Genomic DNA, 57,671 nt, shown 5'->3' on the forward strand with positions numbered 1-57,671 from the left:
TTGTCATATTTGGTACAATGATTGCATTTTGGTTTTATATAGAAAGTTTACAAAGTCTATCACCTAAAGAATCAAGTCTTCTAGGTAGCATAGAGCCACTGGCTGCTGTTTTAACAACGGTCTTTTGGTTAAAAGAACCCTTTGGATTTTTCCAATGGGTGGGTACAGCCTGTATCATTGTAATGATATTATTGTTGGCTTTGAATAAAAAGTCTTCTTCAAAGACTAACCAACCTCCTAAAAATGAAGAGCCCCTTAGAGTTAGTTGATTAGAGGGGCTTACTTTATACAGATAGATAAGGGTTTGTCCTCCTAGGAAAGGAAGGTTGATTCAAAAAAACATGGAAGCTTTACATATCGTTCCTGTTAACAGCAATAATGAAAACATCCTCAATAAGTTATACTATGACAAACAGGAGGTTTCTTTTGCATGAAATCATTCTTCATTTTTATTTCTATTCTTATACTGAGTATTAGTTTTGCTGTTGCTATGGACTTGTTTTTAGGTCAGACCATTTCTCAATGTTGGCAGAACTTAAATAACCCGTTTTGGTTGATGGATTCAACGGAATTATCCACCACTTTAATAATAATTTCAATATGGCTTTTAAAGCCTATGATTATGTTTGTGAAAAAGAAAATTTATTAAATATTTCGTAATCGTTGACTAAATTTTTTCCGAATCACAGCTATAAGCAGAAGGAATGCGGGTATGATTTCTCCAAAAAGAGGAAATATGGTTTTGAGTGAGAAATTTCCCTCCTCCAGATGTCCTGAAAAATCAAATGCAATCATACTAGAGGAATAGAGAATGATAATACCGATGGGGGCTACCATTTTCCTATAATCTTGTAGGTTAAATAAAACGGTTGTCCCCATAACGGCTGCATAATAAAAAACAGCGATTTTGAAAAAGTTGCAAATAATTAAGGTTAAAATAACAATTAAATCCAGATGTTGGATAAACTCCCCAATATTTATTTTGCTAATCATTGTTAACAACGGAAAGGATGCCCGGCCTGCAATGTCAGCACCGAGTACTGCTATATCAAGTGCGATCGTATAGCTTAATACCAATCCGCTAAAAACTACTGCCCAACATCCCGTTTTCACAGCTTTATTGTCATTCTGTAACATTGGAAATAGCATAGCAAAGCAAACCATTTCTCCAAAGGGGAAAGATAATGTTTGACTATAAAATGTTGTGAAAACCGGTTTCCATCCATCGCGGAGTATAGGTAATAAGTTATTTATATTAATAACTCCAGCATACATGAGAAGGAGATTGCTTATAAGCCCAAGACATACAACCAGTACCAAATAGATTTGAGCTGTTCTGACTAAAACTTCAATTCCCCTATAAAGAACATACGCGATTGTTACAATTATCGAGAGGTTAATAATCAGCAATGGTGTTTGATCTAATATGGCGCTCGTGAGAATTTCCCCCCCATCTCTCACATCTCTAGCTCCACCATAGATAAAAAAAAGGATATACAGTAAACTTAACGGCCATCCTATATATTTCCCTAAAATAGTTTGGATAAAGCTGATAAGCGGCTGCTGTGGATAGATACGAAAAAGAGAACAGTATATAAAAAAAAGGATTACCCCGCCTGCTGCCCCAAAAAGAATGGCCAGCCAAGCATCCTTCTTAGCCTGTAGCCCTAAACTGACGACAAGAGCCGTACCAAAGTTAAACAAAACAATGAGAGAAAAAAATTGACCGGCACTAATTTTTGCTTTTTCCATCTTTTACATATCTCCATTTCACTTTTATCTATTCCGTTTCACTGAAAAGATATGGGATAGATCTCATCCCTGGGCGTCTGATTCTTGTTTCGACATGGACTTCTACTTTGGATTCTGCAAATATGTCGCCCCAGTCCTTTTCGATTTTTTTCCATTTTTGTTTGTTTGTTCGTTCTAATGCTTCCCCAAAGCTAAAAATATCTGTGTGATTTCTTTGTGCTTGTACTATTGCTTTTTGTACTTCCTTTCGCGTTTCTTGCGCCCATTTTTTTTCTAACTTTCTAATTTCTTTAGATTTTTTGAGATCAATGGCACAAAATATTTGTCCTATACTTCCCTCCTGTTTGACAAATAGCTGAATGGTAGGAAGATGATTTCCTATCCTAGTCTTAATTTTAGCTTTTGACCGACTGACTTCAATACTAAGTCCCTTTTTGTTCTGTTTACAGTCGATACTAACAGCAGATCCTTTCAACTTATTATTAATCACTGCAGCACCTCGAGCTGCCTCATCATTCAACCATCCAACTAGCTTGCCGCCTTTAAGCATACCTAGACCGCTAATTTTTATAACTGTGCCCGGTGTCACTGTTTTTATAGCTGATTCCTTTGATCCTGATTGAGCACCCTTTATCAGCTGAACTCCACTAATTACAGGCCCGCCCCCTTTTCTTAATACTCCCCGTATTACCTCATCAAGTTCAACACTGTAGCTTTTAGACAATTTATTGATCATTGTATCGAGCTTCCCTTTTATTGCAAGTGCCGGGACTTTTTCTATAGGTGTAAGTGTTTTAAGGACTTCTTCCGCTTTGGTACTTCTAGCTATAAGTAAATTTGATGTTAAACGTCCTTCATCATCTCTTTCAAAAAAATCTAAAATACCGTCTATACCTTCTTTTGCTAACTCTTCTCCGACTATAATAATGTTTATATGAGAAATCATTAACTGTCGGGGTGATTCTTCCGCCGCATTGCGGAGTGCTTCGAATATCGTAGAGCCAGAACTACTGTAAACCGTTATAGGTGTTGTTCTTCCAGTCCCTGTTTTTCCCGAAACTTCTGTTGGATTCACCACTTCATACGAGACATGATATTCCTCCTTTCCCTTTGTTTTATCTAACCCTATGGCCATTACAAGAGCTATTCTATTTAACTCACGTTGATCCCAACAGCCCGTAAGCAATGCTGTACATACAGATAACAAGCAGAAAAGACTGAAAAACCTACGTTTCATCTGCATTCCCCCTTGCTTTATTTCCTTGGTTCCCTAGCCGGCGATTTGAACTTATCTGTTTGTGTATTCCCTGCATTTGTTTGACTAGTCGAACGAGAGTGTGTTACATAAGACTTAAAAGGAGCACGAATAAGTGTATCCTTTTGGCCTTTCAAAGAAAAAGGGGTGAAAGGGGCTAAATAGGGGATACCGAAGGAACGCAAACTATTCATATGAGCGACTAATAAAATCATCGCTAATGTTATTCCGTAAAAACCAAGAAGCGCTGATATAATCATTAAAGGAAAACGAATCATTCTTGCAGCAATGGTTAAATTGTATGCAGGTATCGCGAAACTCGCAATCCCTGTTATCGCAACAACGATTACCATTAATCCTGTGACAATGCCTGCTTCCACAGCGGCCTGTCCTAATACAATCGCTCCCACAATAGAAACCGCTTGTCCGACTGCCCGAGGCATTCGAATACCAGCCTCACGTAGTACTTCAAATGTAACTTCCATGATCACAGCCTCGATCAAGGCAGGGAACGGAACACCTTCCCGTTGAGCCATAATATTAATGAGAAGAGAGGTTGGAAGCATTTCCGGGTGATAGGTAGTGACTGCAATGTAAATGGCTGGTCCCAGCAATAAAATAAAAAAACTTGAATATCTAATAACTCTCATTAAGAAAGTAATATCAGCTCGCTGATAATAATCTTCCGTTGCTTGAAAGAACTGCGAAAAAACAGTTGGGACGATGAGAACGAATGGAGTACCGTCCACTAATACGGCTATTCTTCCTTCCAATAAGTTCCCGGAAACTGCATCAGGCCGTTCTGTATTATATATAGTTGGAAAAGGAGTAAAGGTTCGATCTTGAATAAATTCTTCAAGATACCCTGACTCTAGAACGGCATCAATTTGGATATCTGTTAGCCTCTGTCGAACCTCTTGTACAAGCTCTTCACCAACAATTCCCTTGATATACATAATTGCTACATTAGTCTGCGACACATTTCCAATTCTTATCTTTTCTAATCGCAGCTGTGGACTTTTAAGGTGTCTGCGGATAAGAGCAATATTGGTTGTAATGGATTCGTTAAAACTGTCCTTAGGTCCCCGGATATTAACTTGCGAGGTCGATTCTGTAATTGCCCTCCACTGACCACCTCTTGTACTGCCCGATATAGCTCCAGCATAGCCATCTATCAAAATGATTGTATCACCTGACAAAATAGAAAAAATAAGTTCATTCCAATCTTTTAGAATATTTACTTTTCCAATTGTTAAAGCATTATTTAAGATAAGATCGAATAAATGGTTAGAATCCAATTCTAATTTGCTGTCTGCCGTATCTACCATTAACGATCGTATTACATATTCGTTAACAGATTGCTCATCCGTTAACCCGGTTATATAAACAGCTCCAACTGAGACGTTTAGTGTGCCTCCAATCTGAAACGAACGAATAACGAGATCAGGGCTATCACCAATTTCCTGTTTTATTTTATGTAGCATATTTTCTAAATTAGGTTCTAGTGAGTATCCTTCTGTATCAAATTCCAGTCTATTTTTTTGCTCTGCCTTAGGTTGCTTATTTTTATTCCGCAAAAATTTCATACCATTTGAATACTCCTACTCATCGTTTTTATAACATATTATCTGTTTTACATATTTAGGTTATTCACTAAATAAATAACAGAAGCGAGTATACGGGAGAAAATCGTATTAGAATGAGGGAGTTATATAAACAAAAAGCCGGCATTACAGCCAGCTCTTCAAATATTACACATTATTAGTTGAAAGAAACGCCTAATCTTCCATAAAAATTCGTGCATAGTATTCCGTTTCTTCATCTAATTTGTTCTCTTTTCTCAATTCCTCAATAGTTTCTTTTCGGTTATCTTCAATGATTTGAAAACTTCCTGATACATTTGGTGTTTTCCCTTTGTTTTTATCCATACTTTCGCTCCTACATTTCGTCTTTCTTCTAAAACTTCTTTAACAGTAACCGTAATGCACTCAGTAGTTGGATAACTTTTTAACTTCACTTATCAAGTACACCGTTATAACCTTTCACTTTTTCAAAAAAATACTGGAATCCATACAATATATACGCTTTGTAGTGTATATATATAAAGAATTGAAAATAGTTTAACCGATTTAAACGAACAATTTTAAATTTTTTAAGAACAGGAATAAAGAGAAAAGCAAAGAATCCATTAGCAAAAACATTAAGTAACACAAACTTTTTAAAGTTTCCATACGAAAATTTAAGTATCCACAGAGAAAGAGGCATGTAAGGACCAATATCAAAAGGAAGTTCATCTCTTATAAATGATTTTGGTTTATCGTAAAACTTCCACCACTTCCTCTTATGTCCATTCAAATGATTTATAATTTCAAAAATAACTATAAAAACACCCGCTAAAGAATAACGTTTGATATTACGCTTACCTATAAATAACAACGAGAACCAGGGTATCAGTATTATAAATAAATTTAAAACTTAGTGCCTCGTTGAAGCCATATGTGAATTTCACCTCGACTTGAATTAGTACATACTTTTTTAAAGTATCCAAATATAATAAAAAAACTCCTTTTTAAGGAAGTCACAGACTTATTCAACAACCTAAACATATCAATTACATATTAAACTAACCTGTAGTTAGTGAATATAAACAAGGGATTGCACTGCAACCCCTTGTTTAGGTTTAGTAAGTAAAACTCGATGAATAGGAATACTAGATTTTGAATATTTAAGGTCAGTTTCCCAATAAATATGCTTTTTCTATTGAATTTCCCCTGAAGTACAATTTGCTGAAGTGTGGTTATGACACCTCGTGCTCTTTTTTCGCAATATCTTCTTCTTTATCTTTTGAGAAAAACCATCCGGCTGTTGCAATTGCAACTAATACAACATAGAAACCAACTTTCCACTCAGTCGATTTAGCAAACCCATCACTTAAAACGGAAAGTGCTGAATGTGACAGAGTGTAAACAACAAGTTTTACGCCAACCCATCCTACGATGATAAATGCTGCAATCTCCAAGCCGGGTCTTCTCTCTAAAAGCTGTACAAACTTGTTTGCAGCAAATCGCATAATTACTAATCCAATTAATCCACCGGCAAAAATAACTAGGAATTTTCCCCCATCTAGACCACCAACATTAGGAAGTGAGGTATCTGGGAGTACAACTGCCATTGCTACAGCAGCAAGGATTGAGTCTACTGCAAATGCAATATCAGCTAATTCTACCTTCAAGACTGTCGTCCAAAAGCCGCTTTTACAAACTTCTTTTTTCACGTTTTCCTTAACATTTCCTTTAACTACTTTCCGGAAAATATGATTCCCTGCCATAAACAGGAGATAAATGGCTCCTATCGCTTGTACCTGCCACACATCTACAAGGAATGAAATTACAAACAAGGAAGCAAAGCGAAACACAAATGCACCGGCTAATCCATAAAATAATGCCTTTTTTCTATCTTCCTCAGGAAGATGTTTTACCATAATTGCCAGTACTAAGGCATTATCGGCTGCTAAAAGTCCTTCTAATAACACCAGGAGCACTAAAACCCATCCATACTCCAGCAAAACAGTAAATTCCATTTCAATTCCTCCTCTAAAATAGTTATTTTTTTAAAAACCATGACCCTTTGGACAACAAAAAAGGCCTTTACCGATAGCGGTAAAGGCCCATAAAAATATAAATAGACCATTACCGTTCAGTAAAGGTCTTGCTAACAACATAAGTGTTGCCAATAAAGCCGGAGAAATACATCCTCGGAATGACGACTTTATTGTAGCAGCTACTCCCCTTTAAAAGGAAATATTTTATTAAAATTAATATACAACAGTTTACAGTTAATGTCAATTCAAAAACATTATTTAGGTGGTCTTCTGCTTCTTTTCTCGTCTTGGCTTAAATAAATGTCCTTATAAACAATTTATTAGCCCCCCAAAATTTTATGTAAAAAGAGAGTTGCTCCTGTAAACCCAAAATTAATTCAAGCCCCCGTTTATAAACGGGAACTCAAGGACAAAAGTATCGCCCTTTAAAACATTGATAGTAGGGATTTTTCCACGTTCTATCTGTGTCTACTTATTAGACTATCATCAATAAACTTTTTCGCTTGAGACACACCATTCTGGTAAAATTCACGGGTTTCCACAAAATATTCAAAGAACCCACGATGAATTGTAGGCTGAATGGTTTGCACTTTAATCGGCTTGTACTCTTTATACGGTTTATTTTCTGATTCTGGACGAACCAGCTTATTTCCGTGTCCAATAAGTTTATTAATCCGAGAAATATCATTAAGCTCTGCAAAAAGGGCATTTTTAAATAACATCTTCAATTTAAAGTCTTCGATATCAAAGAAGTTATCGATTGGGTCCAAAGATTTACCCAGTGGCGCTACTGTCACCAAAATAATCTCGTCGGCTACTACCAACGGAAACAAAACCGGATTATATTGATATGCTCCATCATATTCCCCTTTAAAGTCTCCATATTGCAGCAGCTGCAAACATGCTCTCACACCATCCGGAGTTATAGGTTTAACCTCATAATTTCCCCTCTTCTTTAATTCCACTGTATTTAGAGCACGTTCATTCACATACAAAACGGCCTGATCGTTATTAACATTATAGGCATTCATAATAATTCCCACTTCATCATTGGTGGAAAAAAAATTGGCGATATCATCAAAAAATTGTTGAGGAAATTCAGATTTGTAAATTTTGTTTGGGAAGCAGAAGTTAATCCATTCCTCCAATTTCAAGAAAGGCCAATTGTCACGCAATCTTTCAAAAATGTTTAGGTAATTAGGAGAAAATTTATTCGGAATGCCCAAGTATGCGTATTGCATGAATTTGAAAAAAGTGGGGATTCCATTTTCTTCGGATCTAAAATACTCTTCATAATGTTTTTCAATAGCATTAGGGTCTTTTTGCAAAAAATAATAAGCTGACAATATAGCACCGCTGGTAGCTGAAATCAAATCTGGCTTAACCCCCTCTTTTCGAAGCGTTTGAAGTGCCCCGGCCGCAAATGAGTTCATTCCCCCAATACCTTGTAGAGCTAAAGCTAACATAGTGAACCACTCCCAATTAAAAAAATTTTGATCTTATCTAATAATTCTTTACAAAGGGAGCAGATACCTTCTAGGCAATAATATTTACCATTAATCCAATCCCTTAAATGTGATGGTTCCAGAATCCGGATTATAAAGATAAGATGCCTTCTTATTAAAGAAAAGCGCTCTTAAATAGATTAACTGTTTTTTTTATGATTTTAGGTAAAACAGCTTCGTTTGACAAAAGCTAAATCTGCTATTATCATCAACTCGAACTTATTTACGGGAGTGATAAAGATGAAAATTTATGTTGATGCAGATGCTTGTCCGGTAAAAGATATTATTATCTCTGAAGGTACGAATGCTGAAATTCCGGTTATCCTTGTTACTAGCTTTTCTCATTTTTCTAATGCGGAACAACCATCAGGAGTGGAAACGATATATGTTGATTCCGGAGCAGATGCTGCGGATTATCGGATTATGAAGTTAGCTGAAAAAGGAGATATAATCGTTACCCAAGATTATGGTCTTGCTTCGCTAGGATTAGCAAAAGGATGTACGGTTCTTCACCATACCGGGTACAGCTATACAAATGAAAACATTGACCAATTATTACAAACACGTTATTTGAGTGCAATGGCTCGAAAAAGCGGAAAGCGTACAAAGGGGCCAAAACCATTTACAGCAGAAGCTAGGGAGAAATTTAGGGCACTTTTTAAAAGAGCAATTTCACGTTAAAAAAGAATCGTCCATTTTTAAGGAAACCCAGAAAAATAAGGAAAAAGCGATCCTTCGTTAATGAAGAATCGCACCCGTTTTAGTCCTAAGAAGTTTCTTCCTGTCCTGCTTTTTGCAGTATTACAGTAATGTTTTAAGTAAATATATCAAAGATATCATTATTTGGATGTTAGGCATATGCTCTTTCGCTTTAGGTTATCTGGGGTAAAAAAATAATAAATTCTGTCCCCACATCTTTTTCACTGTTCACTTGTATTTTCCCTTTGAAAGAACGGACAATTTGAAAACTTACCATCATTCCTAGTCCTGTTCCACTTTCCTTTAAAGAATAAAACGGAGATCCAAGCCTGTCAATTTGCTTTTTTGTCATACCAATTCCTTGGTCCTTAATGTTAATCTTTATATATCCATCATCAGTTGAAGTACATGTAATCCAAACAATTCCACCGTTCGGCATAGACTCTATCGCATTTTTCAAAATATTAATCAAAGACTGGTTTAATTTTTGAGAATTAGCATAAATCCAACAGTTATCAAGAATATCAGTTTTAATCTCAACATTATGGTTCAGGGTGTAACTTTGAATGATATTTACTACACGTTGTAATTGATAACCTATGTCGATTCTTTCGTTGTTATTTATTGAAGGTTTTCCAAAAGATAAAAAATCATTAATAATTTCATTTGCACGATCTAATTCTTCAATGGATATTTGGATATATTCCTTCTTCTTATTAGGCAAATCAGGCTCATCTAGAAGTTGCAGAAAGCCACGAGTAACTTGCATCGGATTTCTAATTTCATGAGCGAAAACACTTGTTAACTCACTTATAACTCGTAATTTCTCTGAGTTTTGCATCTCTGATCGTAGCTGGTGAATCTCCCTGATCGTTTCATTTAACATAATGAAGAACCAAGTAACTACCACTACAAAGATAAGATGAATAATCTGTACTTTAAGATACTCTATGGAAAAACCTCTTAGAATACCAAATAAAGTAAGACCAATAAAACAGTAGTAAAAGGAAAGACCCACCGCAATTTTAACCCTTTTATCTTTTTTCGAACTTGCAAACGATTTTTGAAAAAACAATATAGCAGGAAGTGATAAAAATAAGACAAGAACAGTATTATAAAATCCTATACTGATTCCAAAATAAAGTCGATAAAGTATGATAAGGGCTGATAGGAAGATGCTAGGCCAAAATCCGCCGTATAAGCTCCCCAATAATAGAGGAATAATTCTTAACTCCAAACGAGCATTTTGACCAAAACTCACTGGAAAGGACATGCAAAATAAGATTGATATTCCCCACAAAATGGACATTATTACGTCTCTATTTTTATCACTCTTTACCCTCTCCGTAATAAATGTAAAGTAAATAAATATGGGTATTACCATAAGCGTTAGTTGCAGCAAAAAATCCTTTATTATACTCATCTTCGTTACCTTTCATATTCTGTTCTAAATCCGAATCCTGCAATATAAGGACGATAATCATGTTCATGACTGTACCATTCAAACATCTATACTTTAAGAAAGAACCTAATTATATTAGTACTTATTCCATATTATACTTTAAAGTTATCATAAATTTGTCGACTTTTGTTTTTTCTTTAAAGTACACTGTAAATAAGATAAACATCACTCCTTCATCTTTTTTGATGACTGCTTTGTTATTTTTCCCAAAACACATATAGAATGATAGTTCTTATATAACGGCAAAATCGACTGTCCTACTGAGCGTCTTGGCACTTACTCAGATTGGACTTTCACCAATTAGCAGAACCGCTTACTTGGCACGCAAAATAAATAGACCGCCTAAAGACGATCTACTTGAATAACCCTAAAAAAACATCAGCTTAATTTTGAGGGAAAAGAGGACAGATTACTGTCCCCAGATTGTCGAGAAAGGGTATTTTTCTCTGCAATTTTTTATTTTGTCAGAATCTAAATACCAAATTTATTGATTCTCCCTGTTAATGTGCCTGTTGATTTCCGCTCCGGACACTCGCTTTCCGCGGGGAGGTCCTGGAGCCTCCTCGGCGCTTTTGGCGCCTGCGGGGTCTCCAGTGACCTCTCTATCCCGCAGGAGTCGAGTGCCCTCCGCTCCAATCAACAGGGAGGCAAATCAACCTAAAGTATTGCAACACACTTTTTCTAACTAAAACACGACCGACCACCATCTTGTGATTCATTGCAAGAAGAACAATCTCATCAAAAATCTCCTGAAAAATATTTGTTTCCTTAAAACGGTGTTGACGATTCCAGCTAATCGTAGAGTGATGAGGTACTGGATCCTTGAATTTTAGACCTAAAAACCAGCGGTAGGCAACGTTTGTTCTAATTTCCCTTTCTAGTTGACGTTCAGAACGAATGCCGTAAATATAACCAATAAACATCATTTTAAAAAGAATAAGAGGATCAGTAGGGCGCCCATTATCATCGCTGTAATAAGGACGGACCTTTTCAAGAAGAAACGAAAAATTAATATATTTATCAATCAAACGGAGAAGATGGTCATCAGGTACCAATTCATCAATAGAAACAAATTCATATTCACTTTGGCTAGACTTTTTTGGCTTAAACATTGAATTCTCCACTTATTTTTTTATTTATTAGTTGAACTGAAGGTCTGTATTGAAAACACTCTGTTGATTGGCGCGGAAGGCACGAAGACTCCTGCGGGAGTACGGGGCAGGGGAGACCCCGCAAGATCGAAGCGACGAGGAGGCTTCCCGTCACGCCCGCGGAAAGCGATGTGCCTGAGCGCCAATCAACAGACATGTTGAAACTGATATACTAATAATATTATATATACTAATAATATTATAACAATTTAACGCGGTGGATTGTTAAAGTAATTGAATAAAATAATTGGCTGCCGAGGGTTTTTCGACAGCCTGAGGACAGATTACTGTCCCATTTTAATTACTTATTTTGACTTTTTTGAGCTCTTAATGCTACTTTTTCAAGTCCATTTTCTCCCGCGATTTCTGCATCCCCTTTTGTTGGTAGTGCATTTTTATTATTCTTCAATTGGTTATTCTTACTTTTACCCATTTTTTCACCACCCTTGTCGTTTCATTTAGTCATTCCATCAAGGATGCCCACTATTATAAATACTCCATATTTAGATATCGGAGCAGTATTATTCATGTTTATTCGTTATCGGCACCCACGATTTTAGTTTGCTTTCTTTTTCATCTGCTATGCTATTTCATTTTCTTTAACTAAATTGTTTCGGTAGTACAGCAAAAAAAGGACCACCGCTGTAATCCTCTTGTCCTGAAGGGATATCTTATTGAAAATACACCATTAATGCGCAAATCGCGTATTTAGTTAAACGTTTACAAGATAAATTTATATAAAAAAATTTTTTTGTGTTCGATTCGCGAACATTTTTCTTTTTTAATTTATTTAACCATGCTATAATGAGTTTCGGAATAAAATTAAGATTTAAATAGTCGGAAAATTCACCAAATACCATCAACTTAATTTTTTCTTTGTATTCTGTATCCTTATTTGAACCTGTACTTGATAAGGTAAATAAATTAAGGAGCGTACTTTATAGAAGTAGCAGGATCAACCTTATAGCAGTCAATTTCATTTCATAAGTAATTTGTTTAGAAATAAAAGTAAATACAGTCAAAATCAAGCCTGCTAAATATGTGAAATTATTTACATTCTTTTATTGCACTGATTTCTATTATGAAATTGATTTTATTTAGATATAAATTAGAATCTCAACTTAGAAACAGGAGGACATCAAATGGACAAAATCTTTAGAAAAAAGCCTATAACCGATTTAATAGCTCAAAGCCAAAATAAAGAGCTTAAACGGGCGCTAAGCCTGCTGGATTTAATCCTTCTTGGAGTAGGCTGTATCATTGGAACTGGTATTTTCGTTATAACAGGCGTAATTGCTGCCCAAAGCGCAGGCCCGGCTATTATTCTTTCATTTATTCTGGCAGGTATTGCTTGTGCTTTGGCCGCTTTTTGTTATGCTGAATTTTCATCTTCCATACCGGTATCGGGGAGTGTATATACGTATACGTATGCTACACTGGGAGAACTTATAGCCTTTTTAATCGGCTGGGATTTAATGCTTGAATATGTCATTGCCCTTGCTGCTGTTGCAACAGGCTGGTCAGCTTATTTTCAATCATTAATTGCCGGATTTAATCTTCATGTTCCTGCATACCTCGCCTCTGCACCGGGTAGCGGCCATGGAGGAGCAGTTAACTTACCTGCTATGATTATTATTTTATTAATCACAGCTCTTGTAAGTAAAGGTGTAAAAGAAAGTACACGTTTTAATAACGTAATTGTTTTCCTTAAAATCGGAATCGTTTTATTATTTATTTTTGTAGGGATTAAATATGTAAAGCCGGCAAACTGGAGTCCATTTATGCCGTTTGGTTTCAATGGTGTTGTTACTAGTGCTGCTACTGTTTTCTTCGCTTATATCGGCTTTGATGTCATTGCTAATGCATCAGAAGAAGTGAAGCACCCACAACGGAATATGCCGATTGGAATTGTTGCTTCATTAGCTATTTGTACCCTCTTGTATGTTGTGGTTTCATTTGTGCTTACAGGTATGGTTCCATATACTAAACTGAATGTCGGAGACCCTGTTTCGTTTGCTCTTAACTTTGTCGGCCAAAATAGTATAGCCGGTATTATTTCAGTTGGTGCTATTTTAGGGATAACGACTGTCCTGCTTGCGTTATTGTATTCTCAAATCCGGTTAACCTACGCAATGAGCAGAGACGGTTTATTACCAAAAGTTTTTGCTAGTGTTCACCCCAAGTTTCATACGCCGTTTAAAAACACATGGCTTACCGGGTTTATCGCTGCAGGCATTGCTGGATTTGTTGACTTAACAACCCTTGCTCATCTTGTAAACATAGGAACATTAGCAGCTTTCACCCTTATTTCTATCGCTGTTATTGTATTACGAAAAAAACAACCAAATTTAAAAGCCGCATTCCGGGTGCCTTTTGTACCTGTTCTTCCGGCTATCAGCGCCCTTTTATGTATCTATTTATCATTGAACTTGCCTCGTATTACATGGATTTGCTTTGCAATTTGGATAACCGTGGGAACAATCGTGTATCTAATATATTCAAGGAAGCATAGCTATCTAAATAAGAGCGTTGACATGCCATTTGAAGAAAAAATAAGCTGATATTATAAATAACGGTTGAGGGCTTTTTACTCCATTGCGTTCGGGTAGTTGAGCAAAAATCATATTACTAAACACATGAATAACGCTATCCTTTTCTAGCATCCTAGAAAAGGAAGGCGTTTTTTATCTTAAAATTCTCTGTTTTTTCAATAAGAAAAAAGCGTCCTTTGTTATTGCGAATTTTAAAAAAAGAGAACCTTCATTCCAAAGAAAGATCAAAGGTTCTGTGTTTTATTTCCAATGATATTCTATTATTTACTCAATTTCTTAAACTTTGGTTTTTACATCCAAAGAATTAACTAAAGACCGGCTCTTTTTCGCTTAGACCAAGCGTCTCGGCTGTTGAAGTATGAATTTCGGTCAGAAGCTCAGGGTTTTCCATTAGTGACACGCCATAAGAAGGAATCATTTCTTTGATTTTCCGTTCCCACTCTTTCATTTGTTGCGGGAAGCATTTTTTGATTACCTCAAGCATAACGTGAACGGCAGTAGAAGCACCCGGAGAAGCTCCTAGTAATGCTGCAATCGAGCCATCAGCGGCAGTAATCACTTCCGTACCAAATTGAAGCGTTCCTTTGCCGCCAGCTTCCGTATCTTTGATAACTTGCACACGTTGGCCCGCTACTACTATATCCCAATCCTCGCTTTTGGCGTTCGGGATAAACTCACGTAACTCTTCCATGCGTTGTTCTTTCGATAACATCACTTGCTGAATCAGGTATTTTGTCAGTGACATCTCTTTTGCGCCTGCCGCCAACATAGTTAAGACATTATTCGGTTTTACGGAAGTAACTAAATCAAACATAGAACCAGTTTTTAGGAACTTTGGTGAGAAGCCGGCAAATGGTCCAAATAGCAACGATTTTTTATTTTCAATAAATCTTGTGTCAAGATGCGGAACAGACATCGGCGGAGCACCAACCTTAGCTTTACCATACACTTTTGCATGGTGCTGCGCTACAACATCCTGATTATTACACACCATAAATATTCCGCTTACAGGGAATCCCCCAATATGTTTTCCTTCAGGAATACCGGATTTTTGCAGTAAATGCAGGCTACCTCCCCCGCCTCCGATAAAGACGAATTTTGCAGTATGACGTTCGACAGTACCGCTATCGAGATTTCGCACTTTCAATTCCCACAAGCCGTCGCTAGTACGTTTCATATTCATAACACTATGCTGGTATTTTATCTCGACGTTTTTACACTTTAAGTGGTCAAACAACATGCGTGTTAAAGCACCAAAGTTGACATCCGTTCCAGAGTCGATCTTTGTAGCCGCAATCGGTTCATTCAATGTACGGCCTTCCATGATAAGAGGAATCCATTGCGTCAGTTTATCATGGTCGTCGGAAAAATCCATCCCTTGGAATAGAGGATTGTTCGACAGCGCTTCAAAACGTTTCTTTAAAAACGTTACATTTTGTTCTCCTTGTACTAAACTCATATGTGGCAATGGCATGATAAAGTCCTGTGGATTTTGTATCATCCTGCTGTTTACAAGATAAGACCAAAACTGCATTGAAACTTGAAACTGTTCATTAATTTTTATCGCTTTACTAATATCTACAGTTCCATCCGGTTTTTCGACCGTGTAGTTAAGCTCACACAGTGCCGCATGCCCCGTTCCCGCATTATTCCATTCGTTAGAGCTTTCCTCTCCTGCGTTTGCGAGCTTCTCAAACACTGTAATTTCCCATTCTGGTACTAATTCTTTCAAGAGTGTCCCTAAAGTCGCACTCATGATTCCGGCGCCAATTAAAATTACGTCTGTTTTAGTTTCCCTGTTGCTCATTTTTATCAACCTTTTCCCCTAAAATTTGCAGAAAAGTTGTAGGCATCACACCAAGCTAAGGCGCAACCAACATACACACCTTTTCTGTCTCAATATAACCAAATCATAGTGTATACAATTATTTACAGATAAAGATATCTACTATTATATGATAATTTTAAATTATTTAAAAGTAGGTAAAAAGTGAGAAGTCCGTCCACAAGGCCCAGGTACACACATTTGGTTTGCCCCTTCCAATGAACCGCCACCCTCTATTTTTCGACTCTACTTATGATAGCACGCCATGAACCATATACATAACCAAATGGTTGATGAATCAAATATAAATCTAAATAATCCTCTAGTAATTGTTCCCAAGTCGTTAGTGGAAGAAAAAAAAGGCTGTCGGAACATCTTACCTGTTGAATCTAAGCACCCATTAGTGGAATAACACAATAGATTATATACAATAAACTGTTCTTTTATTTTCTCTTTTGCCAATCTAATCTTCTTAATTAGACATAATTCGACAATAACAAGGAATACACTTTTTTCTTATGAAAAAATATGATTTGTCCTACATACTGAAAGTAAAAATATAAGCACTTCTATGAAAATTCTCACATTTTATTCGATTCCTGTTGACAGACTAGCAAAACAGGGATACATTATGTTTAATTTTAATATTTTGAATAATCTTATCCAGAGAGGTGGAGGGACTGGCCCTTTGAAGCCTCGGCAGCAGACTTATTTTAGTATGCCAATTCCAGCAGCGATTTGCTTAAAGATAAGAAGAGAATCAGTTACGATAACTTCCCCTTTTCTTATATTTGAGAAGAGGGTTTTTTAAATAGTAAAGAAAGAAGGAAATAATTTATGTCAAAAACACTCGTTAAATCTCCATTTAAGGCCGATCATGTAGGTAGTTTTCTAAGAACGGAACCGATTAAAGAAGCAAGAAAGGCTTATGTGAATGGGGAAATTGATAAAGATGCCCTCAAGTCTACAGAGGATAAAGAAATTGAGAAGCTTGTACAAAAGCAAATTAAAGTGGGACTTAAATCAATAACGGATGGCGAGTTTAGACGTTCTTGGTGGCACTTAGATTTCTTATCAGGTTTAGAAGGTGTTGAATTATTTGAAACGGAATATGTAAGTAACTTCAAGGGTGCTAAAACAAGAAATAATGCCATTAAAGTGGTTGATAAAGTAGACTTCGATAATCATTATATGGTAGAACATTTTAAGTTCTTAAAAGAGGCAGTAGACAAGTATGGTGATGGAAGTCAAGTTGCTAAATTCTCCATTCCAAGTCCTAATATGTTATTCACTAGAATTCAGGGTGATGAATATTATAACGGGAACAGAGAGCAGTTCTATAATGATACAGTAACAGCATACCAAAAAGCCATTCAAGCTTTCTATAATGCGGGATGTCGCTATTTACAACTAGACGATACTTCCTGGATTGATTTTGTTTCGGAAGAACGTATTAAAGCAGTTGTAGATAGACTCAACATGGAAGTACAGGACATTATCGATACTAGAGTACGTTGTTTAAATGATGCCCTTTCTAAGAAACCCGATGATATGATCATCACGATGCATATTTGCCGTGGAAACTTCAGGTCTACCTATATTACAAGTGGTGGGTACGATTATATATCTGATGCCATATTTGCTAATTTAAATGTAGATGGGCTCTTCCTAGAATATGATGATAAACGTTCAGGTGATTTTGGACCATTAAAAAGCTTTAAACGTGATGACCAAACAGTCGTACTAGGACTGATTACATCTAAATTCCCGGAACTAGAAGATCCGGACGCGATTAAAGATAGAATAAATGAAGCAAGTCAATATATTCCTTTAGAAAACCTAGCATTAAGTCCTCAATGCGGATTCTCCAGTACGGAAGAAGGAAATATATTAACAGAAGAGGAGCAATGGAATAAAATAAGTCACATGATAAAAATTGCTGAAAGTGTATGGGGTAACAAATAGACTGTAGAAACTCTCCCTCCCAGTTGTATATATGGAAGGGAGAGTTTTATCTGATTATCAATAACTTCTCAAAAATCGACCCCTTTTTTAAATTTTAAAGAAAATGGGGATTAAAATCGAACAAATTCTGAATTGGGAGGACATTGAGTTGTGCATCCGAAAGTTTGTCGTCCCGTCCGATATTCAAATTGTGTGTGAATCTTGTTCCTGACTTTTATATGGAGTTTGTGAAGAAGGTATTCAAGAGATTCATAATGGGATGGGCTTAAGGAAAGTTAAATAAGCCATCCCCTTTGTATTAATATTCCGTTTTGAGGAGCAATTTTTAAACAGTGCCCAAGTCTTACCAGCTTCCAACTATGCATGGAAAATCACTATCAATGGTATCGCTTTTTTAATTTTTGTTGGTTTGTTACAATGAGCGATTAAAAGAAATTACTTGGTATCGATATGCTTTATTTGTAATCTCATATCGATATGAGGAATATCATCCTCTAAATATACGTTAGAAACGGTTTGGAAACCAAAGGAGCTATAAAACCTCTGTAAATAGTTCTGAGCTTGTATCTTAATAGTTGTCTCTTTTAATTCATTTTGGATAAAATCTATACCTCTCTTTAAAAGCTCTTCAGCTAACCCTACTCCTCTATATTCTTTCTTTACAAAGACTCTACCAAGCGAAGCTTCTGGATAGGAAACACCTGAAGGCAAAATTCTTAAATATCCTAGAATTTCCCCCTCATTTTCTTTAAATAGATGATATGCTTGTGTGTCTTTCCCATCAACCTCCAGATACGGACAGTTTTGCTCAACTACAAAAACGAAGGTCCTTTCTTTCAAAATATTATAAAGTTCGGTATTTGTTAACTCATTAAACTTCTTTAATTTCCAATTCATTAACTATCCCCCTCAGTTTTTTGTTTAATTAGAATCTATCTTTTTCACTTTATTTTCTACATAGAAAAACTTTTTTACCGCATAATAACGATAAAAAGGCAAAGGATGATGATGTTGTTTAAAGAAAGTACCAATAAAATAAACATAATCTTAATAACCGGTATAATAAGCGTGGTGTTAACAACGTTTTATAGCTTGATTATTATGAATCAAAACAGGAAAATGAATAAGAAATTAGGGATACGGTAGTCCCAATCCGAAGCGCCAATTAGGGGGCGCTTTTTTAATCTCTCCTTACTGGTATATTATCACCATCATTTTAGAAAAGAAAATTTCAAACAACTTAGCACCTAATCTATTTAAAACACTCTTTTTATCTCCTTTTATAGTTAGAGAATCACCTGTAACATCAATATATCGACTAATTTGTGACTCTTTCATGACTCCAATTATATTATGCATGTATTAAAAACAATTTGGCACCCATAAAATAGTTTTCGATTTGTTTCTCGGAATTTTTGAGAGTTTCCATTTCTTGTAGACATACCCCTATTAAATTGTATAAAATATTTACAGAAGAATCAAAAAAAACAGAAAACTAGGGGGTAACACATGAACAAGAAAAAAATGTCAGGTATAATGGCATCGTTATTGATTGCCGCAGGCGTCATGGCTGGCTGTAGTTCTTCATCGAGTAGCAGCGCCAGAGGCAATGATAGCACCGATTCATCCACTATTAAAATTGGAGCGAACCTTGAATTATCTGGCGGAACGGCTTCGTTTGGTCAATCAGTTGAAGAAGGTCTTCAATTGGCATTAGAAGAAATCAATAAAAATGGGGTAAACGGAAAGAAATTGGAGTTAGTAAAAGTCGACAATAAATCGGATGCGGCTGAAGCCACAAACGGTACGATCAAATTGGTAAGCCAGGATAAGGTATCTGCCATCATCGGTTCCGCTACCAGTACCAACACGCTGGCGCAAGTTCAAATTGCGGATGATAATAAAATTCCGTTATTGTCACCGACGGCAACCAATCCTTCTGTGACGGTCAAGGGTGGCAAAGTAAACGATTATGTGTTCCGTGCGTGTTTTATTGACCCATTCCAAGGTACCGTTGCTGCCAACTTTGCTTATAAGAGCTTGAAAGTAAAAAATGCCGCTGTTCTGATTGACAGCTCGAGTGACTATTCAAAAGGTCTTTCGGAGGCTTTTAAAACTGCCTTTAAGAAAAACGGCGGAACGATTGTTTCTGAAGAAGCGTATGTGGCAAAAGACACTGATTTCCATGCTACGCTTACCCGTATAAAATCCCAGCATCCTGATTTTGTTTTCCTGCCTGGATATTATGAAGAAGTGGGACTAATTTTAAAGCAGGCTCGTGAAATTGGCTTGAATGTTCCATTTATGGGCGGAGATGGCTGGGATTCACCTAAGCTTGTTGATATTGCCGGTGCCGCTCCTTTAAATAACACCTATATCACCAATCACTACTCTTCCGGTGACTCCGATCCGAAGGTTCAAAGCTTTGTGAAAGCCTTCCAGGCAAAATACGGCGGAAAGTCGCCTGACGCTTTTGCCGCACTCGGATATGATTCCGGTTATTTTATCGCGGATGCCATCAAACGTGCCGGCTCAAGCGATCCGCAGAAAATTCAAAAGGCACTTTCTGAAACGAAAAATCTTGCGCTCGTTTCCGGAAACGTAACACTTGACCAAAACCATGACCCGATCAAATCGGCGGTTATTCTGGAATACAAAAACGGCAAACAAACGTTTAACTCAAAAGTAAATCCGTAAGATTTGCTAGACAAAATCGTAAAAAAAGACTGTCTTCAAGTGGACAGTCTTTTTTGTTAAACCAGTACTGTTAGAATACTAAAAAAACAGGTTCAGAGGTTTGGTCGTACATTTCCTCTAACATATTTTTAATTTCTTCGCCCATTTAATACTCTTTCAGAATTTGCTGTATAACGATACCCAATCCTCAATTTCTCTTAACGGGACAGCATTCAGCCGATACCTTGTTTCTCTACCAACTTTACGGTCGGCAACTAGACCAGCTTCTTTAAGGATAGCCAAATGTTTAGAAACAGCAGTACGACCCATTTGAAATTGAGCGGTTAATTCGTGAAGAGGTAACTCTACTGCATCCGCCAACAAACGTAGCAATTTACGTCTTGTTGGGTCAGCGATGGCTATATAAACATCACGCTCGTGATTTTTATCGTTCAAAATACCCCCCCTTTTAATTAGGACACTAATTGTGTCTTTATTACTTGACACTTATTGGTGTCCTGTCAATTTTTTATTTTCTATAATAGCATTAGTTTTATTCTCCTATCATCAAGTATATAAATGCCCTCTAATCATTTAATCCCTTTCCATTGAGAATTTGCTGCATACATTTTTCAACCCTTGCCTGTCGTGTTTTGGATTGTTTGGGTTGAGAAAAATAAAGAATGTATGCTCTTTGCCGTCCCGGCGTCAATGCTTCAAAAGCAGTTTTCAAGGCAGGGATTTCATCGAATTTATTTTGAAGTTCTTCAGGAATTATGAATTCAGTATTCTTTTTAAAATTCACTTCCAAACCGGCTTTTTCAACTTCAATGGCTTCATAAATATAGGCTTTCAAGATGGTTTCCATTTCAACTATTTCTTGAACATTGGTGAACCGAATCTGGCGCGCCGCCTGTACATTCTCCGTTTGTTGGATTAGAATCCCATGGGGATCCTGTAACAAGGCACCTTTGTGAAACAGAAGCGCACAATATTCTTTAAATCCATGTATTAAAACTATGTTTTTTTTCTCAAATGTGTAACAAGGATGCATCCACTTAAATTCTTCGGTCAGCTCACAGTCAAGAACGATATTTCTCAACTTCTCATATTCTTCCTTCCACTTTTTAGCTTTAATTAAAAATTCATCAACCTTAGGATTCATTCTACTAATTGTCATCAAGGAACACCCCTATTCAATTTTTCGATAGCTGACATTCAAGAATGAACATTCTCAATTTCTCCAATACTTTCTGTAACTTTTTGGCTTTACTTGAATATTCATCAACCTTGAATCATTTTCCATGACCCACTTGGCAAGCTTGCTTGAATCGGTTAAGTCGGACGTGAAGAGATAATTCTTCTACGTCTGCCAATAGACTAAATAGTTCACGTCGAGTCGATCCTTGCTTGTCAGCCACCTTCAAATGATCTATGAGCTCTCGTTTTATTAGTGTAGGTAAACTTCCAACGATTCTAACACCTGACATATTTGCGTTTGAAACCAAGCTTCCCTCTATCTATTTCCTTTTGGATATTTTCGGAAGCAAGCAGAATACTTCTTTTTTTCTTGTCCCGCCTGATTTCGACTGGTCCTACTGCTTTTGCGGTTTCAACCGCCTTTTCATGGAGCGGCAAATACGAAATCCCGACTGTGTAAATAAAATTATTCATAGCGGATTTTGTACGATCAGGAGAATCATGAATCGTATTTTCTACCAGATCAAGCATACCGGCAATCTTGTTTGCACTAAATTCGCTGTCCGGGCGATTACCCAAAAGCCAGCAGTAGCAGCTCCAGCCTGCCGACATTCTAAGTTCTTCCCCGCTTGCGAACCATTTATCAGCAACTGCTTGCGCAATATCGGTTTCAGCCAAAGTTACTGCAACCACATAATCAGAAAGCATATAAAAATACGCCGCATCTATCCAACCCTCAAAATCCGCCTCCGTCATTGTCATTGGGTCAGCGATAATGCCGGCAAAATACATGGCATCGTAGTTCCCGGTGGCATAAAGCTGCTCTGCTAAAGGTTGATTTTTCTTGATTTTCTTTGCGAGTGGCTTCATTGCGCCTGTAGCCACCCCAAAAAGCGGCTCGTGTGCACCATTGCTTAAGTAAGTCTTTTTAATTCGTTCCTTGCCGAGCGCTTCCAATTCCTGCATAACCATTTCGAAATCCATCAGTGTGCACTTCCTTCCTTTATAAACATATACATTTCATTGTAACCATCTAGCATAAATTCTTTATCAAGCAATGCATTTACTTGATGTAAAAGATCAAAAGCTCTTGCCATTCCAGAGAAATTAGATCAAGTGCATTTTCCTTGTGTACTTTTGTTACAATTAAATCTGAACCTTATGACTTATTGAGGTTTTTAAAGAATAAATAATATTCATTAATTAGAACGACTCTTTATTCTCTATTTGATCCAAGAAAACAGAAAGGTTATCCCATATTTTACTACCTCGTTTATACAATTCCATCTTCATTAATTCTTGAACTTAAATCCGTTTTCCTTCCCATTTAATAAAAAATAGAGCTGCCGTCGCAACTCCATTCTCAAGTACCCGTTAGAATAAGTATTTGAACATATGCAGATATTCACAAAGCGAATACAAGGCTTATTCGAATAGGACAGGTAGAAAATTGCTTATGATAGTCCAAATGCGGGTGGTATTCGGACAGGATATGCAGAATATCGCTTTTGATAGTCCGAATACTAGGCTTATTCGGACAGGATATGCAGGAAATCGCTTTTAATAGTCCGAATATGAGGCTTTTTCGGACAGGATATGCAGAATATCGCTTTTGATAGTCCGAATGCGAGGCTTTTTCGGACAGGAAAAACAGAAAATTACTTATGATAGTCCGAATGCGGGGGTATTCGGACAGGAAATGCAAAATATCGCTTTTGATAGTCTGAATTCTAGGCTTATTCGGACAGAATATGCAGAATATCGCTTTTGATAGTCCGAATGCGAGGCTTATTCAGACAGGAAATGCAGAATATCGCTATTGATAGTCCGAATGCGAGGCTTTTTCGGACAGGAAATGCAGGAAATCGCCTGTAATAGTCCGAATGCGGGTGGTATTCGGACAGGATATGCAAAATATCGCTTTTGATAGTCTGAATACTAGGCTTATTCGGACAGGATATGCAGAATATCGCTTTTGATAGTCCGAATGCGAAGCTTTTTCAGACAGGATATGCAGAATATCGCTTTTGATAGTCCGAATGCGAGGCTTTTTCGGACAGGAAATGGAGGAAATCGCTTTTGATAGTCCGAATGCGAGGCTTATTCAGACAGGATATGCAGAAAATCGCCTGTAATAGTCCGAATGCGAGGCTTTTTCAGACAGGATATGCAGAATATCGCTTTTGATAGTCCGAATGCGGCTTTAATCGGGAAGGACAAAAGCTCCCGGTCATAACTGGATTGTATATTATAAGACCGTTTAAACTAAAACGGTTTAGATTAGGGTACTTCTTAAAATCAACAATCCATCCAAAATAACAAAAAAGAAAGAATGGCTTGGAGAAATCTTCGAGCCATTCTTTAAGGGTATTATACTGCGGTTTCATTGGTGAAAAGCTTGTGATTAATGGTGATATTTCACCTGCAATTTACAGTTTTCCACCTCACAAGTGAACCCGTTACAAATTCATGCGGGTTTTTTAAGCATCTACATAGTAGCTAAAATTTCCTGCATTTTATTTCTCACGAGAGGATAAAAATTATTTTTTGCATCCGTTGTGCTATTACCTCCGAAAAATCCAGTACCCGGGCAAGTTTTAACAACATGTCCTTTACTGTTATCTAACACTCTTTCACCAGTATTCATATCCCACCAATGATGGTACGTGATGCTGTCAACGGAAGGGGTTAATCCAAATTTGATACAAAGTAACGCAGCAACTGTTATGATGGTTTCTCTTTGTTCTGCAGTCATTTGATCATTCCCCACATCAAAGTTCCCAAGATTTTCAATAGCGATTGCAGTTGCTTCAATTGTTGGAGTTACAGATTTATTTAGTAACCCAAACGAACCTTGAGGAGGTGTGTTAAATGGTCTGCCCACTACTACTTTTCCATCAGAGAATGTCGTTAAATGTTGGCTTATATCTGACCAGCCCATCTCTTTAACATGATAATCCTTCATAGCATTCATCAAGGAAAAATAATTGGAACCATTAAAGTTCTTGTATGAGGGAGAATATGTATGATGTTCTTGGAAAAACGTTATTTTTCTTGTAATTTTTTGGTTAAATAACCAATCCCTAAATTGCTCCCTCGTCATTAGTACAAACTGTCCACTCATTGTCAGTTTTATAGGAATAATCTTTAATTTTTGCCCCACAGCTATAACATCAGAGGTAAGTCCATTTGTCGATTTAATTAATGGAATCGACGAATTAAATGCTTGTGAGAGCTTCCATAGTGTATCCCCTGCCACAACTTCATACATAATCGGTACCCGCAATTTCTGACCAACTAGCAGCAAATCAGTTTGTTGTAATCCATTTATCAACTTGAGATCATTTACAGTGGTCCGATAGGTACTGGCAATTTTCCATAATGTATCTCCTGATTTTACTTCATAAGTATTCCTAGGATTATTAGCTGCAAAGACTGGAGAAATATTTAGGAACATCATTAAAAATAAACTTAAAACAAGAACAACTTTTTTGTTCATATAAAAATTTCCTTTCTTTAGTATCAAAGCATTAAGACATTATAAAAGTCACCTTATTATTTTTAGGAAAAACAAAGAAACTATCCTAGTTGTTTATTTCCAAATTTTAATATAGTCATTCATATTTACTCAAATTAAAGAGTGAATATTGCACCCCTTAATTGAAAAAGGCTTTTTTAAAAGAAACGATAACCCATTCCGCCCATCCCAATAAACCTATCTGCTCTTACCAATCCACAAATTTATGGACCTTATCTACCAATACAATAAGAATTAATTGGTAAAAATGTTTCAAATTTCAAAAAAATGAAACTCTCTATTTTTGAACACGTATCTACTTTTGGGAGGATAACAAATTAAAGTAACAAAAAAGTTATAAGGATTAAAAAGATTATACAAAGGAGGCTTTTGGATATACATTACTTTCGTAAGTGTAATTAATATGAAAGACACTTTAGCAATAAAAATTATTTCCAAAAATGATGAATTTGACAAAAGGAAGGATGTAATAAATGATTTCCGATAACAGGTTTCAAGGATACAACTTTGGCCATTTAAAAAAAGATCTGGTTGCTGGATTAGTAGTTGGGATAGTCGCCATCCCTTTAGCAATGGCTTTTGCTATTGCTTCAGGAGTAAGACCGGAGTATGGACTCTATACGTCGGCAATTGCCGGGATTATTATTTCTCTTTTTGGAGGCTCTAGATATCAAATTGCAGGACCAACCGGAGCATTTGTCCCGGTCTTATTGGGAGTGGTCATGCAGTTCGGGTATGAAAAATTGTTGATCGCCGGCTTCTTGGCAGGTATCATGATTTTACTGATGGGTGTTTTAAAATTAGGAAGGTTTATCAAATTTATTCCGCGTCCGGTAACGATAGGCTTTACTGCTGGAATTGCAGTGATTATTTTTTCCGGCCAGATTTCTAATTTCTTAGGACTCCGTAACTTAAAAAAAGAAGAATTCTTTCATTTAAATATGAAAGAAATCTTATTAAATTTAGATACACTAAATATGTTCAGTGTTTTGGTAGCTGTTATAAGTTTAGCTATCGTTATTTTGACACCAAAATATCTACCTAAAGTCCCTGGGGCACTGTTAGGTTTAATGGTTTCTACCCTAGTCGCTACAATATTCTTTCCTAATAGAGTTGCAACCATTGGATCAACCTACGGAGCTATTCCAAATGAATTACCGAACTTAGAGTTTCCTCAGATAACGGGTAGTGTGATGATTGAACTCCTTCCAGCTGCGTTAGTGATTGCTATGCTTGGCGGAATTGAATCATTATTATCTGCTTTAGTAGCAGATGGGATGACAAATAGTAAGCATAACAGTAATAAGGAACTCATAGCACAGGGATTGGCCAATATAGTCGCTCCTTTATTCGGAGGAATTCCTGCTACAGGTGCTATCGCGCGAACAGCAACGAATATTAAAAACGGTGCAATCTCTCCTTTATCCGGTGTGATACATGGTGTTGTCGTATTATTAGTGGTTGTAATTTTAGCACCTTATGCATCTGCCATTCCTTTAGCAAGTATGGCCCCTATTCTTATGTTCGTAGCCTGGAACATGAGCGAACGCAAAGAATTTGCACATATCTTGAAAACCAAAACAATGGATTCACTGGTTTTAATGATTACCTTCTTGTTAACCGTCTTTCTGGATCTTACAACAGGGGTTGGGGTTGGTTTGCTTGCAGCTCTATTATCTTTTGTTAAAAAAATGAGCAATACGTTAAAAGTATCCAAGGTTTTACCGGATCCCTTGGATAAACAAGTAAAACCGGAAATGGTACAGCAAGATTCAAACTGTCCACAAATTAACATTTATACGATAGAGGGTCCTTTATTCTTTGGTTCTACGGAACGGCTTGAAGAGAAAATAGAAGGAATTCTTAATTCTAAACCAAAGGTTCTCCTATTAAGAATGAGTAAAGTTCCATTTGTCGATATATCGGGTGAGGTACTCCTGACGGATATTGTGAAAAAATTCAAAGCAAATAATCAACAAGTGATCATTTCAGGTGTCCAACCACAGCCTAAAGATTTATTCAAGAAAACTGGTTTTTATCATTTAGTAGGTGAGGAAAATTTCTTTTCTCATACAGGCGATGCTATAAATAAATCTCTTTTAAAACTAGATATTACGCGTTGTAAGGGATGCAAACAGTTTTCTTTTAATGAATGTTTAACACTCTCGGAACAAGACGCAAATCCAATTGTTCTGAAACGAAAAAGAAAACGGGAGCTCGGGTTAACTTAAATGGCGACTTTTAAATTAAGAATTAACAACTATTAAAAGAAAATCTAATGGGGCATAATCATTTTTGGGTTTGCCCTATTTCACTATTATTTTTACAACCAGAACCGGATTTAACACTAAATAAAAAAGAGATGACTCAGACCACTATATCATCAGTGTTGAGTCATCCTCTAAAACTTTTAGAATTAAACTGTCATATTTAAGGTTTCCTTGTTAGTGCTTGGATGCTTAATGGGACGAACAAAACGGATTACAGATAAGGAAGCAAAGACTGCCAACCCGCCGGCTAATAAAAACGCTGATGTAAATGAACCGGATTTATCAACAAGGTACCCTGTTAAAGTTGGTCCAATAATACCAGCTGTATTTGCTAAAAAGTGCATAAATCCACCTACCGATCCAACACTGCTTTGCTCAACAACATCCTGGACGATTGCCCAGTAAATTGCCCCAGTCAAGTAAAGGAAAAATACTGAAAGTGCAACCAATGTTACGGCACTGACTGTTGATGTTACAAGGCCGGCACATCCGATACAAACAGCTGAAATAAATAAACAAGTTACTAACACAACTTTTCGTGAGAATAAAACACCTTTGCTGGCAAATTTCTTGAAAACGAAATCTGAAACAAATCCGCCAGAGGCAAGTCCGATGAATCCTACAATCCATGGAATAATTGTAATTACACTCATATCCTTAACATTCATGTGACGAGCATCTACCAAATAACTTGGGAACCAGGTTAAGAAGAAGAATAAAATATAGTTATAGGAAAAGAATGCAAATGCTGTAAATAAGACAGTTTTTTGTTTCAAATAAAAGCTCAATGGTCGTTTTTCCTGTAAAACATGGTTGGTTTTTACAACAGTTGTTGTTTTTACAGATGCGGCAGGGTTTTCTTTAACAAATTTCCACCATAAAACTGACCAAACAAGACCAACGACCATAATAAGAAGAAATGATATCTTCCAACTGAATGAAATTGCGATAAATCCTACAATCGGACCTGAAATGGCCCCACCAAGAGGTGTTCCACTATTCGCTAAACCAACAGCTGATGCACGTTGGTCAGCAGGGAACCAGTTATTTACCATTTTACTGATTGTTGTCGAAAGAGGGCCTTCCCCCATTCCGAATAAAACCCGAATGACAATTAAGCTTACAAAACCAACGGCTAATGCAACAGCACCACTAAATAATGACCAAACAATCATGGCAACGAACAAAGTAAGTTTCGCACCATATTTATCAGAAGCCATTCCGCCTATAAAGTTGAAAATCGAATATCCAATAGAAAAACTACTAAAAATAATTCCTAACTGTGTTGCTGATAATGATAGGTCTTCCTTAATAAAAGGAGCACCTATAGACAATGCAGAACGGTCCAAATAATTGATAACGCCAGCTAAGAATAATAAAATCAGTACAGGTAGTTTATCTCTTGAGAACATTTTTGATAACATTCATATACCCCCTCAAATTTTGTCAACGCTTTCAAAATTTCTTATTCATTTCACTTTTTCCTTTTATAAGGAGTAAGTGACAGCTCTCCCATTTTCTTAAAATTTATCATTAACAAAAATTTCTGACAACTATACTCGTGAGCATATATCAACAATCGAAACCATTATCTTATACATTAAAACGAACTACACTTACTTCATAACGTGCGAATGATTCTTTAAGGGAACCATTCGCTATCCAAACTAATTCCACTTATACACCAGAGTAAGCTAAAAAGCCGCCATCCACCGGAACAGTAATTCCTGTAACAAATCCTGAATAATCTTCATCTAAAAGCCAGAGCATGGTCCCGATTAAATCTTCAGGTGTTCCAAAGCGTTTCATAGGTGTTCCGTTAATGATTTTGTTCGAACGTGCTGTATAGCTTCCATCTTGGTTGAGCAGAAGGTTATGATTTTGTGCTGTCAGGAAAAATCCCGGTGCAATGGCATTCACCCTTAAACCATTTTGAGCAAAATGAACTGCCATCCACATTGTAAAGTTATTAATGGATGCTTTAGCAGCACTGTAAGCAGGTACTTTTGTCATTGGAGCAAAAGCACTCATGGATGAAAAATTTAGGATAACCGGTGCCTTTGCCTGCAGCATGGATTTTCCAAATACCTGACTAGCAAGAAAAGTTCCAATAAAATTACTATCGAACACTTTTGAAAAACCACTTTTATCTAATTCAAAAAAGGACTTCCCAGTTCCGTCTTCCTCATAAATTTCAGGGCCTGTAATGGCGTCAGGATGATTGCCTCCTGCACCATTTATCAAAATATCTATATTACCAAAGGATTCCATGATTACTTCTCTAGCATTCTCCAAAGAAGCCTTTTCCAAAACGTCAGCTGCAATGGCTATGGCAGTGCCCCCTAACGTAACAATTTCGTCCACTACTTTTTGTCCCTTTTCAGCCGTTCTATTCAGAATGGCTACTTTTACTCCATGGCGCGCAAGTTCACGTGCCATCTGAGAGCACAATACACCACTTCCACCGGTGATTACTGCCACTCGGCCATGTAAATTTTCATGAATTGGAATCATCGGGACTCACCTATTCCTTTTTTAGATTCGTATGCATCCCATAAACCAAGTAAATACATGATGCCCATGGCACGGTCATACAGCCCGTATCCCGGGCGGCAAACTTCACCCCAAATATGACGCCCATGGTCCGGTCTTACATAGCCCGTGTAATCCTGTTTGTTCAATTCTTCAACAACACCTTGGACATTTATGGATCCATCTTGTGTATAATGGGAGGTTTCTACAAAGTTACCATTCTCATCAATTCTTACATTGCGAATATGGGAGAACGGTGAGCGATAGGCATATTTCTTTGCAATTTCAACCATATCATTTGCAGGATTTGCTCCCATCGACCCTGTACAAATGGTAAAACCGTTCGCCGGGGAATCGGAAATGGCAATAAGTTTTTCATAGCTTGATCCGCCTGTAATGATTCTTGATAAACCGAAAATGGACCATGGTGGATCATCCGGATGGATCGCCATTTTAATGCCGGCTTCCTCAGCAACAGGGAGTATTTCCTTAAGAAAAACGGTTAAATTCCCCCATAGCCTTTCTTCATCTACTTCTTTATAAGCCTCGAACAATTCAGAAATTCGTGCTAATCTTTCCGGTTCCCAACCTGGAAGAGTCAGGTCACAGGACTCTGATACTATACGAATAAGCTCCTGAGGATCTAAATTTTCGACTTTTTCTTTTTCATAAAACAATGCCGTGGAACCATCTTCCAAAGGGTGAAACATTTCCGTACGGGTCCAGTCAAATATCGGCATGAAGTTATAACAGATTACCTTAACTCCAAATTCACCAAGATTACGGATGGTCTGCTTATAATTTTCAATATACTTCATACGGTCTTCGTTACCTAATTTAATTGATTCATGTACATTTACACTTTCAACAACCTCTGTATGAAAACCAAAGGATTGAATATAGTTTATTTCCTCTTGAATCTCTTCTTTCCCCCATACATCCCCTGCCGGTTTTTGATGTAATCCCCAAACAATTCCTTTAACTCCGGGAATTTGTTTCACATGTTCCAATGAAATCGTATCATTATCCCGTCCATACCATCGAAAGGTAATATTCATAACACACCTCCGCCTATTGGTTTATTTTTCTCATATATTCTTGACTTAGTGCGACAACTGATTTATATCCGTCGCTTTGAAAGGCTTTCGTTAAGTCGCTGCCAATTCCAACAGCTACAGCACTGGCATTTAACCATTCATTTATGTTTTCTAGTGAGATTCCGCCAGTTGGCATGATCCGAACATTAGGCAGCGGACCGTTTACTGATTTGATAAAGGAGGGCTTGAAATGGTTTGCCGGGAACAATTTCAATACTTCACATCCCGCTTCAAGAGCCTCAACCATTTCCCTTATCGTCATACAGCCCGGTAAATAGGGTATCCCATAACGGTTGCAAATTGGTGCAATTTCTTTGTTGAAATGAGGACTTACGATGAATTTTGCACCGGCTAAAATAGCATGACGTGCAGTTTCCGGATCTAATACCGTTCCAGCACCGATGAGAGCACTAGTGTTTTGCAATTCCCGAAATACATCTTCTATTTGCGGCGTAGTGTAAGTTAGTTCGATTGCCTTGACCCCGCCTTCAATGGCTGCCTTTGAAATCTCTGCTGCTTCTTGTATATTTTCTCCTCTGATTACGGCTACAACCTTTGCCTCAGTTAGTTGCTTAAGAATAGAAACCATGGGTATCAATGTAGGGCCTCCTTAATCAAACGTAATAACTGCTTTCCTAACCTGATCAGGATGATCTTCGATAAACGTAAAAGCCTCCTGTACTTTAGCGAGAGGGAAGGTATGTGTAACCAGCCCATTATGACGAAGCTTTCCTTCATTTAGTAGATTTATGACTTTCGGAAATTGATAGGTTTGTAATCTTGAGCCGGTAATTGTCACTTGTTTCTTGGTAATGGGAAGTTGAGAAATAGCAGCTGTTTTTTCATCGAAACCAAGAACCACTACATTTCCGGCAACAGAAACAGCTTCAATTGACAATTCAAACGTACTTGGCAGACAAACAGCATCAATTACTTTATTTGCCCCTTCACCATTTGTCCATTCTTGAACAGCCTTTAGGACATCTTCCCGTCCAGCATTAACGATAACATCTGCGCCATTCTCTTTCGCAAATGATAATCGCTCATCGCTTAAATCGGTTATCATTACAGTTGCACCAAGAAATTTGGCCATTTTTAAAATACAAATCCCGATTGGCCCTGCTCCCTGAATGAGAACGGTATCATTTTCTTCCACTTGGCCTCGATAAACTGCCTGTGCACCGATTGTGTATGGTTCAGCTAAAACTATTTCTTCCCATGGAATATCTGAATTCACCTTATGTAGTTGTTTTTCAGGGAGGACTAACCATTCACGCATTCCTCCATCTTCATGGACCCCGAATACAGATAGGGATTGACAAACATTAGGCTGGCCCTTACGACATGCATAGCATTTTCCACAATAACGGATTGGTTCAACTACGACATGATCGCCAATTCTTACATTCGTAACCTCTGATCCAATTTCAACCACTTCTCCAGCCACTTCATGCCCTACTACTCTCGGTAATGTGGCCAACGGATTTGTACCGTGATAAATATGAAGATCAGAGCCGCAAATACCGACTCTTTTTACTTTAACCAAAACATCCGTAGGATTTACAATCTGCGGTTTTTCAACTTCTTGAATTCTAAGATCATGTGCTTTACATACTTGTACGGCTTTCATTTCTACACCTACTTAATTAGAATTTAATAGACACTAGTTGCAATAGTGAATCCTTGTTTAAGATTTCTCTCTTCATACAGCTATTCAATGTAATTTGTCACATAATACGTCAAACCCGAGGATTGGCGGGACCTGAAGCGCTTCCATCATCCTGCCCATTAGATCCAATAACACATTGGTGTCTGTATTAACTGCCCTGCAATAGGTACATAACTTCTTTTTTTATCGGGATGATCACCCCCCATATAGGATTTTTTTGCTTTAATTTCTTTTCCCTGCCTGATCCGATAATCATCTTGATCGCTTCAAGTCCAGTAACTTTTGTTTTCTTAACAGTTTTTTAAGACTTCAGCACCCGCTCTTGTATACTAGTATACAAGATAAACTAAAAAAATACGTGCGTTCAATAGGAATTTAACACTTCCCACCATTTTATTGTTCGAACGCACTACATTTATTTAATTTTGGCCTGTTTTCATTTCCATTGGATGTAAAAATAGATCACTCATTGAAAAAATGAGGGAATTTTTCACTTAGTTCTTGCGTACTAGCTTCTAGCCAAAGTATATGCTGGCTTAACAATTCTTCCGTCTTCCCGACATTGTTCGATATAATAGCTTGAAAAATAGCCTCATGCTCATTGACCAGTTGCCGCATGTGCTTTGTCTCTTGTAGTTCCAAATATCTAATGCGATTCAAATGGCCCCTCATTTGATTGATAATAGAAATTAGAGTAGAATTGCCAGTTGTCTCAAGTATGGAATAGTGAAATTTTTCGTCTAATTTGAGAAAGATATCGAAATCTTGTTCTTCAGCCATTTTCATTTGGTCTTTCAATATACGTATAATTTGTTCATTTAGGTTTTGAAAAATGGGGTCATCCTTATCCCATTTTTTCGCCACTTCCTTAAACGCGCTTACTTCCAAGCTTACCCTTACAAAACGAGCCTCATCAATTTTTCTTTTTGATAAGTAAGCAATCCGGCCACCTCGTTGTGGTTGGACTTCAATTAACTCTTCAGCCAATAACCGTCTAAAAGCTTCTCGTATTGGAGTACGACTTACTCCTAATATATTACCTAATTCTGCCTCAAACACCTGTTGTCCAGGTTCAAAACGCAAAGTGACTATTGCATCTCTAATCACCTGATAGGCATGATCGGATAATGATTCCCTATTTGTTGAAATATTCGGTAATTTCATATTGCCACCTAACCTTAATGTAACCGCTTTATGTTGATTATACTGGTATACTTGTATACTAGTCAAGGGTGTTTTTTTTATTTCAATATGAGAACAATGGAATTGAGCTTACTTTTACCTCATCCAAAAACTTTATCTTCCGAAACAAGCTTGAGGATAATAAGCCGCAAAATATACTAGATAATGGTACAGACAATAAAAAGGTACAAAATAAGAAGGATTAACATATAAAAAATAATCCCAATAGGCAGCCCTTTAATTGAAAAAGGATTATATAAAAGAAAGAGACAACGATGAACGTTGTCCTTTTTTGTTACCTTTTAATTTTTAACATCGAGTTAAATCGACTAACGAGTAAATACGAATTTAGAGGAAACATATTCGGATATTCTCCTTAGGTTGCTCTCTTTATATTAAAACCACAATCTTTTATTATAATCATATTCATAGATATCGAAATTCTCTTCACTTTCTTTTTTTGGGGTACACTCTTCACACGGTTCTCCCGACGGGTTATGTTCACATTGTTCTAATAAAAGTTCCATTGCTTGTATCCCCTCTCCTGTTTCTTACTATCTATATTAATGGAAGCGGTTTCATTTGTCCTGTGGTTTTTACTGGAAATAAAAAAGTCAGAAGAAAAATTGAATTTCTCTGTCTGACCTTTAGATATTTGCAAGATAATCAAACTTTTCGGGGGGATTTATTGATAATAAATCTTTATTTACTTTATATCATTGTTTTTATAAACAATTTTTTATTATGCGTATTTAATTCCTGCAAGCTTTATATTGTTTATATCATCTGACCCGCAAGGCGTTACTGCATAGGTCATTTCACATTTTGGGCAGTTCATAATAACTGTTTCTAGTATAAAGGTTTCTCCACACTTACATCTAATCTCGTGCGCCACAGTTGGTGCAAAGTTTTCTTTCCCTTTATTTTTAACATGATCCACAATATCTTTCCCATCTTTTAAATTTATTGTACAACCGCAGTTCATTAATAACCCTCCAAGGAATTTATAGTTTATTAAAATAAAGTAAATTAAGAATAGCATAGAAACAGTTAAATCAATGTGCCAAAAATTAAACACATTGTGAATTTTAATGATGAAAATTCGATAAAAAATATCAATATACGGGAAAAAGGATAAGAGTAACTTGCCCTTATCCTTTAAAGTAATTATGGTGGTATAATTAACTACCCATTTTTGTTTATTTCCTGCTCTTCTCTATATTTATTTAAACATTTTTTACATATACAATGTTTTCTTCGACTTTCAACAGGTACTAATTCAAAGATTTCATTTGGAAATTTTTCCATGTCACACCAGCAATTTCCTTGTTCACCGGCACCTGTCATACATTCGTTTTCTTCTCCACATATAGGACAATATTTATTCGTCACTTACAAACTCCTCCTCAATCCCTCACAATATAAGTCAAATCTGATATTAAAACATTTTAATTTTCAGCCTATTCTTCTACTATATACAACCGTAAGTTCAATAAGCAAAAAAGGATTACCGTAGAAACCCTATTCTTTAAAACTCTCTTCTGAAACTACTTTAAATCCGCTTCTTCTAAGAAGAGCAGTTGTCACTCCATTTCCAACAATTCTCTCACCTTTAAATTCACCATTATAAATCATCGAACTTCCGCAGGAGGGGCTAAATTCTTTAAGAATAACTACTGTTGCTTCGACCTCTTGAGCTTTTCTCAGAGTAGCATAAGCTCCTTTTATATACAGTTCTGTAACGTCTTTACCCGATTTCTCGATCACTTTAGCCTTACCATCAAGAACATCTTCCCCATTGCCACCAACAATTTCAGCTGGTTCTCTTGGAGTTGAAAAGCCGCCAAGCAATTCCGGGCATACAGTTATTGCTTGGTTTTCTTCTAAAAGTTGACGAATCTTTTGATCTAAACAATGCGTACCATTATATCTTACTTCTAACCCTGCTAAACAAGAGCTCACTAATATCATTTATAACACCTCAATCAAATAGTATCTTATTTCCTTACTTAACCAATTTTCTCACGTTTGCTCACAGTCACTTTCCAAATGATTTCAAAAATCCAAATAGTATTCTTTCAACGTGAACAATTGTTTCTGATTGATAAAGCGTAGGATCTGATTTAAGCGCTCAACTTTTTTCATATAACTTTCTTTATAGGTGCCAATTGTTGTCACCTTATTTTAGTATACTAATAGGTGTAAAAGACATCTACAAAGGAGACAATTGTATTTTTAAATTTCAATTAATATACCAGACCCTTATTATAAATTATGGTCAGGGCTTTTATTTGTTTTGGAGCATAAGAAAAAGCACCCCGAAGGTTGCTCTAAAATGGAACTAACACATAAATTCTATTATAAGGCTCATACTAAATACCAAAATGAATTTTGGGTGAGCTGGTTATTTTGATAAAGAAAACCATTATAATTTTAAGTATTGTTTTTGTTATATTATTCACAGGACTTTTCATCTATTTCTTACTAAAGGGTGATTCAACTCGTTGGCTAGCAGCGCTAGGAGGAATGATAGTTAGTCCAATCCCGATGTCATTATTATTTTTCAAGAACAATCCTTTTAACTTACCTATGATTATCGGATATTATTTTACCCTTATCTATTCTGCAATTTTAGGGACCATCGCACATTTTTACGATCGCTTCACTTGGTGGGACACATCTCTCCATGCCTACAAGGGGATGTATATGGCTTTTGTAAGTAATGCTATTTATAAGCATTTTATTCCTAGTGGTATACAAAAAGATATTTCTCGATGGTTTATTTTTCTTTTTGTTCTGTCACTTCCAGTAATGGTGAGTGTACTTTGGGAAATCTTTGAGTTTGTATGTGATCAGACTTTTACAAATATTATGCAAAAAGGTGGTAATAAGGATACCATGATAGACTTAATCTCTAGTACAGCAAGTGCTCTTCTTGTTACCATTTATTCTATTTGCATAAAACGAAAATTTTAAACTATCATGAGTTGCTGTTTTTTCTTTCCTATGGACAAGTTTATCAAAATACATAACCTACTATGCAAAAATAAAAAGAAGCCATTGGATGCCTTTACTAAGAAAATTCCATTATTTCGATTCGTTCAACAAACACATAACAATCCTGTTCACCTATTTGGTATACATACAATTTTTGAGCCTTTTCTTGCTGAAAACTTTTATATTTAACTTCTTTAGATAAATCAACCTGGTTTACAATTTCTATAATTTTTTTAAGTATCTGATTTTTATTAGGTTCATTTTCTGAGGCCATTTTAAATGGAATAGGTAAATCGTCAAAATCAATAGAGACTAGTACAACTGTTTTCATACTTAATACCACTCCTTGGTGGATATAATAATTCAACAATATGAGATTTGTATTAAAATATAATTAGACTTTTTCGAAAATTAGCACTTCCCATAGACCAACAGCAAAAACTCCTTCCCTTTTAAAAGGCCTTTTAGCTTAAAAGTAGTAAACGAATCAAACCCATTCCTTTTTCTTATACAAGAAACTTGCTATTTTATTTTATTTTATTTTGAAACTTTTTTGTAGGACAAGCAGTCTAAATTAATACCCCCTTTTATTAACATATTTTTGTGGCCCAGCTTCTTGCTGGGTCAACTCTTCTTATTCTTTTTTTAAGTTGTCTCTATAAATTGACTTTGAAGCTAAGAATTTACTCGGCTTCTTTTATGAGCAGAAAAAAAAACAAAGAAAGCCCCAAATAGGAGCTTTCTTCCTGATACAATTCATCTTAACCTGTATTTTAATAGAACATGAAAGAAGCTCCGATGATGATAAGAAGAATAAACAATACTACGATTAACGCAAATGAACTGCCTGTTCTGTGGCCCATAAATAACACCTCCGGCACTTTTTATTTAATGACTTTACACGCCTAAATCCTACCGTTTGTATGAATAAATTAACACCAGCTGGAAAGGACGATAATTAAAAGAATGAATAGAACTACGATTAAAACAAAAGTACTACCGCCATAAAAGCCACCGTACCCATAACCTCCACATCCGAAGCCATATCCAAAACCCATATTTTTCACCACCTATTGAAAGATCCGAATGACTATTCTCCTTATATATATTACTTAAGACAAAAATGGTTTGGACAATCATCACTAATTAAGACAAAATCATCATTTTGCCTAAAAATGAAAAGAACGTCTACTGTATAAGCAAACGTCCTTTAGAAGGTAATGATTTATGCAGATGTTAATGGTTTTGGTGGTAGTAATAACATATGTACAATCAAAAAAACTGATTGGACAAGTGCTGATTAAGAGGAGAAAAATTTAAAAGGATTATTTTATTCAAATCATCATTTCCATCTATCTTTTCTCACTATTTTACTCTGCTTAGCTATTTGGCATTGCTGTAATGTAACAATTGGATTAACTGAAGGTGATATAGGAAACATTAAGTTTTTTTGATTATTATTATGAGCAGGATCTTTTCTTCTCATTTGAGGATAAATATAAGGACCGGAAGGGTCATCATTAATAAACGTATTCTGTGTTAAATCGAATCGTTTAAATAATATGTGTCCAAATTCGTGTGCCAAAGTATAACGTCCGGCAGCCATGTCAGTTAGTAAAATTTGCCCGAGAAATTCATACTCCGTTCTGCTTTCAAAATTTACTATTTCTGTCCCACTGACCCCTATAACGTTTCTACCTCTTCCTTCAGCCAAATAATCCCCTTCCAAATAAAAGACGTATATTCCTATTTTATGACCAGTAGTATTTTTAGCAGTCTTGGTTAAAGAATGAATACGATTATTTTTAAAAACCTTATCTGCAGGAATTGTACCGGCATTTACTATTAGATTACTTTTACTAAAATAAATACCTTTTAATACGAATTTAATACAACCCCTCCATACACTATTAGCTTTATTAACATCTTGTTTTACTCTGCTAATGTTTGTACTTGGATCAGTACCATTGATCAAAAAAGCATACACATCAACTGTATAGGTAGCCAATTCACATAACTCCTTTTAACACCTTCAGATCCACTACTAATACAGTTTATTAATCAATAAGACAAGCTGTGTGGGTAAAAATCTTACAACAGGAGCTACATTTTCTCCTCCCCTTTCTTTAACTAAACGAAATCTGAAAACTAACCTAATAGGTGATTTCTTTAATTAGTTCTGAAAGTCTTATTAACCCCTTTTTTAAATCGTGAAGAGATGCATAGGCAAATGACAAACGAAGATGAAATTGGTTATTTTGATCGTAAATATTTCCCGGGTTTAGTAAAATCCCCTCTTTTAACGCTTTTTCAAATAATTTACTAACTGAAATTTGTTTTTTGATATGTAACCAAATATAAAAACCACCCTGTGGGATATTCCATGTTGCTAATTGCCTAAAATATGCATTTAGTATTTCAAGCGTAAAATCTCTCCGGAATTTTAGTTCTGTCCTTATCTTCTTAACATGTTCATCATATAAACCGCTTGATAGCCACTCGGCAACAATGAATTGAGATAGAGAACTTGACCCATAATCCGTTTGCATTTTAATATCTGCTAACCGATCGATTACCGGTTCCGGTCCAACGATCCAGCCAATTCGTAAACCGGGACCCAGCGTTTTAGACATACTCCCTATGTATAAAATAAGTCCTTGACTATCAATGGATTTTACTGGATTCGGCGGCGGACTTTCAAACCATAAATCTCCATAGACATCATCTTCAATAATTGGCAGCTTTTCATTCTTACAAACATCCAACAATTCATTTCTTCTATTTTCAGACATGAGGATACCCGTTGGATTGTGGAAAGTAGGGATCGTGTAAAGCAAGGCACCATTATGTTGCTTTTTTAACCTCCCAATCGACTCGGATCGAACCCCTTCATCATCCATAGGAATTCCATGTAAGTTCATTCCTGCGGATTGAAATACTTGGACAGAATTCAGATATGAAGGTGTTTCAAGAAAAATCGTTGAACCACGGTGCAATAATCCTAAAGAAATCAATTGTAATGCTTGCAGTCCTCCTGAAACAATCAGGATGGATGCAGGAGAAACTTCTATTTTCTTCGTTTTTAAATAGTTGCTTATCATTTCCCGTAGATAGATACTCCCCTTTGGTTCAGAGTATCCTAACGAAAACGTATGGGGAGAATTCCGCTTGAACATTTGTTGCATTTCTTTGACAGGAAGCAACTCCGGTGAAAGTTCTCCAGTTCCAAGGCGAATGATTGTTGGATCCGTTTCAGCTCTATTAATTTCTTGAATGGTTTTTTTATTGGGTTGGTAAGATCCCGACTTAACGTAGCTGTTCCAATCAGGCGGCGGGATTGATGCAAGTAAACTCCAAGTATTATTGACAACAAATGTACCTTTTCCCACTTTTGATTCGATTAACCCATCGGCTGCTAACTCATCAAGAGCATAAACAATTGTACTCCGATTTACATTAAAATTCTTTGCTAAATCTCGTTGAGTAGGAATTTTCGTTCCAACCGTCCATTCACCGTTCATTATTTTTTTCTTCATAAATTCATAGATTTGTTGATGGAGTGGAATCAAGGAGGATTTGTTTAGGATCCAGTCTTTTTCCGGCAAAAGGAACACCCCTATCATTTTTAGATTCATTATAAATGATTGGTTGGGTGGAATTCCATCCAATTGGTTGGAGACGAACTCAATCAACTCTAATACAATACAGTTATTATCTTTCAGGGGGAGTAAAATGTTAGAAACAATCATACACGGCATTATCTTAGCATTCGGCTTAATCCTGCCCTTAGGGGTTCAAAATGTTTTTGTGTTCAATCAAGGTGCAAGTCAGCCCAAATTTGTAAGAGCACTGCCGGTAATTATTACCGCATCCATTTGTGATACCTTGCTTATTTCAATCGCAGTCTTAGGAGTGTCAGTCGTTGTACTTGGTTCTTATTGGATAAAAACATTTCTGTTTGTCATTGGTATTTTATTTTTACTTTACATGGGTTTTGTCGTATGGAGGACGAAACCTCGTAATGAAAAAGAAGCGGGATTATCTATGCCTCCAAAAAAACAAATATCTTTTGCATTGTCTGTGTCTTTATTAAACCCGCATGCCATTTTGGATACAGTTGGTGTAATCGGTACAAGTTCCGTAAAATATATCGGAAATGATAAGGTTGCATTTGCTGTTGCATGTATAGTTGTTTCATGGGTATGGTTTGCAGGATTGGGCATAACAGGAAGAATGATCGGAAAAATGGATAAATCAGGAGGTTATCTGGCGGTATTAAATAAAATTTCCGCTATTGTCATGTGGAGCACAGCTGTCTATATTTGCTTTTCACTTTTACAATAAACTTTCAATGAATGAAAACTTCAATTGAAAAAAGGAAATCAAAATGATTTCCTCAGGATGTCGAAAAACCTTCGGCAACCTCTTGTTTATTTATCTACTTCAACAATTCACCGCGTTAATTTGTTATAATATTATTGGTATATAGGCTTTTAAACAGGGCTGTTGATTGGCGCTCCAGGCACTTCGCTTTCCGCGGGCGTGCCGGGAAGCCTCCTCGTCGCTTCGCTCCAATCAACAGAGTGTTTTCAATAAAGACCTCCAACTAGACTAATAAATATTTAAAATAAGTGGTGAAATCAATGTTTTAGCCAAAAGAGTCTAGCCAAAGTGAATTTGAATTTGTATCTATTGATGAATTGGTACCTGATGACCATCTTCTTCGTTTGATTGATGAATATTTTGATTTTTCGTTTCTTCTTGAAAAGATCCGTCCTTATTACAGCGATGATAATGGACGTCCTACTGATCCCTTTATTCTTTTTAAAATGATGTTTATTGGTTATATTTACGGTATTCGTCTGAACGTCAACTAGAAAGGGAAATAAGAACAAACGTTGCCTACCGCTGGTTTTAAGGTCTGAAATTCAAGGACCCAGTACCTCATCACTCTACGATTAGCTGGAATCGTCAACACCGGTTTAGGGATACAAATATTTTTCAGGAGATTTTTGATGAGATTGTTCTTCTTGCAATGAATCACAAGATGGTCGACGGTCGTGTTTTATTTACAGATTCAACTCATTTAAAGGCAAATGCTAATAAACACAAGTTTACAAAACAAGAAGTGGAAGTGGATACTCGAGAATATTTTGATGACTTAAACAAGGCGATAGAAGAGGATAGAATTAAACACGGAAAAAAGCCATTAAAAGAAAAGGAGGAAGTGAAAGAGACTAAGGAAATTAGAGTATGTACAACATACCCTGAATGTGGTTTTATGTCGCGTGAAAATAAACAGGAAATGTTCTGTTATCTTGACCACCGAACTACAGACAGGAAGTTTAATATAATTACGGACGTATATGTAACACGACATGTATGGGAGCGCCGAGGAGGCTCCAGGACCTCCCCGCGGAAAGCGAGTGCCCGGAGCGGAAATCAACAGGCCCATTTGCATGGACAATCAATAAATTTGGTATTTGGATTCTGACATAATAAAAAATTGCCGAGAAAAATACCCTTTCTCGACAATCTGAGGAAATCAAAATGATTTCCTTTTTTTGTTTATATTTGACCTTTTTGAACTTCTATTGGCAGAGCACTTCGACTGTAAACCCTCCGGGTGCCTCAACATAAAAAGTATAACCATGCAACTGTTGAGGAGGCTGTACATCAAATCCATCCTCTTTTAAACGTTGATTGATTTTGTCCACTTTTTCTTTATTTTCCTGGGTGAATCCAATATGAAACGTTTTTGGATAATGAACTTCGCTCCCCCTCATTAAAGTAAATACGAAACCATCATCATCAACCATTACAGCAAATCCGTTCCCACGGCTTGCTCCACACGTTAGACCGAAATATTTCTCTAAAAAATTCCGAGCAGCTATGACATCCGTAACAGTTAGATTAAGGTGATTGAGTTTCATTTTTCCACCCTTTCTCCATTGTAATAAAAATAAAGTTACATCTCCATTATATTACATCCATACAATTAAATGGTGCAGTTTCCATAAAACGTTAGCTATTCATGCAGCAGAGCTGCACAGCCCTAATAAGTAAGAAAAATATTCACTAATTTCTTTACAATGGTGTCGGTGTCTTGACCTGTTCATCAAAATTTAGTTCTAAAAGTTGTCCTGCATGAACCATACCAGCTCCAAAACCATACATAAGGACCCGGTCTCTATTCTTGACTTTTCCCTCACGGATCCCAAGGTCAAGTGCTAAAGGAATTGTAGCAGCAGAGGTATTTCCAAAGTTGACCAAGCTATAAAGAGTTTTTTCCATTGGGTATTCTAATTTTTCGCAAATTGGCTCTATTAACCGTAGGTTGGCACTATGCGGTATAAACCAATCCACTTGATCTAAAACCGTTTCCGTTTTATTTAAAATCTGTTTGATATTAGTTGGTACATTTCTTACAACCCATCGAAAAACCTCTCTACCGTTCTGTACTAGACATTGAGTATCGATTAACTCAATACCATTTATCTTTTTTGATAGGCCGGTGCGGTATACATGTTGTCCGCCATGCCCATCACATCCAAGCTGAAATCCAAGGAAGTTTTCGAATTGGTCATCCCTTTCGACCAATACGGCACCGGCACCATCACCAAATAATATACATGTGCTTCTATCAGTATAATCCGTAATTTTTGAGATGGTATCAGCTCCAATAACTAATATCTTTTTGTGAAGCCCCGAAGAAATAAAACTATGTGCAGTATGCAAAGCATAAACAAATCCTGCACACGCTGCACTTAAATCAATGGCACCTGACCGAGGTATATTTAAACGATGCTGTATGTGACTCGCAACAGATGGGAAGGGAAAATCCGGTGTGCTTGTCGCCACTAAAATCAAATCTACATCATCAACCTTTTTATTGTATCTTTGCATTAAATCTCTTATAGCAGCTACACATAAATCGCTGGTAAATTCATCAGACCGGCAAATTCTACGTTCATGGATTCCTGTTCTTTGAACAATCCACTCATTAGTAGTTTCTACCATTCTCTCAAGATCAAAATTTGTTAATTTCTTTTCGGGCACAAATGTCCCAATAGCAGTTATTCTTGCCCCTGACATCTATTTCACCCCTCATTTTTAGTAGTTATTATTAGCACCTGGTACTAATTATAACGACATAAATATGAAAAAGCAATTTAACTTCCTTTTTTTGTATAATAAAAAAAGCTTTACTCCTTAGTAAAGTAAAGCAACCTTTTTTTGAATCATAAAATTTATAGATAAAAAAGACTGTGGCCACTTTAAGTGAACTCTATATTGCTCAAAGTAGTACAAGTTATTTATAATTAGGCTAAAAAAGGAGCTTATATGATGATTAATGTTTTATTTGTTTGTCTCGGAAATATTTGCCGTTCACCGATGGCTGAAGCATTATTCCGCGACTTACTCGAAAAAGAAAAGATGAGTGATAAAGTTAGTACCGATTCAGCTGCAACCAGTTCTTGGCACATTGGATCCCCACCGCATAAAGGGACACTTGCCATATTAAAAAAATACAATATCACCTCAAACGGTCTTGTCGGACGCCAACTGACGAAAGAAGACTTCGAGCAGTTTGACTACATTGTCGGCATGGATGAAAGCAACATAAGGAACATTTACGAAATGACCGGCAAGCCTAATCATCCGAAAATCCTTCGTTTGCTCGACTTAACCAATCATAAAAAGGATGTGCCGGACCCCTATTACACAGGTGATTTTCAGGAAACCTATGACCTTATTACAGAAGGCTCCAGAGCATTGCTTGAGAAAATTCGGATCGAACACAATTTAAAAAAATAGAACAATCCCGCTAATACATATTGGCGGGATTTCGCTTTATGAAAAGTGCCTAAATTTAAGTTATGGGTAGTGTAATCGTAATAGTAGACGGCTGTCCGCTACAAACCTGAGCAGACCGTTTTAACTCTTTTTTCCCTTTTCTACTATCTCCGCTTCCGTTTTCTATTACAATCACAACTTTGCTAGTCAATCACCCTGGCCACTTCTTGACCGCATTTTTTGCAGTTGCCATGTAAAACAATTCCAGCCTTTGATTCTTTGACAATATATTTTTCGATTTGAACGACATCAAGACAAGTAGCACACCAGACATTTCGTTCTAGTTTTCTACGGGTCTCCTCAGGAATGGAAAGCCACTTTTTAGTAGCGGTAAAAGAGATAACCTCATGATCATTTTTCATCTCGATTCCTCCTTCGAATTTTTCCAGCACATCAATCACTTCTTGAATTCTTGTTTTTACTTTTTTATATTCAATCATTTGCCAGGCTTTAAGGATGAGGATTAACTCTCTATTACCAGATTCAGCGATCTTATCTAATAAGAGAAGAATCATACCGCGGTTTCTATCTTTTAATGTTTCGACAAATTCATATTCTCCATCTTGAGCAGCATCAATAAGCTTTTCCAAAAGTTCGTCCGTATAGGTTTCCCGTTCAATTTCCCACCCTTTATCCGTAAAGACAAGTAGTGGCAATCTGTAATCATATTCGATTGCTAAATAATGCTTTAAAATCATCCAATCAATCTTTGCGAGAATCTCTGTTTGGGATGTCCCCTTAAATGCGCCATAAACAGGGCTTCGGTCCAATCCAAGCTCTAACAACTTTTTTTCTTTTGACCCGGCAAGAATTTTGGCAAGCATCGCACGGCCGCCACTCATAATTAAATCATCTGCACCACGCAAGATCGTTTTAATTTCATGATTCGGCAATGACTTTATTCCGTTTGCATCAAGTTCATAACGAATTCTGTTTACTTTTTTGCCCATTTGTTTCCCTCATTTTTAAAAATATCACTAAAACAGATTAATAAAATTAATTCAAAGTATCGCCATGATGAAGTTAAAATATAATTTTAACAATGGATTTACATTGTTTCGTTCTTGCATCCAGGGAAAACCTCTGATAATAGTGAGGAAAAAGCTCTAAATTCAGTTGGAATCCCGTCTTTTCCATATTCATAAATAAATTCTTTAAACAATTCATTTAATCCTGCTTTTTTTAATTTTTTAACCATTCCACCTGGTCGATTGGCAGTTTTAATTTTAAACTTACATCTTATTTGGCATTTCCGCTTTTCTTTTTTCCACTAATGTGATGCCTTCTTCTATATTCGGAAACCATGAATCATTTTCGTTCACCCTACATTTACTAAAAATACTATAAATTTTAAAAATCGGTCACTGGCTTTTCACTATTCATAGATACCTAATTAGTCTAATTTTATAACAAAACATGTTTGCTATAAACAGTTGCAGCTTCTCTCCAGTAATCATTCCAAACAATACCAGCAGTAAAAGCCGTTTTTCAAAAAGAAAAACGGCTTCCTTATTTAAACGATGACAAGCCCCTCTTTTATGGTTCAGTTTTAATCAAATTAGGTTAAATAATAAAATACCCGATATCCTGTAAGAAATCGGGTATTATTATGCCTTTAATGGTATTTAATGGGCTTGCCGGATTCTCAAATGTTTACAGGTTCCTTATCTACTTTTCCTAGATTACCAGTTGTTTTAGGAACAATCGGTTCAACTTTTCCAAGCCAAAAAAGATAGGTTAAAGCACCGATTAAGGTAGCCACTCCTGACACTATGAGTGCCGGCGTAAATGAGTGAGTAGTAGCAATGATAAAACCAGTTACAATTGGTCCTAAAATACCTCCCATATTTGAAACACAGTTTTGAAGTCCGCCAACCACTGAAGTCATATTTACAGGTGCTACGTCTCCGGGAAGTGACCAAATAGCACATGCAGCAGTCGTTAACCCTGCATAGGAAATAGATAATAAGGCTATTGAGAGAACCGCTGAATTAACCAGCCCCGCAAATGCAATCGAGGTTGCCAATAACATACCTCCCCCAAGGTTCAATTTACGAACAAAGGTTAAGGAGTAGCCCTTTGTGTAAAGACGGTCGGAAAACCACCCCGCCAAGAGTTCAGCTACTAAACCAAATAGAGGAGGAATCATTGATACCCAACCCATTTTCATCAATTGGAAGCCGCGTGCTTGTACAAGATAGGTCGGAAACCAAGTGATAAAGAAATAAATAGCATAGTTTAACATGAAAAACCCAACACACATCGCTAAAATATTACGATATTTAAGAAGTTGATACCATTTCATCGGCTGTTCTTTATCAAGACCATCCTTTTTGATCTGCCCGTCACGAATATAGGTTAGTTCTTCCTTGTTTACATACATATGCTTTTCCGGATCACGATAATAGGCCCACCAAATGGCTACCCAAATTAATCCTAACAGACCGGATACAATAAACGGAACTTCCCATCCAAAGGCAGTCATTAACCAAACAACAAACGGCATGGCTATCGCTGTACCAACTTTGGAACCGCTGTCAAAAATAGCAGACACTCTTGTACGTTCTTGATCAGGGAACCATTTTGCTGTCACACCGGCATTGCTTGGATATGCTCCTGCCTCACCAATTCCTAATAGGGTACGAAATAATACAAGGGATCTTAAACCTTGACTAGCAGCTGTTAATGCAGTGGCGATTGACCACCAAGCAACGCTTAAAGCAAGAGAGAATCGCTGGCCAACCTTGTCAGCCAGCCATCCGGCAGGAATCTGAAATAACGCATAGGTCCAAAAGAAAGCTGACATGACAATCCCCATTTGTGCTGCATTTATTCCAAATTCCTTCATTATAGTGGGAGTCGTGGCAGAGAGTACTGTTCGGTCCAAATAATTAATGGCTATCGCTGCCCACATGAAAAATGCTATTTTCCACCGAACCTTCGTTCTCTTATCACTTATTTCTCTCATTTAAAAACCTCCAAAAATAGAATTTTATAATATGAAACCGCTTCCAATTAATGAAATGATTATTCATAAATCCTTTTCATCGTTTAGGGACATCATTATGCATGGTCTGTAGTGGAAAAAGTTCGAAGTTTTAAAATTTTCAGTTTCAATGCCAATCCTTTAAAACTGATCGTGTATGATTATAGGATTTTTAAACTATATATTCAGAAGTTTACCGTCCCCTAAAAATCGTAGAAAAATTTTTAGGGAACGATCGATCTGCATCTATTCTGTCTATGCTTTTACAAATACGGTTTTAATAGCGGTAAAGAATTCGATCGCTGCCTGCCCCTGTTCCCGGGAGTGTGAGCTTGACTGTTTCATACCGCCGAATGGTGCTTGTAATTCAACACCGGCGGTTTCAGCGTTGATGCGCACAAGTCCAGCCTCTGTTTCATTGATGAAAGACATCATTTTACTTATGTCTTTCGTATAAATGGAGGCACTAAGCCCAAATTCGACATCATTAGCAAGCGCCAATGCTTCTTCGAACGTATCCACTTTAATGAGGGCCAGTACCGGACCGAAGATTTCCTCCTGGGCGATGGCCATCCCATTCGTTACATCCTCAAAAATAGTCGGTTGGACATAAAAGCCGTCTTCGGTTCCGTTCTCAGCATAACGTTCGCCGCCGTATAGTAATGTAGCACCTTCTGCTTTTCCTTTTTCAATATAAGAAAGGACAGTATTGAGCTGACTCTCACTGGCGCACGGTCCCATCCATGTGCCGCCTTCCATGCCGTTTCCGATTGTAATTTCTTTTACTTTTTCAAGCAGTTTCCGTTTAAAGGTATCATAAACCTCTGCCTGGACGAATACCCGGCTTGTAGCTGTACATTTTTGACCTGTCGAACGAAGACCGCCGCCGATCGTTCCTTCCACCGCGAGGTCCAAATCAGCATCCGCTGCAATGATGACAGGGTTCTTTCCGCCCATCTCCAACTGATATTTCGCCCCACGGGCCAGTGCGGCCTGCCCGATTCGTTTCCCGGTGGCGTTTGAGCCTGTGAACGTAATACCATTAACGTCTGAATGGTGGACGATTGCCGTGCCAACTTCAGATCCGGCCCCTGTTACCATATTTACTACACCGGCGGGAATGCCGGACTCATCCATACACTCAATGATCTTTGCCGCTGTAACAGCCGCTTCCTGTGCAGGTTTAATAACGACTGTATTTCCATAAATCAATGCAGGTGCCATCTTCCAGATCGGGATGGCTACCGGAAAGTTCCACGGGGAAATGACCCCGACGACTCCAAGCGGAACGCGTGTCGTAAACATTAACGCCTGACTGTCAGTGGACGGAATAACATCACCTATTTTGCGCAAGCCCTCACCCGCATAGTAACGTAGAATAGCGACACCGCGCATCGTCTCCCCTTTGGCTTCAGCGAACGTTTTCCCCATCTCCTTTGTCATCGTTTCTGCAACCTCATTCAGACGCCGTTCCAGATTGTTAGCGATTTTATAGAGATAGTCACCGCGTTCAGCTCCCGAGAGGCTGCGCCATTCTTTTTGCGCCCTTTTAGCTGCTGCCACAGCCTTGTCAACATCTTCATCTGTCGAGCTCTGAATGTAGCCGACAATTTCGTTTTTATTAGCTGGATTAATTCTTGCTTCGACTTTTTTTCTGCGAGATGATACCCATTCTCCGTTAATATAGTTAAAATATGTTTTTACCTGCGTTGTAGTGGTCATGATCAATACTCCTTTCCATATCCTTAAAATGTCGGGCCGATGCGCCAGATACCGAAATCATGCTGCTTAAGAATTTCAGCTTTCGTAAGCTTTCCGGAAGCAACAAGCCCGATTTCATCAAAAATTTGCTGACCGACAGATTCAATCGACTCTTTTCCTTCGATAATGGTTCCGGCGTTCAAATCGATGTTATCTCCCATTCTTTCAAATAATCCTGTATTTGTCGCAATCTTGATGACTGGTGCGATTGGAGATCCGGTAGGAGTGCCTCTTCCTGTGGTAAACAATACAATTTGAGCTCCTCCGGCAACCATCCCCGTTAGCTGCTCAATATCATGTCCCGGTGTATCCATCCATACCAGTCCTTTTTTGGATGGGACCTGAGCATAATCGATCACTTCCTGCAAGGGTCTGCTCCCGGACTTATTCGAAGCGCCTAACGATTTTTCTTCAAGAGAACTCAAGCCTCCCTTGATATTTCCAGGACTTGGGTTCCCAGTACGAATATCTACTCCCATCTTAATGGCCCGGTTTTCCATGGCACCGATGACCTCATATACACGCTGGGCTGTCCGGTCATCCACGGCCCGCTCTGCCAATAGATGTTCTGCACCAATTAGTTCTGTCGTTTCTGCTAAAATGGCCGTACCTCCGCGATCGACAAGCATGTCGCTAACGACACCTACGGCAGGATTGGCGGATAAACCGGAACATGCATCCGAACCGCCGCATTCTGTTCCGATAATAAGCTCACTGAAATCACAGAGTACCTTCATTTGAGCGGAAGCATCCTGTACCATTTTCGCTGCGATTTTAGCTCCTTCTGCAATGGCGCCAAGTGTTCCGCCATGGTCCTGTATGGAAACCACTTCTACAGGCTTTCCTGTCTTGGCAATCTCTCCAGCTACACTTCGTGCTTGATGAGTTTCACAGCCAAGTCCTAAAACAACGACTCCATAAACATTCGGATTGGCGCCCATTCCTACATAAGTCCGGAATGTTTGTTCATAATCGACCCCTACTTGTGCACATCCATGCTGATGAATGAATGAGACCGTGCCTTGCACTAATTCCGTAATTTTTTTAGCTGCCTGGGTTGCACAGGTAATCGTGGGCAAAATCAACACATGGTTTCTTACACCAACTTGACCGCCTGCGCGCCTATATCCCCAAAACTTCATTTCATTATTCAATTCGATCCCCTCGCCCTCGTTTTCCTTCTAGATTATGAATATGAACGTGTTCACCTGAATCTATATCAGCAGTAGCTGAACCTATCACTTCGCCATATTTAAGAATATCCTCCCCTTTGGAGATTGGCTTGACAGCGAATTTATGCCCGAATTCAATGGTTTCTTTTAGTTCCACGTCAAAGCTCTTCCCCTGGCATGTGACCTGGACATGACTCCCTGCCGGGATATTCATTAAAGCAACAGCCACTTTATCGTTCGGTTTCATCATCACCGTTTTAAAAGCGATACTCATCAAAAATCTCCCCTACTTTTTATTGTTTTTTTTATAAAAATTTTTAGATAGCAGCTTACAAACTGGGGACAACTGTATTTGCCAGACGTACTGTATTCTGTAAAACCCCAATATCAGAAATTTCAATCTCTATTTGGTCTCCTTCCGCCAAGGTAAATTCATTTGGGGGAACAATACATGTGCCTGTCAATAAAACAGTACCATTAAAAATCTGATTGTCTTTAAGGAGGTAAGAAACAAGCTCATCAAATCTCCGCTTTAATTGGCGGGTATTGGCATTTCCTTCCACCACCTTCTCGCCGTTTCGGTAGATTCTACATGTGATATCAAACTGATAAGGGTCTTTAACTGCTTCTGATAGAAGAATGGCAGGACCAATAGAGCAGGAATTTCTCCAGATTTTTGCTTGAGGCAAATAAAGCGGATTTTCCCCCTCAATATCACGGCAGCTCATGTCATTTCCAATGGTATATCCTAAAATTTCTCCCCTGCTATTGATGACAAGCCCTAATTCCGGCTCAGGGATTTGCCAATGGGAATCGTTTCGAAGATATACTTTATCATTTGGGCCAACGGTTCTTGCTGCAGTAGATTTAAGAAAAAGTTCGGGGCGTTCTGCATCATAGACTTTGTCATAGAAAGTAGTTGCACCAATTTTTCCGTCTGCAGACTCGAAGTTTCTGGCATCTCTGCTCCTTTCATAAGTAACACCCGATGCCCACACTTCAGGAGCTTCAATTGGGACTAGCAAGGATAGTTTTTCTAGAGGTTGGGGATTTGGATCTAAAGCATCGATAGCGCTTTCAACAAAGAGAAGAAGAGAAGTATTTTGTTCTTGGGCTTGCTGAGCTAACTCCAAGAAGTCTTTTTGCGGGAGCGAATAAATGAGCCCCTCCTTTGTTAAAGCAGCTAGAACGGGTACTGACTTTTCATTTAAGTAACGAATAATACGCATATAGTAATCCTCCCAAAAAAAGTTTTATATTATAAAACTCAGTTCTTATATTTGAACATTAGGGATGGGACCCTTTTATCTAATTGGTGTCCCATATCCCATTTGTTCAGATAATTCGGAGCCTATTTGCTTAAGTAGAGCAACAAACTCCTTTAACTGAGTCTCATCTATACGAGCGATAAGAGTTGAAAGGCTGATCGCGGCAATCACCTGATTTTCATGATTTCGAATTGGTACAGCAATACAGCGAACGCCCGGTTCGTTTTCTTGGTTGTCTATTGCGTATTCTTGTAGGCGAACCTTTTCTAGCTCACGTAAAAAGTCTGCTTCATTTGAAATAGTATATTCTGTTTGCTTTGTATAGACATATTCACTTAAAATCTTTTTTAATTCTGCTTGTTTCCTAAAAGCGATCAACGCCTTACCAACAGCTGAACAATGTAGGGGGATTCGTCTCCCTATTCGGGAATAACGGATCGTAGCCATGGATCCTTCCACTTTATCAACATATACGCCTTCTTTGCCATCCAAGATGACCAGATGAGTGGTCTGCCCTGTTTTTACAGATAAATCCAGTAAGTATTTTTTAGCCAAATGTCTGATATCCAAAGAATGAATCACATAATTTCCTCGTTCAAACAGCTTCATTCCCAATTCATACTTTCCATTTTCTGAATTTTGTCTGATATAGCCATGTGTTTGGAGAGTTTTTAACAAAGAATGAACGGTGCTTTTGTTTAGACCCATCCGCTCACTTATTTCTGTTATCTTTAGCTCTGTTGCATGTTCGTCGAATAAGTCTAGAATTCGAAGAGCTCGTTCTACTGATTGAATAATGGGCATGTGGTTTCACCTTTTTTGTTTTATATTATAAAACCCTTTTTTACTATTATGAACAATTTTAGTATAGTATAAATTATTCAGAAGAGTCAATTTATTTTTTAGGATTTTTATCTATTTTTTGCAAATTTTTCAATCTGTAAAGGTTCGCCATTTTTAAAAGAAAGATTCTCCGGCCCGGAGATAATCTCAATATTTGGATTATCCAAACTATTTCTTTATTGTGACTTTTGCCAGGCTTACTCGGTTCTGCTGCCCCTCTTACAAAAGGTAGAATAATCATTATTGAAAAAGGATTCCATTTTAATAACGCTTTCAATTTGGTTGTAATATGAAATTGATTTTCAATGAAGGTACATTTACTCTGTTAATTTAAATACTTATAAAAATATTGATTGTCTTTCTATTTTATAAAGGCTTTTTTCGTAAACTTTGTTGCTTTTGAAACTTTATAAAGTTCATTTACTAAGTTTCTAGGCAATTTTCGCAAATGTTCTTACGAAAAGATGCCACGAAGCTTCTAATTATACGGGTTGATAAACTTATACGAAAAACAACAATCTATGCGAAAATAGCCTTTATAAAAGAAGTTTTTATAATAGGTAACTCCCCCATGGGGAAAAACAACTATAAGGTGATCTAGAGTTGTTTTAAAGTATTGGTCAAGCGGCCCATTTTTTCAATTTCGATGGTTACTACGTCTCCATCTTTTAACCAAACACGCTTTTCTTCTGAATAGCCCATAATCACTCCTTCTGGTGTGCCTGTCAGAATGATATCCCCTGGATAAAGGGTCATATGTTCTGAAATGTAGCTAATGATTTCCTCGCAGGTAAAAATCATATCCGAAGTAGTAGAATCCTGCCGCACTTCGCCATTGACAATCGTACGAATTCTTAATTGGTTAGGGTCGTCTATCTCATCACTGCTCACCAAATATGGACCAATCGGGCAAAACTTATCGCAAGTTTTCCCGAGAAGCCACTGCGATGATTGAAACTGCAGATCGCGGGCAGATAAATCATTTGCATTACAATAGCCATAAACGTAGGATAGTGCTGCTTCCCTTTTTACACACTTTGCTTCCTTACCTATTACGATGGCTAATTCCGCCTCATAATCTACCTCCTTTGACTTAGCCGGAAGCGGAACATCCTCGCCGTGTGCGGCCAGTGCATTTTCAAATTTGCTGAAAAGAAGCGGGGCTGGAGGGTAAGCCATACCGCATTCAATTGCATGCTTTTTGTAATTCAGCCCTGCACAGATAATCTTCCGGGGTTCCGGGACACAAGCACCAAAACATACTGTTTCTTCGGCAAGAAACAAATCGTCATCTCCATAGGCTCTATCTACAAGAGCAGCCAACTTTTCTTTCCCCTTCTCTCCCTGAGCAATCAATTTCATGACTGTAGCAGGTGCATGCATTTCCGGATAGACAGCAAGTGCAGCAGGAACATCTAAAATTCCCTTTTTTGTTTTAACACCTAAAGAAAAAATTTTATCCTTCAGAAAAGAAACAGTCTTCATAAGCTCACACCTCTTAGTTCATCGACAATATTTGGCGGCTGTTCTCCCTTTAAAGCCTGAACCAGGTTCTTTGCAGCAAGCATCGCCATATCTAAACGGGTCTTTTCCGTAGCTGAACCGATGTGCGGCAGTGTCACGACATTCGGCATTTTTAATAAAGGGTGTTCTGGATCGATTGGTTCCTGTTCATACACATCCATTCCAGCCCCGCGTATCTTTCCATTCACAAGGGCCTCCAGCAAAGCCTGTTCATCGACGGTCTGACCTCGGGAAGCATTAATAAAAAAGGCGGTATCCTTCATGAGTGAAAATTCCTGATGTCCCATTATACGTGTTGTTTCAGGGGTTAAAGGGGTCATCAGCACAACAAAATCGGATTTTTGTAAGAGTTCCTCCATGGCACAGTAATGGGCACCAAGGTTTTCCTCAGCTTTGATTTTTCTTGTCCGGCTATAATAAAGAACATCCATATCAAATCCATATTTAGCTCTTTTGGCGATTGCCTCACCAATTCGGCCCATTCCAATAATCCCTATCGTGGCATGATGGACATCTACTCCATACAACATTCCATCATATCCTTTTTTCCACTTTCCATCTTTCACGTACCTGTCCAACTCCGGAATTCTTCTTGCCGACGCCAACACCAACGCCAGTACCAAATCCGCAACCGTTTCATCCAACACAGAAGGAGTATTTGTTCCTAAAACTGCTTTTTTCTTCATGGCCTCTAAATCAAAGTTGTTGTATCCAACGGAAATATTACTGACCACTTTTAATCTGGGAGCACAGTTGAGCAGCTCCTGATCTATTTTCCCCCCGACCATGAGCAATCCGTCTATATCTACAATCTCCTTTAACAAGATTTCACGCGGAATCGGTTCATTAAAATCCCATTTTCGGTACTCGCAATGCTCAGCGATAAAAGCCTCTGCCTGCGGAGGAATCGGCAACGCGATAAATACTTTTGGTTTCATTTTCAATCTCCTTTATTTAGATATTTGACTAGCTTATTGGCTGTTTTTAATTACTTCAATGTTCTCCTCAAAAATGCAATCCACATTGTTAGAACTGAAAACATCACCGTTCAGATTCTTTAAACCAACCATTCCCTTTCCATGTTTCTTCATGTTCAACAGCAGCCGGAATGAAATTTCATTGTTGTAAAAAAAGAATCGTACGCATGCAAGTATTTGTTTTACATTATATAACACAGTTTTGATAGACAAATAGTAAATTTGGGTCCCATTTGTTTTTATCATTCAGATGACGTCTGCTTTAGCAGAGCAACAAATTATCCCAAACATGAAGCTACATAAAACAAATTATGATCATCGGTGTGTTTTCCTTTATCGATTCTATTTTTATTCAGGAGTGCTCCATCGCCACCAAGCGAACGAAATAAAACGATTGCAAAAACGAAAAGTGATATTTTTTCAGAGGAATACTATTCATCCCTCTATAAAGGAATACTAGCTTTATCTAAAACTTGATTTAACATGATTTTTACTTGTTCCTTCTTATCATCGCTAAGCGGACGGGCCGGCGCCAAAACATCTGTGGAAACTTCTATTCCCCTTAGACAAAGCGCCTCTTTAACAACGCTTACAAAAGGTGAATCAAGTTTATATAAAAGCGGTAAAAGAGCCAACTTGCGATGCAATTCAATTGCTTTGCCATAGTTTTCTTGCTTAAAAGCTTGATAGATACCGATTGAGAGTTCCGGCGCGAAATTCGCTGTTGCAGGAATCGAACCATCTCCTCCAAGGGATAATGTATTTAAGAGGTGATCATCATATCCAGAAAACACAGCGAAATCGGGTTTTCTTTGCTTTACCTTTAGAATCATTTCCCTTATATGTCCCACAGCCTCAACGGTTTCCTTAATACCGATGATATTTGGATACGCCTCCGCTAGCTTAAGGACAAATTCAGGCGATAAATCTTGACCAGTCAATTGCGGAAAGTTATATAAAAGAATCGGTAAATCAACACTTTTAGTAATATCACCATAATGTTGAAAAAGATGATCTTCAGATAGAGGCCAGAAATAAGGATTAATGACAACAATGCCATCTGCCCCTATCTCTTTTGCATGTAAGCTTAGTGAAATGGTCTCCTTTGTACTTGTGCTGCCTGTTCCAATTAAAACAGGCACACGCCCATCTACATACTGGGCCGCAAATTCAGCCACTTCTTTTCTTAATTCCACAGACATTTGGCTGAACTCACCTCCGGTACCTAGAAAGAAAAGCCCATCTACCTTTGAATTGATTAGGAAATCTATCAGATTTCCCATACCCTTTTCATCAATACGTCCGTCTTTATGTAATATTGTACTTACTGGTGGAATAATTCCATGAAATTTTGTTATTGTTTGCATACTATTTCTCCTTTATATTTTAATGCTCATCATTAGGGTTAACTGGATACTTTTTAGACCTATTGATGACATGCCAGCCCACACTTCAGGTAAGTGAATAGGACTAGCAATGATAGTTTTTTTAGAGATTATGGAATTGGAGGTAGCTCTTTCAAGAGAAGTATTTTGGTCTTGGGCTTGGTGGTCTAACTCCGAGGTGGAAACGAATAGATGAGCTCCTTCTTTTTTAAACGGGAACAGAATTTCATCTATATTATACGCATATAGTTTCCTCCTTCGAAAAAAGTTTTATATTATAAAACTCGGTTCTTAAATATAAACATTAGATATGGGACCCGTTTATTTATTAGGAGTCCCATATCCCAGTTGTTCAGTTAAATTTTGTCTGAGTGAGTTTTCAATAAAAAATGAAAAGTGCTTTTGTTCAAAATCATCTGCTTACATATTTCTGCTTTCTTTAGCTCTTTTGTAAGAGTACGTCGAGTAAGTCCGGAATTCTAAGAGGTCGATCTACAGAATGAATAATGGGCATGAAATTTTATTTTTTTGTTTTATAATATAAAACTAATTTTTACCATTTTGAACAACTTTAGTATAATATAGATTATTCAGAAAAGTCAATTTGTTTTTTTCACAAATATTAATTTTTGTTTTAAACTGGTGAATTATTTCAATCCATTCATGGAGATCTTTCACAAAGGGGATGTCAGTGACCCAATTTCGCTTTCAATCCGATTTCAAACACTTATCTTTTAAATAATAGTTCAAAAGTTCCTGATATTCTTTTACTTCTTCTCTCCCCTTCTCACTAATGACATAGGTACCCCTCTTAATTTTTTCAAACCAACCATAAAAATTTTTCGTTAAAATAGAGGAAGTTTTATCCCCGGTTCCCATTTGAAAGAGCTCCTTCGGTGATAATGGACCAAAATGATCAAGGTAACAAGCGATTTGAATACAATTTTCTTTATAGGCAGTCATAATTTTG

53 protein-coding genes, 4 pseudogenes and 1 riboswitch (2 of these 58 cut by a window edge) are annotated in these 57,671 nt (G+C 37.3%); of the genes and pseudogenes, 11 read left to right on the forward strand and 46 right to left on the reverse strand.

Annotated features, from left to right (window positions below):
* Positions 1 to 269: the end of a DMT family transporter gene (locus AC3ANV_RS15365; RefSeq protein WP_488309591.1), read on the forward strand. The gene continues 676 nt to the left of window position 1, outside the view; only the last 269 of its 945 coding nucleotides appear in the window; its start codon lies beyond the left edge, outside the window; the stop codon is at positions 267 to 269.
* A 221-nt stretch (positions 270 to 490) separates the two neighbouring features.
* Positions 491 to 649: a YczF family membrane protein gene (locus AC3ANV_RS15370; protein ID WP_488314241.1), complete on the forward strand. Its 159-nt coding sequence runs from the start codon at positions 491 to 493 to the stop codon at positions 647 to 649.
* On the opposite strand, the gene AC3ANV_RS15375 is transcribed toward AC3ANV_RS15370, so the two are convergent.
* The 7 genes from AC3ANV_RS15375 to AC3ANV_RS15405 all read right to left on the reverse strand — a co-directional run bounded on the left by AC3ANV_RS15375 (position 646) and on the right by AC3ANV_RS15405 (position 8,074).
* Positions 646 to 1,752, reverse strand: coding sequence for a GerAB/ArcD/ProY family transporter (locus tag AC3ANV_RS15375; protein ID WP_488309592.1), 1,107 nt, complete (start codon positions 1,750 to 1,752; stop codon positions 646 to 648). The two genes, AC3ANV_RS15370 and AC3ANV_RS15375, sit on opposite strands and share 4 nt — an antisense overlap.
* A gap of 28 nt (positions 1,753 to 1,780) precedes the next feature.
* On the reverse strand, positions 1,781 to 2,989 hold the full coding sequence (locus AC3ANV_RS15380) for a Ger(x)C family spore germination protein (protein WP_488309593.1): 1,209 nt from the start codon (positions 2,987 to 2,989) through the stop codon (positions 1,781 to 1,783).
* 17 nt (positions 2,990 to 3,006) lie between these two features.
* Positions 3,007 to 4,593 carry a spore germination protein gene (locus AC3ANV_RS15385; RefSeq protein ID WP_488309594.1) on the reverse strand — a complete coding sequence of 529 codons (1,587 nt, stop codon included), beginning with the start codon at positions 4,591 to 4,593 and terminating at the stop codon, positions 3,007 to 3,009.
* 192 nt (positions 4,594 to 4,785) lie between these two features.
* Positions 4,786 to 4,935 carry a hypothetical protein gene (locus tag AC3ANV_RS15390; protein WP_488309595.1) on the reverse strand — a complete coding sequence of 50 codons (150 nt, stop codon included), beginning with the start codon at positions 4,933 to 4,935 and terminating at the stop codon, positions 4,786 to 4,788.
* An 85-nt stretch (positions 4,936 to 5,020) separates the two neighbouring features.
* Positions 5,021 to 5,461 (reverse strand): hypothetical protein, encoded by a 441-nt coding sequence (locus AC3ANV_RS15395; protein WP_488314242.1) that lies wholly within the window; start codon positions 5,459 to 5,461, stop codon positions 5,021 to 5,023.
* A 343-nt stretch (positions 5,462 to 5,804) separates the two neighbouring features.
* Positions 5,805 to 6,587, reverse strand: coding sequence for a TerC family protein (locus AC3ANV_RS15400; RefSeq protein WP_488309596.1), 783 nt, complete (start codon positions 6,585 to 6,587; stop codon positions 5,805 to 5,807).
* Positions 6,588 to 7,066: 479 nt separating this feature from the next.
* Positions 7,067 to 8,074: a patatin-like phospholipase family protein gene (locus AC3ANV_RS15405; protein ID WP_488309597.1), complete on the reverse strand. Its 1,008-nt coding sequence runs from the start codon at positions 8,072 to 8,074 to the stop codon at positions 7,067 to 7,069.
* A 279-nt stretch (positions 8,075 to 8,353) separates the two neighbouring features.
* Between AC3ANV_RS15405 and AC3ANV_RS15410 the strand changes: the two genes are divergently transcribed.
* The gene (locus AC3ANV_RS15410; RefSeq protein ID WP_488309598.1) at positions 8,354 to 8,794 is read left to right on the forward strand and encodes a YaiI/YqxD family protein; all 441 of its coding nucleotides are present in this window, start codon (positions 8,354 to 8,356) and stop codon (positions 8,792 to 8,794) included.
* A 190-nt stretch (positions 8,795 to 8,984) separates the two neighbouring features.
* Here AC3ANV_RS15410 and AC3ANV_RS15415 read toward each other — a convergent pair whose 3' ends face one another.
* The 3 genes and pseudogenes from AC3ANV_RS15415 to AC3ANV_RS15425 form a co-directional block, all read right to left on the reverse strand.
* A complete protein-coding gene (locus AC3ANV_RS15415; protein WP_488309599.1) occupies positions 8,985 to 10,121 on the reverse strand; it encodes an ATP-binding protein in 1,137 nt (378 codons plus the stop codon).
* 827 nt (positions 10,122 to 10,948) lie between these two features.
* Positions 10,949 to 11,386, reverse strand: a pseudogene (locus AC3ANV_RS15420) (transposase); the annotation flags it as partial.
* A 340-nt stretch (positions 11,387 to 11,726) separates the two neighbouring features.
* On the reverse strand, positions 11,727 to 11,858 hold the full coding sequence (locus AC3ANV_RS15425) for a hypothetical protein (protein WP_488309600.1): 132 nt from the start codon (positions 11,856 to 11,858) through the stop codon (positions 11,727 to 11,729).
* A 709-nt stretch (positions 11,859 to 12,567) separates the two neighbouring features.
* Here AC3ANV_RS15425 and bcaP point away from each other — a divergent pair.
* On the forward strand, positions 12,568 to 13,986 hold the full coding sequence (gene bcaP / locus AC3ANV_RS15430; RefSeq protein WP_488309601.1) for a branched-chain amino acid transporter BcaP: 1,419 nt from the start codon (positions 12,568 to 12,570) through the stop codon (positions 13,984 to 13,986).
* 295 nt (positions 13,987 to 14,281) lie between these two features.
* On the opposite strand, the gene AC3ANV_RS15435 is transcribed toward bcaP, so the two are convergent.
* Both AC3ANV_RS15435 and AC3ANV_RS15440 read right to left on the reverse strand, forming a co-directional pair.
* Entirely contained in the window at positions 14,282 to 15,784 is a 1,503-nt protein-coding gene (locus AC3ANV_RS15435) for a malate:quinone oxidoreductase (protein ID WP_488314243.1), read from the reverse strand.
* A gap of 272 nt (positions 15,785 to 16,056) precedes the next feature.
* Positions 16,057 to 16,137: pseudogene (locus tag AC3ANV_RS15440) on the reverse strand (aldo/keto reductase); the annotation flags it as partial.
* Positions 16,138 to 16,458: 321 nt separating this feature from the next.
* Positions 16,459 to 16,557: riboswitch (SAM riboswitch) on the forward strand.
* 82 nt (positions 16,558 to 16,639) lie between these two features.
* Between AC3ANV_RS15440 and AC3ANV_RS15445 the strand changes: the two are divergent.
* Positions 16,640 to 17,767, forward strand: a complete 1,128-nt coding sequence (locus AC3ANV_RS15445; protein WP_488309602.1) for a 5-methyltetrahydropteroyltriglutamate--homocysteine S-methyltransferase — start codon at positions 16,640 to 16,642, stop codon at positions 17,765 to 17,767.
* A 435-nt stretch (positions 17,768 to 18,202) separates the two neighbouring features.
* On the opposite strand, the gene AC3ANV_RS15450 is transcribed toward AC3ANV_RS15445, so the two are convergent.
* Positions 18,203 to 18,664 carry a GNAT family N-acetyltransferase gene (locus tag AC3ANV_RS15450; protein WP_488309603.1) on the reverse strand — a complete coding sequence of 154 codons (462 nt, stop codon included), beginning with the start codon at positions 18,662 to 18,664 and terminating at the stop codon, positions 18,203 to 18,205.
* Positions 18,665 to 19,276: 612 nt separating this feature from the next.
* Here AC3ANV_RS15450 and AC3ANV_RS15455 point away from each other — a divergent pair.
* Positions 19,277 to 20,464: an ABC transporter substrate-binding protein gene (locus tag AC3ANV_RS15455; protein WP_488309604.1), complete on the forward strand. Its 1,188-nt coding sequence runs from the start codon at positions 19,277 to 19,279 to the stop codon at positions 20,462 to 20,464.
* A 156-nt stretch (positions 20,465 to 20,620) separates the two neighbouring features.
* Here AC3ANV_RS15455 and AC3ANV_RS15460 read toward each other — a convergent pair whose 3' ends face one another.
* The 4 genes from AC3ANV_RS15460 to AC3ANV_RS15475 form a co-directional block, all read right to left on the reverse strand.
* A complete protein-coding gene (locus AC3ANV_RS15460; protein ID WP_488314244.1) occupies positions 20,621 to 20,899 on the reverse strand; it encodes an ArsR/SmtB family transcription factor in 279 nt (92 codons plus the stop codon).
* Between the two features lie 130 nt (positions 20,900 to 21,029).
* Positions 21,030 to 21,623 (reverse strand): YdeI/OmpD-associated family protein, encoded by a 594-nt coding sequence (locus AC3ANV_RS15465; protein ID WP_488309605.1) that lies wholly within the window; start codon positions 21,621 to 21,623, stop codon positions 21,030 to 21,032.
* Between the two features lie 296 nt (positions 21,624 to 21,919).
* Complete coding sequence (locus tag AC3ANV_RS15470; RefSeq protein ID WP_488309606.1) at positions 21,920 to 22,627, reverse strand: DNA alkylation repair protein; 708 nt, start codon at positions 22,625 to 22,627, stop codon at positions 21,920 to 21,922.
* Between the two features lie 1,504 nt (positions 22,628 to 24,131).
* Complete coding sequence (locus AC3ANV_RS15475) at positions 24,132 to 25,142, reverse strand: peptidoglycan recognition protein family protein (protein WP_488309607.1); 1,011 nt, start codon at positions 25,140 to 25,142, stop codon at positions 24,132 to 24,134.
* Positions 25,143 to 25,654: 512 nt separating this feature from the next.
* Between AC3ANV_RS15475 and AC3ANV_RS15480 the strand changes: the two genes are divergently transcribed.
* The gene (locus tag AC3ANV_RS15480) at positions 25,655 to 27,412 is read left to right on the forward strand and encodes a SulP family inorganic anion transporter (protein ID WP_488309608.1); all 1,758 of its coding nucleotides are present in this window, start codon (positions 25,655 to 25,657) and stop codon (positions 27,410 to 27,412) included.
* Between the two features lie 185 nt (positions 27,413 to 27,597).
* Here AC3ANV_RS15480 and AC3ANV_RS15485 read toward each other — a convergent pair whose 3' ends face one another.
* The 10 genes and pseudogenes from AC3ANV_RS15485 to AC3ANV_RS15530 all read right to left on the reverse strand — a co-directional run.
* Positions 27,598 to 28,863, reverse strand: coding sequence for an MFS transporter (locus AC3ANV_RS15485; RefSeq protein ID WP_488314245.1), 1,266 nt, complete (start codon positions 28,861 to 28,863; stop codon positions 27,598 to 27,600).
* Positions 28,864 to 29,128: 265 nt separating this feature from the next.
* Positions 29,129 to 29,965 carry an SDR family oxidoreductase gene (locus AC3ANV_RS15490; RefSeq protein WP_488309609.1) on the reverse strand — a complete coding sequence of 279 codons (837 nt, stop codon included), beginning with the start codon at positions 29,963 to 29,965 and terminating at the stop codon, positions 29,129 to 29,131.
* A complete protein-coding gene (uxuA, locus tag AC3ANV_RS15495; RefSeq protein ID WP_488309610.1) occupies positions 29,962 to 31,041 on the reverse strand; it encodes a mannonate dehydratase in 1,080 nt (359 codons plus the stop codon). The genes AC3ANV_RS15490 and uxuA overlap by 4 nt, the downstream gene beginning before the upstream one ends.
* A 13-nt stretch (positions 31,042 to 31,054) precedes the next feature.
* Positions 31,055 to 31,669 (reverse strand): bifunctional 2-keto-4-hydroxyglutarate aldolase/2-keto-3-deoxy-6-phosphogluconate aldolase, encoded by a 615-nt coding sequence (locus tag AC3ANV_RS15500; RefSeq protein WP_488314246.1) that lies wholly within the window; start codon positions 31,667 to 31,669, stop codon positions 31,055 to 31,057.
* A gap of 21 nt (positions 31,670 to 31,690) precedes the next feature.
* Positions 31,691 to 32,710 carry a zinc-binding alcohol dehydrogenase family protein gene (locus tag AC3ANV_RS15505; RefSeq protein ID WP_488309611.1) on the reverse strand — a complete coding sequence of 340 codons (1,020 nt, stop codon included), beginning with the start codon at positions 32,708 to 32,710 and terminating at the stop codon, positions 31,691 to 31,693.
* Between the two features lie 501 nt (positions 32,711 to 33,211).
* Positions 33,212 to 33,913: a GntR family transcriptional regulator gene (locus AC3ANV_RS15510; RefSeq protein WP_488309612.1), complete on the reverse strand. Its 702-nt coding sequence runs from the start codon at positions 33,911 to 33,913 to the stop codon at positions 33,212 to 33,214.
* 760 nt (positions 33,914 to 34,673) lie between these two features.
* Positions 34,674 to 34,916 (reverse strand): hypothetical protein, encoded by a 243-nt coding sequence (locus tag AC3ANV_RS15515; RefSeq protein ID WP_488309613.1) that lies wholly within the window; start codon positions 34,914 to 34,916, stop codon positions 34,674 to 34,676.
* Positions 34,917 to 35,116: 200 nt separating this feature from the next.
* Positions 35,117 to 35,323 (reverse strand): cysteine-rich CWC family protein, encoded by a 207-nt coding sequence (locus AC3ANV_RS15520; RefSeq protein WP_488309614.1) that lies wholly within the window; start codon positions 35,321 to 35,323, stop codon positions 35,117 to 35,119.
* A 129-nt stretch (positions 35,324 to 35,452) separates the two neighbouring features.
* Positions 35,453 to 35,902 (reverse strand): 2-thiouracil desulfurase family protein, encoded by a 450-nt coding sequence (locus tag AC3ANV_RS15525; protein ID WP_488309615.1) that lies wholly within the window; start codon positions 35,900 to 35,902, stop codon positions 35,453 to 35,455.
* A gap of 87 nt (positions 35,903 to 35,989) precedes the next feature.
* Positions 35,990 to 36,076 (reverse strand): annotated as a pseudogene (locus tag AC3ANV_RS15530) (helix-turn-helix transcriptional regulator); the annotation flags it as partial.
* A 264-nt stretch (positions 36,077 to 36,340) separates the two neighbouring features.
* On the opposite strand from AC3ANV_RS15530, the gene AC3ANV_RS15535 reads away from it, so the two are divergent.
* Positions 36,341 to 36,907 (forward strand): DUF2238 domain-containing protein, encoded by a 567-nt coding sequence (locus tag AC3ANV_RS15535; RefSeq protein WP_488309616.1) that lies wholly within the window; start codon positions 36,341 to 36,343, stop codon positions 36,905 to 36,907.
* Between the two features lie 97 nt (positions 36,908 to 37,004).
* Here AC3ANV_RS15535 and AC3ANV_RS15540 read toward each other — a convergent pair whose 3' ends face one another.
* The 5 genes from AC3ANV_RS15540 to pdxR all read right to left on the reverse strand — a co-directional run bounded on the left by AC3ANV_RS15540 (position 37,005) and on the right by pdxR (position 40,533).
* Entirely contained in the window at positions 37,005 to 37,259 is a 255-nt protein-coding gene (locus AC3ANV_RS15540) for a hypothetical protein (RefSeq protein WP_488309617.1), read from the reverse strand.
* Positions 37,260 to 37,701: 442 nt separating this feature from the next.
* Positions 37,702 to 37,791 (reverse strand): YjcZ family sporulation protein, encoded by a 90-nt coding sequence (locus tag AC3ANV_RS15545; protein WP_488309618.1) that lies wholly within the window; start codon positions 37,789 to 37,791, stop codon positions 37,702 to 37,704.
* 69 nt (positions 37,792 to 37,860) lie between these two features.
* Complete coding sequence (locus tag AC3ANV_RS15550) at positions 37,861 to 37,986, reverse strand: YjcZ family sporulation protein (protein ID WP_488309619.1); 126 nt, start codon at positions 37,984 to 37,986, stop codon at positions 37,861 to 37,863.
* A 284-nt stretch (positions 37,987 to 38,270) separates the two neighbouring features.
* On the reverse strand, positions 38,271 to 38,936 hold the full coding sequence (locus AC3ANV_RS15555) for an ImmA/IrrE family metallo-endopeptidase (protein WP_488309620.1): 666 nt from the start codon (positions 38,934 to 38,936) through the stop codon (positions 38,271 to 38,273).
* A gap of 145 nt (positions 38,937 to 39,081) precedes the next feature.
* Positions 39,082 to 40,533, reverse strand: coding sequence for a MocR-like pyridoxine biosynthesis transcription factor PdxR (gene pdxR / locus AC3ANV_RS15560; protein WP_488309621.1), 1,452 nt, complete (start codon positions 40,531 to 40,533; stop codon positions 39,082 to 39,084).
* A gap of 127 nt (positions 40,534 to 40,660) precedes the next feature.
* Between pdxR and AC3ANV_RS15565 the strand changes: the two genes are divergently transcribed.
* Entirely contained in the window at positions 40,661 to 41,272 is a 612-nt protein-coding gene (locus tag AC3ANV_RS15565) for a LysE/ArgO family amino acid transporter (RefSeq protein ID WP_488309622.1), read from the forward strand.
* 347 nt (positions 41,273 to 41,619) lie between these two features.
* A pseudogene (locus AC3ANV_RS15570) lies at positions 41,620 to 42,302 on the forward strand (transposase); the annotation flags it as partial.
* 217 nt (positions 42,303 to 42,519) lie between these two features.
* Here AC3ANV_RS15570 and AC3ANV_RS15575 read toward each other — a convergent pair.
* Together AC3ANV_RS15575 and AC3ANV_RS15580 are read right to left on the reverse strand one after the other, a co-directional pair.
* Complete coding sequence (locus AC3ANV_RS15575; protein ID WP_488309623.1) at positions 42,520 to 42,861, reverse strand: VOC family protein; 342 nt, start codon at positions 42,859 to 42,861, stop codon at positions 42,520 to 42,522.
* Between the two features lie 154 nt (positions 42,862 to 43,015).
* Positions 43,016 to 44,023, reverse strand: coding sequence for a beta-ketoacyl-ACP synthase 3 (locus tag AC3ANV_RS15580; RefSeq protein ID WP_488309624.1), 1,008 nt, complete (start codon positions 44,021 to 44,023; stop codon positions 43,016 to 43,018).
* Between the two features lie 252 nt (positions 44,024 to 44,275).
* On the opposite strand from AC3ANV_RS15580, the gene AC3ANV_RS15585 reads away from it, so the two are divergent.
* The gene (locus tag AC3ANV_RS15585; RefSeq protein ID WP_488314247.1) at positions 44,276 to 44,746 is read left to right on the forward strand and encodes a low molecular weight protein-tyrosine-phosphatase; all 471 of its coding nucleotides are present in this window, start codon (positions 44,276 to 44,278) and stop codon (positions 44,744 to 44,746) included.
* A 182-nt stretch (positions 44,747 to 44,928) separates the two neighbouring features.
* Here the strand turns inward: AC3ANV_RS15585 and AC3ANV_RS15590 are convergent, their stop codons facing one another.
* The 12 genes from AC3ANV_RS15590 to AC3ANV_RS15645 form a co-directional block, all read right to left on the reverse strand.
* Entirely contained in the window at positions 44,929 to 45,735 is an 807-nt protein-coding gene (locus tag AC3ANV_RS15590) for an RQC-minor-1 family DNA-binding protein (protein ID WP_488309625.1), read from the reverse strand.
* A 98-nt stretch (positions 45,736 to 45,833) separates the two neighbouring features.
* A complete protein-coding gene (locus AC3ANV_RS15595) occupies positions 45,834 to 45,983 on the reverse strand; it encodes a hypothetical protein (RefSeq protein ID WP_488309626.1) in 150 nt (49 codons plus the stop codon).
* A gap of 447 nt (positions 45,984 to 46,430) precedes the next feature.
* Positions 46,431 to 47,753 carry an MFS transporter gene (locus tag AC3ANV_RS15600; protein WP_488309627.1) on the reverse strand — a complete coding sequence of 441 codons (1,323 nt, stop codon included), beginning with the start codon at positions 47,751 to 47,753 and terminating at the stop codon, positions 46,431 to 46,433.
* A 273-nt stretch (positions 47,754 to 48,026) separates the two neighbouring features.
* A complete protein-coding gene (gene gucD / locus AC3ANV_RS15605) occupies positions 48,027 to 49,493 on the reverse strand; it encodes an alpha-ketoglutaric semialdehyde dehydrogenase GucD (RefSeq protein WP_488309628.1) in 1,467 nt (488 codons plus the stop codon).
* Between the two features lie 23 nt (positions 49,494 to 49,516).
* Positions 49,517 to 50,674 (reverse strand): UxaA family hydrolase, encoded by a 1,158-nt coding sequence (locus AC3ANV_RS15610; RefSeq protein WP_488314248.1) that lies wholly within the window; start codon positions 50,672 to 50,674, stop codon positions 49,517 to 49,519.
* A 4-nt stretch (positions 50,675 to 50,678) separates the two neighbouring features.
* Positions 50,679 to 50,978, reverse strand: coding sequence for a UxaA family hydrolase (locus AC3ANV_RS15615; RefSeq protein WP_488309629.1), 300 nt, complete (start codon positions 50,976 to 50,978; stop codon positions 50,679 to 50,681).
* 55 nt (positions 50,979 to 51,033) lie between these two features.
* Positions 51,034 to 51,933: a fumarylacetoacetate hydrolase family protein gene (locus AC3ANV_RS15620; protein WP_488309630.1), complete on the reverse strand. Its 900-nt coding sequence runs from the start codon at positions 51,931 to 51,933 to the stop codon at positions 51,034 to 51,036.
* Positions 51,934 to 52,008: 75 nt separating this feature from the next.
* A complete protein-coding gene (locus tag AC3ANV_RS15625) occupies positions 52,009 to 52,776 on the reverse strand; it encodes an IclR family transcriptional regulator (RefSeq protein ID WP_488309631.1) in 768 nt (255 codons plus the stop codon).
* A gap of 636 nt (positions 52,777 to 53,412) precedes the next feature.
* On the reverse strand, positions 53,413 to 54,300 hold the full coding sequence (locus AC3ANV_RS15630; RefSeq protein ID WP_488309632.1) for a fumarylacetoacetate hydrolase family protein: 888 nt from the start codon (positions 54,298 to 54,300) through the stop codon (positions 53,413 to 53,415).
* Positions 54,297 to 55,277, reverse strand: coding sequence for a 2-hydroxyacid dehydrogenase (locus AC3ANV_RS15635; RefSeq protein WP_488309633.1), 981 nt, complete (start codon positions 55,275 to 55,277; stop codon positions 54,297 to 54,299). Before AC3ANV_RS15635 ends, AC3ANV_RS15630 begins: the two co-directional genes overlap by 4 nt.
* A gap of 482 nt (positions 55,278 to 55,759) precedes the next feature.
* A complete protein-coding gene (locus AC3ANV_RS15640; protein WP_488309634.1) occupies positions 55,760 to 56,683 on the reverse strand; it encodes a dihydrodipicolinate synthase family protein in 924 nt (307 codons plus the stop codon).
* A gap of 726 nt (positions 56,684 to 57,409) precedes the next feature.
* On the reverse strand, positions 57,410 to 57,671 hold the final stretch of the coding sequence (locus AC3ANV_RS15645) for a DUF2161 domain-containing phosphodiesterase (RefSeq protein ID WP_488309635.1). Its footprint extends 470 nt past the window's final position; the window shows 262 of its 732 coding nt (coding positions 471–732); its start codon lies beyond the right edge, outside the window — the gene reads right to left on this strand; its stop codon occupies positions 57,410 to 57,412.

This window comes from Neobacillus sp. DFD-2R (assembly GCF_057747865.1).

Coding starts and splice junctions, on each gene's coding strand:
- AC3ANV_RS15610 (WP_488314248.1), bottom strand. CDS start 50,674: ATGAAGTTTTGGGGATATAGGCGCGCAGGCGGTCAAGTTGGTGTAAGA.
- AC3ANV_RS15500 (WP_488314246.1), bottom strand. CDS start 31,669: ATGGTTTCTATTCTTAAGCAACTAACTGAGGCAAAGGTTGTAGCCGTA.
- AC3ANV_RS15595 (WP_488309626.1), bottom strand. CDS start 45,983: ATGGTTAAAAAATTAAAAAAAGCAGGATTAAATGAATTGTTTAAAGAA.
- AC3ANV_RS15380 (WP_488309593.1), bottom strand. CDS start 2,989: ATGAAACGTAGGTTTTTCAGTCTTTTCTGCTTGTTATCTGTATGTACA.
- AC3ANV_RS15580 (WP_488309624.1), bottom strand. CDS start 44,023: ATGTCAGGGGCAAGAATAACTGCTATTGGGACATTTGTGCCCGAAAAG.
- AC3ANV_RS15620 (WP_488309630.1), bottom strand. CDS start 51,933: ATGCGTATTATTCGTTACTTAAATGAAAAGTCAGTACCCGTTCTAGCT.
- AC3ANV_RS15415 (WP_488309599.1), bottom strand. CDS start 10,121: ATGTCCATTTTGTGGGGAATATCAATCTTATTTTGCATGTCCTTTCCA.
- AC3ANV_RS15525 (WP_488309615.1), bottom strand. CDS start 35,902: ATGATATTAGTGAGCTCTTGTTTAGCAGGGTTAGAAGTAAGATATAAT.
- AC3ANV_RS15505 (WP_488309611.1), bottom strand. CDS start 32,710: ATGAAAGCCGTACAAGTATGTAAAGCACATGATCTTAGAATTCAAGAA.
- AC3ANV_RS15390 (WP_488309595.1), bottom strand. CDS start 4,935: ATGGATAAAAACAAAGGGAAAACACCAAATGTATCAGGAAGTTTTCAA.
- AC3ANV_RS15490 (WP_488309609.1), bottom strand. CDS start 29,965: ATGATTCCAATTCATGAAAATTTACATGGCCGAGTGGCAGTAATCACC.
- AC3ANV_RS15585 (WP_488314247.1), top strand. CDS start 44,276: ATGATTAATGTTTTATTTGTTTGTCTCGGAAATATTTGCCGTTCACCG.
- AC3ANV_RS15635 (WP_488309633.1), bottom strand. CDS start 55,277: ATGAAACCAAAAGTATTTATCGCGTTGCCGATTCCTCCGCAGGCAGAG.
- AC3ANV_RS15575 (WP_488309623.1), bottom strand. CDS start 42,861: ATGAAACTCAATCACCTTAATCTAACTGTTACGGATGTCATAGCTGCT.
- AC3ANV_RS15550 (WP_488309619.1), bottom strand. CDS start 37,986: ATGGGTTTTGGATATGGCTTCGGATGTGGAGGTTATGGGTACGGTGGC.
- AC3ANV_RS15515 (WP_488309613.1), bottom strand. CDS start 34,916: ATGAACTGCGGTTGTACAATAAATTTAAAAGATGGGAAAGATATTGTG.
- bcaP (WP_488309601.1), top strand. CDS start 12,568: ATGGACAAAATCTTTAGAAAAAAGCCTATAACCGATTTAATAGCTCAA.
- AC3ANV_RS15475 (WP_488309607.1), bottom strand. CDS start 25,142: ATGAACAAAAAAGTTGTTCTTGTTTTAAGTTTATTTTTAATGATGTTC.
- AC3ANV_RS15590 (WP_488309625.1), bottom strand. CDS start 45,735: ATGGGCAAAAAAGTAAACAGAATTCGTTATGAACTTGATGCAAACGGA.
- AC3ANV_RS15375 (WP_488309592.1), bottom strand. CDS start 1,752: ATGGAAAAAGCAAAAATTAGTGCCGGTCAATTTTTTTCTCTCATTGTT.
- AC3ANV_RS15400 (WP_488309596.1), bottom strand. CDS start 6,587: ATGGAATTTACTGTTTTGCTGGAGTATGGATGGGTTTTAGTGCTCCTG.
- AC3ANV_RS15640 (WP_488309634.1), bottom strand. CDS start 56,683: ATGCAAACAATAACAAAATTTCATGGAATTATTCCACCAGTAAGTACA.
- AC3ANV_RS15445 (WP_488309602.1), top strand. CDS start 16,640: ATGTCAAAAACACTCGTTAAATCTCCATTTAAGGCCGATCATGTAGGT.
- AC3ANV_RS15385 (WP_488309594.1), bottom strand. CDS start 4,593: ATGAAATTTTTGCGGAATAAAAATAAGCAACCTAAGGCAGAGCAAAAA.
- AC3ANV_RS15630 (WP_488309632.1), bottom strand. CDS start 54,300: ATGAAGACTGTTTCTTTTCTGAAGGATAAAATTTTTTCTTTAGGTGTT.
- AC3ANV_RS15540 (WP_488309617.1), bottom strand. CDS start 37,259: ATGAAAACAGTTGTACTAGTCTCTATTGATTTTGACGATTTACCTATT.
- AC3ANV_RS15480 (WP_488309608.1), top strand. CDS start 25,655: ATGATTTCCGATAACAGGTTTCAAGGATACAACTTTGGCCATTTAAAA.
- AC3ANV_RS15370 (WP_488314241.1), top strand. CDS start 491: ATGGACTTGTTTTTAGGTCAGACCATTTCTCAATGTTGGCAGAACTTA.
- AC3ANV_RS15625 (WP_488309631.1), bottom strand. CDS start 52,776: ATGCCCATTATTCAATCAGTAGAACGAGCTCTTCGAATTCTAGACTTA.
- AC3ANV_RS15470 (WP_488309606.1), bottom strand. CDS start 22,627: ATGGATTTCGAAATGGTTATGCAGGAATTGGAAGCGCTCGGCAAGGAA.
- AC3ANV_RS15485 (WP_488314245.1), bottom strand. CDS start 28,863: ATGTTCTCAAGAGATAAACTACCTGTACTGATTTTATTATTCTTAGCT.
- AC3ANV_RS15435 (WP_488314243.1), bottom strand. CDS start 15,784: ATGAGCAACAGGGAAACTAAAACAGACGTAATTTTAATTGGCGCCGGA.
- AC3ANV_RS15545 (WP_488309618.1), bottom strand. CDS start 37,791: ATGGGCCACAGAACAGGCAGTTCATTTGCGTTAATCGTAGTATTGTTT.
- uxuA (WP_488309610.1), bottom strand. CDS start 31,041: ATGAATATTACCTTTCGATGGTATGGACGGGATAATGATACGATTTCA.
- AC3ANV_RS15600 (WP_488309627.1), bottom strand. CDS start 47,753: ATGAGAGAAATAAGTGATAAGAGAACGAAGGTTCGGTGGAAAATAGCA.
- AC3ANV_RS15455 (WP_488309604.1), top strand. CDS start 19,277: ATGAACAAGAAAAAAATGTCAGGTATAATGGCATCGTTATTGATTGCC.
- AC3ANV_RS15405 (WP_488309597.1), bottom strand. CDS start 8,074: ATGTTAGCTTTAGCTCTACAAGGTATTGGGGGAATGAACTCATTTGCG.
- AC3ANV_RS15510 (WP_488309612.1), bottom strand. CDS start 33,913: ATGAAATTACCGAATATTTCAACAAATAGGGAATCATTATCCGATCAT.
- AC3ANV_RS15450 (WP_488309603.1), bottom strand. CDS start 18,664: ATGAATTGGAAATTAAAGAAGTTTAATGAGTTAACAAATACCGAACTT.
- AC3ANV_RS15410 (WP_488309598.1), top strand. CDS start 8,354: ATGAAAATTTATGTTGATGCAGATGCTTGTCCGGTAAAAGATATTATT.
- gucD (WP_488309628.1), bottom strand. CDS start 49,493: ATGACCACTACAACGCAGGTAAAAACATATTTTAACTATATTAACGGA.
- AC3ANV_RS15425 (WP_488309600.1), bottom strand. CDS start 11,858: ATGGGTAAAAGTAAGAATAACCAATTGAAGAATAATAAAAATGCACTA.
- AC3ANV_RS15565 (WP_488309622.1), top strand. CDS start 40,661: ATGTTAGAAACAATCATACACGGCATTATCTTAGCATTCGGCTTAATC.
- AC3ANV_RS15615 (WP_488309629.1), bottom strand. CDS start 50,978: ATGAGTATCGCTTTTAAAACGGTGATGATGAAACCGAACGATAAAGTG.
- AC3ANV_RS15465 (WP_488309605.1), bottom strand. CDS start 21,623: ATGACAATTAGTAGAATGAATCCTAAGGTTGATGAATTTTTAATTAAA.